The sequence below is a fragment of the Streptomyces sp. NPDC006335 genome, from assembly GCF_040612795.1.
GTDB lineage: Bacteria > Actinomycetota > Actinomycetes > Streptomycetales > Streptomycetaceae > Streptomyces.
The window spans coordinates 113,137-168,468 of the sequence record NZ_JBEXQX010000019.1; the positions used below are offsets into that span (position 1 = coordinate 113,137).

Annotated in this window: 47 protein-coding genes and 11 pseudogenes (1 of these 58 only partly in view); 22 read left to right on the top strand and 36 right to left on the bottom strand. The window is 68.8% G+C overall.

Annotated features, from left to right (window positions below):
• The 3 genes in view from ABZ098_RS36935 to ABZ098_RS36945 are tightly spaced (at most 2 nt apart) and all read left to right on the top strand, a layout consistent with a single transcriptional unit that may run on beyond the window.
• Positions 1-1,753 carry the 3' portion of a trypsin-like peptidase domain-containing protein gene (locus ABZ098_RS36935; RefSeq protein WP_356598132.1) on the top strand. 401 nt of this gene lie to the left of the window's left edge, so only the last 1,753 of its 2,154 coding nucleotides appear in the window; its start codon lies off the left edge, out of view; its stop codon occupies positions 1,751-1,753.
• A complete protein-coding gene (locus ABZ098_RS36940) occupies positions 1,750-2,700 on the top strand; it encodes a MoxR family ATPase (RefSeq protein ID WP_356598133.1) in 951 nt (316 codons plus the stop codon). Before ABZ098_RS36935 ends, ABZ098_RS36940 begins: the two co-directional genes overlap by 4 nt.
• Before the next feature lie 2 nt (positions 2,701-2,702).
• The gene (locus ABZ098_RS36945) at positions 2,703-6,035 is read left to right on the top strand and encodes an SAV_2336 N-terminal domain-related protein (RefSeq protein WP_356598134.1); all 3,333 of its coding nucleotides are present in this window, start codon (positions 2,703-2,705) and stop codon (positions 6,033-6,035) included.
• Positions 6,036-6,085: 50 nt separating this feature from the next.
• Here the strand turns inward: ABZ098_RS36945 and ABZ098_RS36950 are convergent, their stop codons facing one another.
• The 6 genes and pseudogenes from ABZ098_RS36950 to ABZ098_RS36975 all read right to left on the bottom strand — a co-directional run bounded on the left by ABZ098_RS36950 (position 6,086) and on the right by ABZ098_RS36975 (position 11,932).
• On the bottom strand, positions 6,086-7,123 hold the full coding sequence (locus ABZ098_RS36950) for a hypothetical protein (protein WP_356598135.1): 1,038 nt from the start codon (positions 7,121-7,123) through the stop codon (positions 6,086-6,088).
• Positions 7,060-7,437, bottom strand: a complete 378-nt coding sequence (locus ABZ098_RS36955; RefSeq protein WP_356598136.1) for a hypothetical protein — start codon at positions 7,435-7,437, stop codon at positions 7,060-7,062. Before ABZ098_RS36955 ends, ABZ098_RS36950 begins: the two co-directional genes overlap by 64 nt.
• A 157-nt stretch (positions 7,438-7,594) precedes the next feature.
• The gene (locus tag ABZ098_RS36960; RefSeq protein ID WP_356598137.1) at positions 7,595-8,743 is read right to left on the bottom strand and encodes a hypothetical protein; all 1,149 of its coding nucleotides are present in this window, start codon (positions 8,741-8,743) and stop codon (positions 7,595-7,597) included.
• A gap of 884 nt (positions 8,744-9,627) precedes the next feature.
• Positions 9,628-10,468: pseudogene (locus ABZ098_RS36965) on the bottom strand (IS5 family transposase).
• A 370-nt stretch (positions 10,469-10,838) separates the two neighbouring features.
• On the bottom strand, positions 10,839-11,498 hold the full coding sequence (locus ABZ098_RS36970) for a hypothetical protein (RefSeq protein WP_356598138.1): 660 nt from the start codon (positions 11,496-11,498) through the stop codon (positions 10,839-10,841).
• Positions 11,499-11,638: 140 nt separating this feature from the next.
• A complete protein-coding gene (locus ABZ098_RS36975) occupies positions 11,639-11,932 on the bottom strand; it encodes a hypothetical protein (RefSeq protein ID WP_356598139.1) in 294 nt (97 codons plus the stop codon).
• Positions 11,933-12,466: 534 nt separating this feature from the next.
• Here ABZ098_RS36975 and ABZ098_RS36980 point away from each other — a divergent pair.
• Complete coding sequence (locus tag ABZ098_RS36980) at positions 12,467-12,943, top strand: lamin tail domain-containing protein (protein WP_356598140.1); 477 nt, start codon at positions 12,467-12,469, stop codon at positions 12,941-12,943.
• A 315-nt stretch (positions 12,944-13,258) separates the two neighbouring features.
• On the opposite strand, the gene ABZ098_RS36985 is transcribed toward ABZ098_RS36980, so the two are convergent.
• Positions 13,259-13,429, bottom strand: coding sequence for a hypothetical protein (locus ABZ098_RS36985; protein WP_020140110.1), 171 nt, complete (start codon positions 13,427-13,429; stop codon positions 13,259-13,261).
• Between the two features lie 798 nt (positions 13,430-14,227).
• On the opposite strand from ABZ098_RS36985, the gene ABZ098_RS36990 reads away from it, so the two are divergent.
• Genes ABZ098_RS36990 through ABZ098_RS37000 form a run of 3 tightly spaced genes read left to right on the top strand, consistent with a single transcriptional unit; the run spans position 14,228 to position 16,444 of the window.
• Complete coding sequence (locus tag ABZ098_RS36990) at positions 14,228-14,458, top strand: hypothetical protein (RefSeq protein ID WP_356598141.1); 231 nt, start codon at positions 14,228-14,230, stop codon at positions 14,456-14,458.
• A complete protein-coding gene (locus ABZ098_RS36995; RefSeq protein ID WP_356598142.1) occupies positions 14,455-15,348 on the top strand; it encodes an XRE family transcriptional regulator in 894 nt (297 codons plus the stop codon). Before ABZ098_RS36990 ends, ABZ098_RS36995 begins: the two co-directional genes overlap by 4 nt.
• Before the next feature lie 10 nt (positions 15,349-15,358).
• The gene (locus ABZ098_RS37000; protein WP_356598143.1) at positions 15,359-16,444 is read left to right on the top strand and encodes a hypothetical protein; all 1,086 of its coding nucleotides are present in this window, start codon (positions 15,359-15,361) and stop codon (positions 16,442-16,444) included.
• Positions 16,445-16,493: 49 nt separating this feature from the next.
• On the opposite strand, the pseudogene ABZ098_RS37005 reads toward ABZ098_RS37000, so the two are convergent.
• A pseudogene (locus tag ABZ098_RS37005) lies at positions 16,494-17,152 on the bottom strand (HNH endonuclease family protein).
• A gap of 62 nt (positions 17,153-17,214) precedes the next feature.
• On the opposite strand from ABZ098_RS37005, the gene ABZ098_RS37010 reads away from it, so the two are divergent.
• Positions 17,215-17,469 (top strand): hypothetical protein, encoded by a 255-nt coding sequence (locus ABZ098_RS37010; RefSeq protein ID WP_356598144.1) that lies wholly within the window; start codon positions 17,215-17,217, stop codon positions 17,467-17,469.
• Positions 17,470-18,415: 946 nt separating this feature from the next.
• On the opposite strand, the gene ABZ098_RS37015 is transcribed toward ABZ098_RS37010, so the two are convergent.
• From ABZ098_RS37015 to ABZ098_RS37025, 3 genes and pseudogenes are all read right to left on the bottom strand, one after another.
• Complete coding sequence (locus tag ABZ098_RS37015) at positions 18,416-18,727, bottom strand: hypothetical protein (RefSeq protein ID WP_356598145.1); 312 nt, start codon at positions 18,725-18,727, stop codon at positions 18,416-18,418.
• Between the two features lie 261 nt (positions 18,728-18,988).
• Positions 18,989-19,177, bottom strand: a pseudogene (locus ABZ098_RS37020) (transposase); the annotation flags it as partial.
• A gap of 78 nt (positions 19,178-19,255) precedes the next feature.
• A pseudogene (locus tag ABZ098_RS37025) lies at positions 19,256-20,373 on the bottom strand (IS630 family transposase).
• A 142-nt stretch (positions 20,374-20,515) separates the two neighbouring features.
• Between ABZ098_RS37025 and ABZ098_RS37030 the strand changes: the two are divergent.
• Complete coding sequence (locus tag ABZ098_RS37030) at positions 20,516-21,454, top strand: alpha/beta hydrolase (RefSeq protein WP_356598146.1); 939 nt, start codon at positions 20,516-20,518, stop codon at positions 21,452-21,454.
• A gap of 10 nt (positions 21,455-21,464) precedes the next feature.
• Complete coding sequence (locus tag ABZ098_RS37035) at positions 21,465-22,232, top strand: YafY family protein (protein ID WP_356598147.1); 768 nt, start codon at positions 21,465-21,467, stop codon at positions 22,230-22,232.
• Here the strand turns inward: ABZ098_RS37035 and ABZ098_RS37040 are convergent.
• From ABZ098_RS37040 to ABZ098_RS37050, 3 genes and pseudogenes are all read right to left on the bottom strand, one after another.
• Positions 22,229-23,356: a GNAT family N-acetyltransferase gene (locus ABZ098_RS37040; RefSeq protein ID WP_356598148.1), complete on the bottom strand. Its 1,128-nt coding sequence runs from the start codon at positions 23,354-23,356 to the stop codon at positions 22,229-22,231. The genes ABZ098_RS37035 and ABZ098_RS37040 overlap by 4 nt on opposite strands.
• Positions 23,357-23,673: 317 nt before the next feature.
• Positions 23,674-23,823: pseudogene (locus ABZ098_RS37045) on the bottom strand (IS5/IS1182 family transposase); the annotation flags it as partial.
• A 55-nt stretch (positions 23,824-23,878) separates the two neighbouring features.
• Positions 23,879-25,321: a serine hydrolase domain-containing protein gene (locus ABZ098_RS37050; protein ID WP_356598149.1), complete on the bottom strand. Its 1,443-nt coding sequence runs from the start codon at positions 25,319-25,321 to the stop codon at positions 23,879-23,881.
• A 153-nt stretch (positions 25,322-25,474) separates the two neighbouring features.
• On the opposite strand from ABZ098_RS37050, the gene ABZ098_RS37055 reads away from it, so the two are divergent.
• Positions 25,475-26,185 (top strand): TetR/AcrR family transcriptional regulator C-terminal domain-containing protein, encoded by a 711-nt coding sequence (locus ABZ098_RS37055; RefSeq protein WP_356598150.1) that lies wholly within the window; start codon positions 25,475-25,477, stop codon positions 26,183-26,185.
• 133 nt (positions 26,186-26,318) lie between these two features.
• On the opposite strand, the pseudogene ABZ098_RS37060 reads toward ABZ098_RS37055, so the two are convergent.
• A pseudogene (locus ABZ098_RS37060) lies at positions 26,319-26,979 on the bottom strand (IS5 family transposase); the annotation flags it as partial.
• Positions 26,980-27,352: 373 nt separating this feature from the next.
• On the opposite strand from ABZ098_RS37060, the gene ABZ098_RS37065 reads away from it, so the two are divergent.
• Together ABZ098_RS37065 and ABZ098_RS37070 are read left to right on the top strand one after the other, a co-directional pair.
• Positions 27,353-28,540 carry an amidohydrolase family protein gene (locus ABZ098_RS37065; RefSeq protein WP_356598151.1) on the top strand — a complete coding sequence of 396 codons (1,188 nt, stop codon included), beginning with the start codon at positions 27,353-27,355 and terminating at the stop codon, positions 28,538-28,540.
• 45 nt (positions 28,541-28,585) lie between these two features.
• Positions 28,586-29,083 carry a GNAT family N-acetyltransferase gene (locus ABZ098_RS37070; RefSeq protein ID WP_356598177.1) on the top strand — a complete coding sequence of 166 codons (498 nt, stop codon included), beginning with the start codon at positions 28,586-28,588 and terminating at the stop codon, positions 29,081-29,083.
• A gap of 270 nt (positions 29,084-29,353) precedes the next feature.
• On the opposite strand, the pseudogene ABZ098_RS37075 reads toward ABZ098_RS37070, so the two are convergent.
• The 3 genes and pseudogenes from ABZ098_RS37075 to ABZ098_RS37085 all read right to left on the bottom strand — a co-directional run.
• Positions 29,354-29,749: pseudogene (locus ABZ098_RS37075) on the bottom strand (transposase); the annotation flags it as partial.
• On the bottom strand, positions 29,698-29,922 hold the full coding sequence (locus ABZ098_RS37080; RefSeq protein ID WP_356598152.1) for a hypothetical protein: 225 nt from the start codon (positions 29,920-29,922) through the stop codon (positions 29,698-29,700). The gene ABZ098_RS37080 and the pseudogene ABZ098_RS37075, both read right to left, overlap by 52 nt.
• 219 nt (positions 29,923-30,141) lie before the next feature.
• Positions 30,142-31,434 (bottom strand): PQQ-binding-like beta-propeller repeat protein, encoded by a 1,293-nt coding sequence (locus ABZ098_RS37085; protein ID WP_356598153.1) that lies wholly within the window; start codon positions 31,432-31,434, stop codon positions 30,142-30,144.
• A 130-nt stretch (positions 31,435-31,564) separates the two neighbouring features.
• On the opposite strand from ABZ098_RS37085, the pseudogene ABZ098_RS37090 reads away from it, so the two are divergent.
• Together ABZ098_RS37090 and ABZ098_RS37095 are read left to right on the top strand one after the other, a co-directional pair.
• A pseudogene (locus ABZ098_RS37090) lies at positions 31,565-32,286 on the top strand (IS5 family transposase); the annotation flags it as partial.
• A 142-nt stretch (positions 32,287-32,428) separates the two neighbouring features.
• Positions 32,429-33,070 (top strand): superoxide dismutase, encoded by a 642-nt coding sequence (locus ABZ098_RS37095; protein WP_356598154.1) that lies wholly within the window; start codon positions 32,429-32,431, stop codon positions 33,068-33,070.
• Between the two features lie 148 nt (positions 33,071-33,218).
• Here ABZ098_RS37095 and ABZ098_RS37100 read toward each other — a convergent pair whose 3' ends face one another.
• The 11 genes and pseudogenes from ABZ098_RS37100 to ABZ098_RS37150 form a co-directional block, all read right to left on the bottom strand.
• Positions 33,219-33,668 (bottom strand): GNAT family N-acetyltransferase, encoded by a 450-nt coding sequence (locus ABZ098_RS37100; RefSeq protein ID WP_356598155.1) that lies wholly within the window; start codon positions 33,666-33,668, stop codon positions 33,219-33,221.
• Positions 33,669-33,672: 4 nt separating this feature from the next.
• Positions 33,673-34,278, bottom strand: coding sequence for an ATP-binding cassette domain-containing protein (locus ABZ098_RS37105; RefSeq protein WP_356598178.1), 606 nt, complete (start codon positions 34,276-34,278; stop codon positions 33,673-33,675).
• A 174-nt stretch (positions 34,279-34,452) separates the two neighbouring features.
• Positions 34,453-34,812: a hypothetical protein gene (locus ABZ098_RS37110; RefSeq protein WP_356598156.1), complete on the bottom strand. Its 360-nt coding sequence runs from the start codon at positions 34,810-34,812 to the stop codon at positions 34,453-34,455.
• A 239-nt stretch (positions 34,813-35,051) separates the two neighbouring features.
• Positions 35,052-36,197: a Gfo/Idh/MocA family oxidoreductase gene (locus ABZ098_RS37115; protein WP_356598157.1), complete on the bottom strand. Its 1,146-nt coding sequence runs from the start codon at positions 36,195-36,197 to the stop codon at positions 35,052-35,054.
• Between the two features lie 45 nt (positions 36,198-36,242).
• Positions 36,243-36,941, bottom strand: coding sequence for a nitroreductase (locus ABZ098_RS37120; protein ID WP_356598158.1), 699 nt, complete (start codon positions 36,939-36,941; stop codon positions 36,243-36,245).
• Between the two features lie 273 nt (positions 36,942-37,214).
• Complete coding sequence (locus tag ABZ098_RS37125) at positions 37,215-37,949, bottom strand: NAD(P)-binding domain-containing protein (protein ID WP_356598159.1); 735 nt, start codon at positions 37,947-37,949, stop codon at positions 37,215-37,217.
• A gap of 104 nt (positions 37,950-38,053) precedes the next feature.
• The gene (locus ABZ098_RS37130) at positions 38,054-38,647 is read right to left on the bottom strand and encodes a helix-turn-helix domain-containing protein (RefSeq protein ID WP_356598160.1); all 594 of its coding nucleotides are present in this window, start codon (positions 38,645-38,647) and stop codon (positions 38,054-38,056) included.
• A 280-nt stretch (positions 38,648-38,927) separates the two neighbouring features.
• Positions 38,928-39,767: a helix-turn-helix transcriptional regulator gene (locus ABZ098_RS37135; RefSeq protein WP_356598161.1), complete on the bottom strand. Its 840-nt coding sequence runs from the start codon at positions 39,765-39,767 to the stop codon at positions 38,928-38,930.
• A 495-nt stretch (positions 39,768-40,262) separates the two neighbouring features.
• The gene (locus tag ABZ098_RS37140; RefSeq protein ID WP_356598162.1) at positions 40,263-41,006 is read right to left on the bottom strand and encodes an SDR family NAD(P)-dependent oxidoreductase; all 744 of its coding nucleotides are present in this window, start codon (positions 41,004-41,006) and stop codon (positions 40,263-40,265) included.
• Positions 41,007-41,177: 171 nt separating this feature from the next.
• A pseudogene (locus tag ABZ098_RS37145) lies at positions 41,178-42,514 on the bottom strand (cation:dicarboxylase symporter family transporter).
• Between the two features lie 177 nt (positions 42,515-42,691).
• Positions 42,692-43,858, bottom strand: a complete 1,167-nt coding sequence (locus ABZ098_RS37150; protein WP_356598163.1) for a mandelate racemase/muconate lactonizing enzyme family protein — start codon at positions 43,856-43,858, stop codon at positions 42,692-42,694.
• A gap of 109 nt (positions 43,859-43,967) precedes the next feature.
• Between ABZ098_RS37150 and ABZ098_RS37155 the strand changes: the two genes are divergently transcribed.
• Entirely contained in the window at positions 43,968-44,651 is a 684-nt protein-coding gene (locus ABZ098_RS37155) for a GntR family transcriptional regulator (protein ID WP_355894536.1), read from the top strand.
• Positions 44,652-45,301: 650 nt separating this feature from the next.
• On the opposite strand, the gene ABZ098_RS37160 is transcribed toward ABZ098_RS37155, so the two are convergent.
• Positions 45,302-45,517, bottom strand: a complete 216-nt coding sequence (locus tag ABZ098_RS37160) for a hypothetical protein (RefSeq protein WP_356598164.1) — start codon at positions 45,515-45,517, stop codon at positions 45,302-45,304.
• Positions 45,518-45,596: 79 nt separating this feature from the next.
• Entirely contained in the window at positions 45,597-45,974 is a 378-nt protein-coding gene (locus ABZ098_RS37165; RefSeq protein WP_356598165.1) for an STAS domain-containing protein, read from the bottom strand.
• A gap of 151 nt (positions 45,975-46,125) precedes the next feature.
• Here ABZ098_RS37165 and ABZ098_RS37170 point away from each other — a divergent pair, with 151 nt between their 5' ends.
• Complete coding sequence (locus tag ABZ098_RS37170) at positions 46,126-46,590, top strand: ATP-binding protein (protein ID WP_356598166.1); 465 nt, start codon at positions 46,126-46,128, stop codon at positions 46,588-46,590.
• A gap of 19 nt (positions 46,591-46,609) precedes the next feature.
• Here ABZ098_RS37170 and ABZ098_RS37175 read toward each other — a convergent pair whose 3' ends face one another.
• Positions 46,610-46,894: an ANTAR domain-containing protein gene (locus ABZ098_RS37175; protein WP_356598167.1), complete on the bottom strand. Its 285-nt coding sequence runs from the start codon at positions 46,892-46,894 to the stop codon at positions 46,610-46,612.
• Positions 46,895-47,631: 737 nt separating this feature from the next.
• On the opposite strand from ABZ098_RS37175, the gene ABZ098_RS37180 reads away from it, so the two are divergent.
• Together ABZ098_RS37180 and ABZ098_RS37185 are read left to right on the top strand one after the other, a co-directional pair.
• Positions 47,632-49,080 (top strand): GAF domain-containing SpoIIE family protein phosphatase, encoded by a 1,449-nt coding sequence (locus ABZ098_RS37180; RefSeq protein ID WP_356598168.1) that lies wholly within the window; start codon positions 47,632-47,634, stop codon positions 49,078-49,080.
• 3 nt (positions 49,081-49,083) lie between these two features.
• Positions 49,084-49,455 carry an STAS domain-containing protein gene (locus ABZ098_RS37185; RefSeq protein WP_356598169.1) on the top strand — a complete coding sequence of 124 codons (372 nt, stop codon included), beginning with the start codon at positions 49,084-49,086 and terminating at the stop codon, positions 49,453-49,455.
• Positions 49,456-49,665: 210 nt separating this feature from the next.
• Here ABZ098_RS37185 and ABZ098_RS37190 read toward each other — a convergent pair whose 3' ends face one another.
• Positions 49,666-50,451, bottom strand: coding sequence for a hypothetical protein (locus ABZ098_RS37190; protein WP_356598170.1), 786 nt, complete (start codon positions 50,449-50,451; stop codon positions 49,666-49,668).
• Between the two features lie 1,117 nt (positions 50,452-51,568).
• Here ABZ098_RS37190 and ABZ098_RS37195 point away from each other — a divergent pair.
• On the top strand, positions 51,569-52,378 hold the full coding sequence (locus ABZ098_RS37195; RefSeq protein WP_356598171.1) for a replication-relaxation family protein: 810 nt from the start codon (positions 51,569-51,571) through the stop codon (positions 52,376-52,378).
• A gap of 776 nt (positions 52,379-53,154) precedes the next feature.
• Here ABZ098_RS37195 and ABZ098_RS37200 read toward each other — a convergent pair.
• Together ABZ098_RS37200 and ABZ098_RS37205 are read right to left on the bottom strand one after the other, a co-directional pair.
• The gene (locus ABZ098_RS37200) at positions 53,155-53,400 is read right to left on the bottom strand and encodes a hypothetical protein (protein WP_356598172.1); all 246 of its coding nucleotides are present in this window, start codon (positions 53,398-53,400) and stop codon (positions 53,155-53,157) included.
• 92 nt (positions 53,401-53,492) lie between these two features.
• Positions 53,493-53,882 carry a hypothetical protein gene (locus ABZ098_RS37205; RefSeq protein WP_356598173.1) on the bottom strand — a complete coding sequence of 130 codons (390 nt, stop codon included), beginning with the start codon at positions 53,880-53,882 and terminating at the stop codon, positions 53,493-53,495.
• Here ABZ098_RS37205 and mobF point away from each other — a divergent pair.
• Positions 53,853-54,358 (top strand): annotated as a pseudogene (mobF, locus tag ABZ098_RS37210) (MobF family relaxase). The gene ABZ098_RS37205 and the pseudogene mobF sit on opposite strands and share 30 nt — an antisense overlap.
• Positions 54,359-54,633: 275 nt before the next feature.
• The gene (locus tag ABZ098_RS37215) at positions 54,634-54,864 is read left to right on the top strand and encodes a hypothetical protein (protein WP_356598174.1); all 231 of its coding nucleotides are present in this window, start codon (positions 54,634-54,636) and stop codon (positions 54,862-54,864) included.
• An 18-nt stretch (positions 54,865-54,882) separates the two neighbouring features.
• Here ABZ098_RS37215 and ABZ098_RS37220 read toward each other — a convergent pair.
• Positions 54,883-55,332: pseudogene (locus tag ABZ098_RS37220) on the bottom strand (hypothetical protein); the annotation flags it as partial.

Consider the following 55,332-nt stretch of genomic DNA (forward strand, 5'->3'; position numbering starts at 1 on the left):
ACAGAAGGTGCAGGCCTGGCACGGGAGCGGGAAGGAGGCGACCTTCGCCGACCTCACCGTCACCCTGCTCGCCGGCCCCATCGGCTACATCGACGGAGCGCCGACCGGTATGGCGGTGGGCCCCGGTTACAGCGGCAGCCCCTTGTGGTCCCCGCGCCACCGGGCCGTGGTCGGACTGGTGGCCGCCGCCTTCCTGCTGCCCGGCCAAGACCCCGACTCCGGTGCCCCGCTCCCGTACCATCCCCAGCAGATGAACCGGCGTGGCTGGGCCATCCCCTGGCAGCGCGTCGAGGCGGAACTGCGGCCGCTGGGTGTCCTGGACGCACTGTCGCCCGAGCCCGTCGATCCCGAAGACCCCGCATTCGGGGTGCTCGCGGACCTTGTCGCGGACCTCCTGCCCTCGGGGAACGGGCGCGTCGACTTCGGTCGTCGGCTGGCCCGGGCGTGCGGTGTCGGCTACAGCAGCGACGTCACTCCACCCACGCCCGAGGAGTTCGCTGCGTTCCTACTCTCGCACCCGCGTGCCATGGCCGCCCTCACGGCGGTGCTGCGCCGCGAGCCCGGCGGGGCTTCCCGGCGCGTCCTAGCCGTCGCCGGTCTGGTCCGCGCCGCCCGGCTGCTGACCCCGCAGGAGTACCTCGAACTCCGCGACCGGCTTCAGATCCTGGACCCCGGTGTGCTCGCCCGGCTGCCCGAGACAGTGCGGGCCGCGCTGCCGCACCTGGCCGTTTTCCCGGACGGCACAGATCTGGACGCGCTGCTCGACCAGTTGGAGGCACTGCCGGGTGACGGTCGCTCCGCCGACGGGGAGGCCAGGGTCCCGGCGCTGCTGCGAGTTATGGAGTACGTCGCCGCGCTCTGCGTGGAGCCGCGTCAGTCGGAACTGCGCCTGTGGGCGAACAGAGTCGTGGCGCGGCTCGGCGTCCCGCGGGCTGCGCTGGCTGAGCGGCGCTGGGACGCACAGGTGTGGGCCCGCTCGGTACGGGACGGGTCCCGGCGCGCACGGGTCCTGGTAGAGGTGACTCGGGCGGAGCGCGACCGGCACCGGCTGGGCATCTGGTGCGACGAAGGCTCCGGGCCCCGGCGGGTGTCGGTCAAGAGCGTGGGGTCCTACTCGGCCTCCGGGGCGGCCCGGGAGGTCCTGCGGGTGGTCACCTCGCTGACGCCCGACGCCGTGGACGCTCGGCCGCCCCTCGTCGAGGTGCTCGTGGACCGCAAGAGCCTGAACCTGCCCATCGACGAATGGGAGGCACGGGTACCGGGCGAACTCGTGCCCGGTGTGCTCGGCGTGGAGTTTCCACTCGTCGTGCACTGCCCTGAACTCCTGCGCAGGCACGGGCGGTTCCTGCCCCACTGGCGCACCAGGTGGAACCGGCTCGACTCGGGGAAGACTTTCGTCGTAGACGAGTCCATGGACCCGGACACGCTCTACCCGAAGCTTGTCAACCAACTCGACACCGTACGCGTCTCCGTGGACGTACCGCCTGGTTCGCCGCGGGACAGCATCGTGCAGACTTGCCTCGTCCTGGGCATTCCGGTCGTGGTGTGGGACCGCGGACCAGACGGAAGGTCCCACGCCGTCAAGCACATGGCGGACGTCGCCACCCGTGAACTGCCTGAGGGAGTACGCGGATACCGTGCGGGCTCACTGGCCAGTCCGCCAGAGTTCCCCGGCCGGCCTGTCCTGGCCTGGGCCGACGCTGACCGGACCACGCCCCGACTACAGCTGACTGAACCACAGGAGGGCGCATGACTTCGGCTCCCGAGGCGGACTGGCGCCTCTTCCGCGGTGACGGCGTCCCGAGAGCCGTGGCCCTCCCGTCTGCACCACCGTGGCGCCGCTTCACCCCGGTGCGGACGATGCGCGCCGAACTGCCGTACCTCATTGAGCGGCAGCACGCGGACGTCGTCAACGCCGCGCTGCATTTGCGCCGTCCCCTGCTGGTCACCGGGCCGGCCGGCACCGGCAAGTCGTCGCTGGCCCGCGCGGTCGCGCACGAGCTGCGCCTAGGTGAACTGCTGCGCTGGTCGGTCAACAGCCGCTCCACCGTCAAAGACGCGCTCTACCAGTACGACGCGATCGGCCGGCTGCGCGAGACGACACTCAGCCGGGATAGCGGTGAACGCGAGCCGTCCATCGGCTCGTTCGTCCGGCTCGGCCCGCTCGGCACCGCCCTGGTCCCGTCGGCCACCCCGCGCTGTCTTCTCGTGGACGAGATGGACAAGGGTGACGTCGACCTCCCCAACGACCTGCTCACCGTCTTCGAGGAAGGCATCTTCGACATTCCGGAGCTGACCCGGCTCCCGGAGGACATGGCCGACGTCGAGGTGCAGACCTACGACCACGGGGGCACGGTTCGGGTGCATCAAGGGCTCGTGCAGTGCGCGGAGTTCCCCGTCGTCGTCATCACCAGCAACGGCGAGCGGGACTTCCCGCCCGCATTCCTGCGCCGGTGCATCCGGCTCCAGCTGCCGGTTCCGGACGAGCGGCGGCTGCGGGCCATCGTCGAGGCGCACCTGGGCGCGGACGCGCTGCGGGCGGCCGACGATCTGATCGAGGCGTTCCTGCGCCACCGCGCCCCGGGCGAACTCGCAACCGACCAGCTGCTTAACGCGGTGTTCCTGCGCACTGGCGGGGTCGATCTGAACGCGGAGGGGCTGCTCGACGCCGTACTGCACCGGCTCACCGGGGCGATGTAACCATGCCGGGCGGGGGCCGCGACCGGTTCGGCGAGATGCTGCGCGTGCTCGCCGCTTGCGGGCACGACCTGGACGCCGATGAGGTCCTCGACGTGTTGTGGCTGGCGCGCCGGCTGCCCGTGGGTGAGGACGCGCCGCTGCACCTGGAACCGTCCGCCGAGCGGCCGCACCCCACCCCGCAATCAGCCGCCCCACCGGACCCGGCTGCTCCCGAGCCACCGCCGCCCGATCCCGACGACCCGGGACTGCCCGACCTCATCCCGCCGACCTTGTACGCGGCGGCCCGCCAGACTCCGGCGCCGCAGCCGCGCGCCGAGTGGCCCGGCGCGACACCGCGCCGGGCCATGTCCGTCAGGGTGCCCGAGAGCAAGGCCCTCGCCGACGAACTTGCCGTCAGTCGGGCGTTGCGGCCTCTCCGGCGCCGTCTGGACAGCCGGCACCGTCTGGAGATCGACGAGGAGCGCACCGCCGCCCGGTTCGCCGAGGCCGGGCTGCCCGACATGGTGCTGCGCCCGGCACGGGAGCGCTGGCTGCACCTAGTGCTGCTCGTCGACGACGGTCTGTCCATGCTGCTGTGGCACCGGCTTGGGGCCGAACTGCGGGTCCTGCTGGAGCGGTTGGGCGCCTTTGCCACGATCCGGGTGCTCGGCCTCGACACCCGCGCGGGACGCCGGCCACGGCTGCACGCGGGACCGTTCCGGCCCGACAGCCCCGAGCTGCCGCTCAGCACCGTCAACGACTCCTCCGGCCGCACACTCATCCTTGTCGTCAGCGACGGCATGGGCCCCGCCTGGCGGGCAGGCGTGATGCACGAGCTGCTGACCGAACGGGCAGCGCACGGACCAGTCGCGGTGCTGCACACCCTGCCGCCGGAGATGTGGGAGGCGTCCGGCATCGCAGCCGAGCACTGGCAGGTCACCACCCGGCGGATCGGCGGCGCCAACACCTCCTGGGAGATTTCCGACCCCGTGCTCCCGGCGGGGCTGGGCGAGTTCGACGGCGTACCCGTGGCGGTACTGGAGCCGACGGCCGCGTCACTGCGCAGCTGGGCTCACCTGCTCGCCTCGCCCGGTACCTCCGCGGAGCTGCCGCTGCTCACCCGCCCCGGCCAGGCTGGCGCCGTCGCCGCCTCACTCGATCCGGACAGCACCCAGCACTTCCGCGACGCGGCCACTCCCGAGGCCTACCGACTCGCCGCCCATCTCGCGGCCGTGTCCCCTCTCTCGGTGCCGGTGATGCGGCTCGTGCAGGGCGAGGTGCTGGCGGCACGGCCCTCGCATCTGGCAGAGGTCTTCCTCGGCGGTCTGGTACGGCCGCATCCGGCACCCGTACCGGGCCCACTGCCAGCCAAGCACCGGGTGTTCGACTTCTCGGAGGAGGCCAAGGCAGTGCTCTTGGACGCGGTGCCGCAGGCCGAACTCCTTCGCACCGGGAGACTGATCGGACACCGCCTTGAGGAACTCGCCGGAAACTCCCCAGACTTCCCCGCCTGGCTGGCCCATCCGGACGGCTCCGCACAACTGCCCGCCTCACACCAGCCATTCACTAGTATCGAGCGACGGCTTCTCACCCGGTTCGGGGTGTCCTTCGACCGCGTCTCCCCGCTTCCCGGGCCCCGGCCGGTGCCGGTGGATACCGGGACCGCGGACGACTGGGTGCCGCTGACCGCCCAGGACCCCGTCCGGCTCGGTCCGTACGCTCTGCTCGGGCGTCGCCGAGGCCGCCGTACGGTGGTCTACCGCGGGGTCACCGCGGACAGCGCGGAGGCTGTGCTGCGGGTGCCGCGTCCGGATCTGCCCGCAGCCAACGTCCGGTTGCTGGAGGTGGAGGCAGAGGCGCTGGCCCGGCTCCAGGGACCGTACGTGCCCGCGCTGCTCGCCACAGGGTTCGACGACTCGCCGCCCTGGCTGGCGATGGCGCCGATCGCGGGCACCGAGGCACCGCGGGCACGACCTCCACAGCTCGTCGACTTCGTCAACGAGGCGATCCCGACCGGGGCCGCGCCCTTCGACACGCTCCGTGGGCTCCTCGTCGCCTACCATCTGGCCAGCGCGCTCGCCCTGTGCCACGCCTCGGGACTGGTCCTCGCGGACCTCAACGCCGACGACGTGTACGTGCTGCGCCGCACCGTCATCCTCGGCGGCCTCTCGGACTGTGTCGTCGACGGACGCCACCTGGGCCCCGGACCGGTCCCGACGGCCGCGGACAACGTCCGTTCGCTGGGCGGGCTGCTCCAGCTCGTCAGCACCAAGGCGGGGTTGCGTCTGGCGGGCCTGGCCGAGGGCATGCACCTCTGGCAAGGCACCACCTGGGAGCCGCTGCGGAAGCTGGTGCTGCGCTGCCTCGACGACGATCCCGGACTGCGGCCGACGGCGAGCGAGGTCGCCGACCTGCTAGCCCGGTACATCGCCCAGAACCGGCTGACCGGCCCACGGAGCGGCGCAGGTGTCGACGGTGGTGTGCGCGCGGCGGCCCGGGTTCACCTCACCCCGCCCCGACGCTTCGGACCACTTTCCCCGGAACCACCTTTGCTGCGGCTGCCCCGTTTCGGCGCGGGCCGCCGGGACGGGGAGGCCCGGCTGGAGCGGCTACGCGTCCCACTGACGCACAGCAGACGGCTGACCTTGGTCGGCGCCTACCACTACAGCGGGCGGGCCACGACGACGGTCGCGCTGGGCTCCCTGCTAGCCGCGGTGCGCGGCGAACCGGTGATGGCCCTCGATGGTGCCGCCTCGGAGGGAGCGCTTGACGAGTTACTCACCGACCGCAACCCGGCTACCGTGCGGGATCTCGCTGACCTGCCACCGCACCCGTCGTACGCCTCGGTGAGCGCCCTCGCCACGAAGCTCCCGTCCGGTCTTGAGGTGGTCGCCCACCGCGCGGGCCGCTACGGCCCGAACCCCCTGCATGCGCAGGAGTACGTGCGCGTGCTGGAACACACGGCACGCTACTACCCGTTGGTGCTGACCGACTGGTCGCCCCAGCGTCTGGACCGGTCAGCCGACGTGGTGCTGGACCATACGGACCAGTTGATCCTGTGCTGCGGCACCACCGATTGGTTCCTCGACGCGGCGCTGCGTTTGCTCGACGGAATGCGGGAAGAGGGACGCCTAGAGCTGGCCGACACGGCGATCCTGGTGGCTGGTCAGATCGACGGCTCGTACCCTCCGCTACCGCGCGACAGCTTCATCCGCCGACTGGGCATTCGGTCGGACCGGATCGTGCATGTCCCATTCGACAGCGCGCTGCGCACGCCCGGCTGGGAGGTGGGCCAGCTGCGGGTGGCGACGACCAACGCCTTCCTGGATCTGGCGGAACTGGTCGTCACGCCGTGACCCGCGAACGTGGGAAACCCAGTTCCCGCGGTGCGTCTGACTGCTCCTGACTACGCCTGCAGTCTCTGCGCGAGTACACGGTCCGCGTCGACGAAGGGGTTGGTGCTGACATCAAGGCCGAAGAGCGGATAGATGTGTCGCAGTGCCTCGTACGCGTCGCGTTCCGGGTCGCCCGAGGCCTGCCAACTGTGGTTCCAGCTGTCGCTTGTGGCGGGCTGCGGAGCCCCTCGGTAGGGAAAGGTCGGATCGTCGCCAGCGGCCAGGGTGCGGGCCAGGGAACGGGCGAAGTCCGAGGCGACGATCCGGTGCGTCCACGTGCCGGGGACCAGGGGAAGGATGTGCTGGTCGATCAGTCGGAAGTATTCCAGCGTGATCTCGGTCAGCACGAAGACGCTGATCCTGCTGGCTTCGATGCCGGACATGGTGGGTTCCATCGCCCAACCGAGCATGTCCGCGTTCGCGGCCGCGGCCCCGGTGACCGCTCCGTCCGACTCGATCAACAGCCCACGCCGGGGATTGTCGTCCAGCAGGAGGCCGCCTTCCCGCGGTTCAGGGCGGTTGCGTTCCGAAGCCCAGTTGAAGGCGTAGACCTCACGGAGTGTGTCCTGGTTGCTCAGGATGTCTCGCAAGCCGCCGTTTGCATACATGCCGGAGACGAGTCCGTGCGGATGATCGGGGACGCTCTGGAAGAAGAGCACCGGCGTCTCCCTCATGCCCACGGCGGCGCGCACGTCCTCTCTGGCCTTCGCCCGGTCCGCAGCCGGCGCGGGCTCCACGGTGGGCCCGCGCCGCGAACGCAGGCCATCGTTCACAAGCCGGTAGACCTCATCCGCCGAGAGGTAGGCAGTGGTGTCACCGTTGCGGATCGGGATCGTCCAGCTGTTCCTGATGAACTGGCCGTTCTCCGTGATCCCCCGGCTGACCATCGCCCACCGGTCGACCTCGGCCAGCGCCGGTACCTCGATCACGAAGTAGTGCCCGGATGCCTCCGGGTCGCCCTCGGGGCGGTTGTACCAGTAGAACTTCACGTTGAGTAGCGGGCGCACATACTTCGTGATGACGTCCTTGTACTTCGTGCTATCGACCACCTTCTTGTCGAAGGGTGTGACCTCTCCGCGACCTCGTGTAGCTCGGTCTGCTTCTTCCTGGCCTTGAAGCCGCACACGATCAGCCCGCCGAGGGCATTCGAGAACGCGGCGACGTCCTTGGCGAGCTCGAACTTGCCCTTGTCGGTGCTCAGGTCGTACGGCCCCTCGGGCGGGACGCTCTTGAAGTCGACCCACTCGCTCTCCGGCGTGCCCAGGATCTCGCGTGGCTGCTGTTCGGCGAGATAGGAGACGAGCTGAACCATGCTGTCGGCGGCCATGACGTCGGAGCCTACGCGCACGAGTGCGTTTCCCACGCGAGGTATTGCGCCGCGCCGGACTGAATGAGGTGGGCCGAGACCTTCATTTCGGTGCAGCCGAGTTTCCGAACTTCAGGGCATGTGGCGGCACTTCAGTGTGGCCTTGGCTGCCTGACGCTGCTGGGCAGGGCCGCCTTCCGCCACGTTTGCGGTATCACTCTGGGGTTTCTTGTAGTTCTGTCAGCAGTGCTGGCACGGTCCGCCGGGTGGCCTTCTTTCCGGCGTACAGGAATGGCCATTGGGGCCCATCGAAGAGGCCGGGTACCAGGCCCATGCGCTTGCACAGTCCACGACCGACGGGGAATGCGGAAGTCAGCAGGCCGAGGAGATCGTTGATACCCGGGGATCCCGTTGTGAAGGGGCTGAGGGTGAGCCAGAGGTCCAGGCTCGCGACGGCCACGGAGGTTGCCTCGCCCGCCGTCCAATGCCGCCCGAGTTCGGACAGCGCCAGGCCCGGGAATCCGGCCTGTGCGAGTTGGCCGGCCAGTTCCCCGGCGACATCCATGTTCGCCGCGGCGACCCCCTGGGACTTGACCCGTTCGCAGACCGCAGCTGTCCACGTCACCAGGGCGGAGTGCTCCTGGGTGCCGACAAATTTTTCTATATCGGTCTGGTTTGTCTCGATGCTGCGCAGGACGTCCAGCAGTTGCCCGGTGACCTCGGCGAGATTGATGGGGACCGGTGTTTCGCCGTCGGTATGCGCAGGGGCATTCAGATGCGGGACGGCCGGCGGACATGACATGGCGGCGATTCGGGTGATGAAGGCACGGTCGGTCCTGCGCATCAGGAAGGGGATATCGGCGTCCGATTCGCGAACCGCGTGACCGTGGTTGTAGGCATCACGGAGCACTGCGATGACCTGCCGACGCGGATCGTCGCCCCCGAATCGCCGTGCCGTCTCCAACGTACCGGGCGGGATGACCTGTTCGGCCTCTCCCGATGCCAGCAGCCGCTCCCATTCGGCGGTGCCTTCCCGGTCCTCTTCGACCATCGCCTCCGCAAATTCCCACCCCTGCTCGTCCTCGGCCGCCACGACACGGCGCAGGCTGCGGTCCCTGATCGACAGGTCGTCTTCCATGATGCTGCGGATCGCCCCATCCACCGAGGTGTCCCACCGGGCCCCGGCCCACGGGTGATTATCACGGGCTTCGCGGTCGATCAGCCACTTGCGCCGCGCGACGATCCGTATATGGCCCTTCTCGACATGTGCGACGAAGTCGGCCGGTGTGATCCGGCAGTCCCGATCCTGCAGAAGTGCGCTGGACGGAGCCCACAGCGTCAGCGGCTTGCTGGCCGCCAGCATCCTGTGCAGTTCTCCGTACCCCGGGACGCCTAGTTCACTGATATGGCAGAACGTCGCTAACCGTGCCGACGAGGACGTCATCGAGCCACCACTTCCCTTGAGTACGTATCGGGTGCCGCAGGGTCATAAACCCGGTCTGACAGCCCGGTGATCTGCAGTATGGCGGAGCCCTCGTTACGCACGGCGTGGGAGACCATGGGCGGCACCTCTATCAGTACTGCCCCACCTCCCTCGAAAACCCGGCTGTGCACAGGCGTCCCCTCGCTGCCCTCATCCCAGTGGGCCGACCAAGCGTCCTGATGGACAATGATCAGCAGCTCGCGACGTGCCCGGTGAAAGTGGTTCCCGCGCACGGCCCCAGGCACAAGCGTTGTCACGTGCACATCCACAGATCCGCTAGCCGACCCGAGCCAGGTGGCAGGCAGCCCGAAACTGCTCCCTCGCTCGTCTCCGCCGTCCGGCAGTACATGAAAAATCAGACTGTTCGCACCCATCTCTACAGCCTGACAGGTCCGTCCCGGAAGGCCAGCAAGTTCGCAAGCACCCGCCCCGAATGCGGGCGCCACCCTGAGGCGTACGGCGGTCGGATCGGACACCGTCCTGGAGGGCCGGCGCCAGCACCGCCACCCTGCTGGTCGGGCCGTTGTCGGGAGCCGGGCATCCCCTCTACGCCCCCGAGTCGATGCCCCACACAGCAGGAAGAGAAAGAGAAGTGGGTGGGACAGGACCTGCGCGACGGGCGAGGGGAAAGGGCGCCCCAGGTGATGCGCGACGCCAGGGTCGGCCACATCGCCCGCCCCCACCCCATTCCGGAAACGCGTGGTAACGGTAGGGCGGTCGCCCTTACTGAGCGTTTGGTCCGTGGATTTGTGTTTGGTCCCGGGTCAGGTTCCGCGCCAGTTCGGGGTGGCTTCGCCGGTGAGTCTGCGGGCCATGAGGTTGATCATTGCGAGGTGGATCATGGCTTCGGAGCGGTGTGGGTGGGGCTCGTAGTCGCGGGCGAGGCGTCGGTGGTGCATGAGCCAGCCGATGCTGCGTTCGATGGTCCACCGTCTCGGGATGATCGTGAATCCGCGGGTGCCGGGCGGGCGGTGGACGGGGTGGACGTCGATGCCGAGGCGGGCGCCGTGGTCGATGGCGGTGGTGCGGTAGCCCGCGTCCACCCAGGCCTTCGTGATTGTGCGGGTGGGCGGTGGCGATGCGGGACAGCAGGGTCACGCCGGCCGCGGTGTCTGAGACGCTGGCGGCGGTGACCAGCACGGTCAGCAGCAGCCCGAGAGTGTCACAGCCGAGGTGGCGTTTGCGCCCGATGATGCGTTTCCCGACGTCCGTGCCCTGATCCGCGAGGTGCACGTTGGCGGAGGTCTTGACGGTCTGGGAGTCCAGCACGCAGGCCGACGTTTCGGCGTCACGGCCTTCGGCTTCGCGGACCAGGCGTCGCAGCAGGCCGGTGAGCTGCTCGAAGACTCCGCCTTGTTGCCACTTGGCGAAGTATCCGTACACCGTGGCCCAGGGCGGGAAGTCGTGCGGGAGGTAGCGCCAGGGAATGCCGGTGCGGTCCACGTACAGGATGGCGTTCATGATCTGGCGCAGGTCGTGTTCGGGCGGTCGGCCGATCTCCAGCGCCCGGGCGCGGCGCTCGTTGCGCCAGGACGTCAGGACGGGCTCGATCAGTTCCCAGCGGGCGTCCGACAGGTCGCTGGGGTAGGGGCTGTGCGATGTCATGTTTGCGAAGTAGTCGACCGTGGCCGGGCCCGCCAGCGGTCAAAGGGTGGCGCTCGGGGGCGTGTTGGGAGCAGACAGGAGCAGTCGGAACGAAACGATCCCCAGGCGTCACGCACGCGTCGACTGTCCCATGAAGCACAGCGACCCCAGCGCTGCAGGACTCTGGAAACGCCACCATCTTGACCGAGACAGGACCAAACGCTCAGTAAGAGCAGGTGGTCGAGGCCGGTGCGGGCCGCGTACGGGCGTGGATTACAGACGTGAGCCCGCGGAGCCAGGATTGTGACCACGGGTTGGCGCCAGCCTGAGCCCACCTTGGTGCGGATGCCGGGTGGTCCGCTCCTGCCTTTCTGGATGAGGACTGCGCGGCTCAGCGGCCTCCCCAGATCCTGAATGGTCCGATGTAAAGAGCCGCCGCGCCCTGGAGGCCATCGACCACCCCTTGGGGGAAGGAACTAGGGCGCACGGTGGACTGCTCTACGTCGATCAGCGGGAACTGCACACACCGCACCGGCTTTTCCTCGCCGTCGATGAGTACCGTCACCGTGACGGTCTGGCCTTTGCGGAGGAGGCTCGGCTTGATAATTAGGCCTCCGCGCTGCGTACCTCCGGTGCCTGGGATCAGTTCCTGCCACGTCTCGATCTGAGGAAGAAGAGTGCCCTCCGGATCTGTCGTTACGTTCAGGACGGCCGCTACCTCGTGGTCGAAGTCGAACTTGATCGACTCTTCCTCGTGGAACATCGATGCAGTCACATCACGGCGTCCCGAGTTGGAGAGGACCAGCTCGATGACGCGAGGGCTGGACAGTTGCCTGGATCCGAGGGTGACGTTCAGCAGAGCCCCGTTGCCGGCAGGCCTGTTGAACAACGGAGTGTTGGACTGTAGCCACCAGTTGATCTTCCGCTTGGGATTCGTGGACCTCAAGGCAGCCCAGGCCGCCAGCGCACCGACTAGCAGACTCACTGAGATCGTGATGGCGAACTGCCACCATGAGCCGGATTCCCACCACTCGCCCGCCAGCTTCTTCATGGCCCGGATTCAATCACCTGCCGCAGTTACTCAAAGGTGCTTTGGGGCAGGTCAGAGCGGCTCTCTCAGGGAGTCCTCTAATGGCGCTAACCCCGCGATCCGCCTGAAGTTCCCTCATGTTGCGCTTTATGACGCGTGGCTCAGCCAGCGCTGCAGGGTCGTGTTGATGCTGGGGGCAGGGTGCTGAGCTGGTCGATGGCGTCGCGGTCTTCGGGCCGGGGCGGGATGCCGGCGGCGGTGAGTGCGGCGTGCAGGGCCAGGCGGCGCTGGTCGCGGGGGGTGATGTGGATGCTGAGGCGCTCGGCGGGGTTGGGCGGCGGCAGCAGGCAGTCCAGGTCCTGCCCGGCGGCCGGGGGCCAGGCGCTTTCCGCCGGGTCGGCGGCGTAGGGGGCGACGAAGGTGTGCGGCGTGTGGTGGTCAAGGGCGATGCTCACGTCGGTCTCCTTCAGCAGCGGGTGGATGTGCAGCAGGAGAGCCCGAGATGGCCGTGTGTGGTTGCGGTCGCGCCGCGATGTCACGCCGACGGCGTCATCGGCGGCTCATCGTCTTCTCCGACCAGCACAACTGCAGGCCGGCCGCGCCTGACCAGCCGCTGGCAGGCACCGGGGCCTGCGCAAGTCCGTGGGGCTGTTACGCACTTTCGGGTGAGGGCCGTGCAGCTGCCGGGGTGGCGTGTCCTGGCGGTCACGGGGGACGGCCAAGCCCTGTACGGGGTGTCTGCATGGCGGGCCGTCAACTTCGTGCATACGCCGCATGAATGGACGTTACAGGCAAGAGTCACGGCAAAGTGGGCGAACAGTAACGGAGCGCCCGTATCGGGTTCACAACCTGCACAGCACGGCCATGGTGTGGGTGTGCGGCCGACCGGCCGCCACCCGCACACCGCACCCCCCTCCCACCCGCCCCTGCCGGGGCTCTGGGATGGGCGGGTGCCCGTACAGCCTGGGGGCCTTGTGTCTTCTTCCACGGTGACCGCCCGTCGTCTGTCCGCTGCCGCTTTGGCGGCTGCCGCGATCGTGGGGGCGGTGGCGCTGCCGGCGTCGGCCGCCGACCACGCCCGGCCCGACCGGCCGAGGGTGGAGATCAGCGCGGTCCAGTACGACTCGCCCGGCCGGGACGACCGCTCGCGGCGCTCGCTGAACAAGGAGTGGGTGGAGCTCACCAACACCACGCGCCGCACGGTCAACCTTGAGGGCTGGACCCTGCAGGACGAGGACGGCCACACCTACACCTTCGACCACTACCGCCTCGAGGGCCGTGCCACGGTCCGCGTCCACACCGGCGAGGGCCGCGACAGTGACAGCGACCTGTACATGGACCGCCGCAACTACGTGTGGGACAACCACTCCGACACGGCCACCCTGCGCAACGACCACGGCCGCTTCATCGACGACGCCTCCTGGGGCGGCCACCGCCACCACCACGGCAGTGACCGCCACCACTGACCCGCCCTCCCGCGCCCGCGGCACGAAGTGATGCCGCCAGGCGACGGAACGTGACCCCGGCCGGCCGGGGTCACCCAAGGCTTTGGACCAGCGGGACCCAGGCCGTGCGGAGAGCCGGGCAGAGCATCGTGGCGAGGTCGGGGGCTGGGGTCCGGTGGTTGGAGGCGCAGGTTCCACTGCCCGCCGGGCCCCAGCTATGAGGCCCGGTTCCCGGGAAGGTGGCGGTCACACCGTTTACGGGAGATTTGTCCTGATCCGGGACATGCTTGTGGCTCCGGAAGTATCCGGAGCCACAAACATGTTGCTGGTTAACGGTTACCAGCGATACCAGCGTCCCTTGCGCCCGCCTGCGTCCGCGGAGCGCAGGACGAAGCCGAGCAGCCACACGACCAGCACGATGACCGCGAGCCACCACAGTGCCTTCAGCGCGAAACCCGCGCCGAACAGGAGCAGAGCCAGCAGAAGAACGACAAGCAGGGGAACCATAGTTATCAACCTCCGTCGCTCCTCGTGCCCGGCGAATGCAAGAACACACAGTGGATTTCCCTGGTTTCTCCACTCCTCCTGCGGGCACTGGACTCAGTTCCTCCACGACGTTCGCCCACCGCGGGCTGGTGGTTGGCGCCGGTTCAGCCGAGTCCGGGACTGATTCCCGCACCGCCATGGCCGACGGCTGGTCTGCTTCCACGGTCGGGTCCCGGCGGTGTTGCGTCGCCAGGACGACTTCGGTGACCAGCGTCGCCGGATGGCCTTTAGTTGGTGGCCTCTGCAGGAGACGCAGCCGCGGAACCCTCCGCCCGTTGCGGCGATGGCGTGTGAGGGGTCCGCTTCCGCCCGGCGCGTGGGCGGCCGGGCGGAAGCGGGGCGGTGTGCCCTCCGGTGGTTCTTGAGCACGAGGGGACCCGCCGTGCCTTCCAGACCTGGAAGGTGCGACGCCAGGGGAGGCGTGCAATTTCATGGTGCCCCTTCCGGCGGGCGTCGCAACCCTCAGTACGGTTTCGCCATCAAAAGGGTTCATTCCGCCCTGATCTGCCGGTGTTGATGCCCGTCGTGTACTAACGGGTGCCCGGGGACGGCCGGGTGACAGGGTGTCACCGGCACGTTCTGGCATGGGCTGGCCGGGTGGGGGTGTTGCGCCGGTCCACCATCATTGTTCCGCAATCTCATGATCACGTTGAGTGGTGTGCGCGGGCGCACCATGCTGTCATGCAACTCCTCCGGGGCGCGTGAGCACCGCCCCGGAGGGGCCTTTCCAGACGCTGTTTTTCCTTCAGGGAAGGTGCCATGACAAGTAGGCAGGTGATGACCGTGGTCTTACTGGCCGCGGTCCTCGCGTGGAGCACGGTGATGACCGTGCTGGGGCAACTCGCGGCCGTGGCCGCGCTGCTGCCCTCGCTGGGACTTCTCATCCAGCAGATCGTGTCCGCGCTCAGCGGCACCAGCACCAGGACCTCTGCCGCGGCAGCCGGTACCCCGACCGAGAGGGCGGCCGGCAGCGAGGAGCCCTCCCGGTGACACCGTCTCAGATCCCCGAGCAGCCCGCCGGGGACCCACCGCATCGCCGGGGCCGGCGCCCGGAGCCGATCTGCGAGAGCGCCGGCACCGCCCACCGCACCTGGCTGGAGCCGGTCCGCAGCCGGTTCGTCGCCAGCGGCCTGACCCTGGACGACCTCGTGGGCCGTTCCGGGTACTCCAAGACCCGGCTCTCTGAACTGCTGCGCGGCAAGGGCTACTACCCCGGCTGGGAGATCACCTACAGCGTGGTGCGCGCCCTGGACATCCCCGTCCGCCCGCTGCTGCGACTGTGGAAGGCCGCCGCCGTCGAGGCCGCCAAGCCCCCCACATGGATCGACACCCGTATCCGAGCGGTCCAGTCGGGTGGCCGCGACGAACAGCCGCTCGCCCATGTGGGGCTCACCCAGGCGATGTGGCAGCCCTATTACGCCTATGCGCAGGCCTTCCTGCAGTCCGAGCAGCGCGCCCGCCAAGCGGTCGGGGAGACCTTCGACATCCTCTGGCTGACCTGGGACGAGGCGACCGCCAGCCCCGACACCCCCCGCCACGCCTGGATGCTGCTGCGCACCAAGGTCCTCTCCCGCACCCCCCGGCGCCCGGCCGGGCACTACGACCTGCGCGCGGCCGCGTTCTCCACCGCCGCCCAGGCCCAGGCCCCCGACCTGGTGGAGCGCCTGGCCCGCATCGACGTCTTCGCCCGCTTCTTCGACGCGATCGCCAGCCTGCCCGCCGACCAGATGGACGTCACCGTGCTGCGCTACCTGTGCGGCATCGCCCCCGACGCGATCCCCGGCATCGTCGGCCTGCCCCCGGCTCTGACTCACACCCTGGACCACCACGCCCGCTGGGCGCTGACCGACCTGTTTCCTGACGCCGACACCCAGGAGTGATCCCCCCGCCATGAGCACCATCGACGACCTCCTCGCCCAGTCGCTGCTGCTGCCCCGCTCCCGCGTCCCCGCCGACGTCGTGCCCTACGACGACGGCGCCGACGACGACCTGCTCCTCTGGGACAGCTACGGCTACGACACGGGGGACGACAGCGCCGCGCAGAGCCTGGCCGCCCTGTGTGAGGCGGTCGTCACCCACTGCTTCGCCGACCAGCTCGCCGACTTCCTCACCGACCAGGTGCCCCAGCCGCGCACCGCCCGCATCCTCGGCTGCGTCCTGTACCTCGCGGGCATCGACACCGGCGCCCGCTTCTGGTGGCAGTACGCCGCCGGCGCCGAAGACGCCCCCGCCTCCTACTGCCTCTACCTGCAGCACCTAGCCCAAGGCGACCCCCACGCCGCGGCTCTCTGGCAGGCCCAGGCCGGCGCCTACGCACCACAGGACGACGCCGACACCGCAGGGCACGTTCCGGCCCTGGACGTGATGACCCCAGACACCAGCCTCACCACCGTGCTGCGGGTGTTGAGCCACCTCACCCTGACCGCGCCGCCCCGGCACACCCCCGCCGCCCGGGCCGTCATTGAGTTCGTGGCCTCGGCTGTCGTCGGCGGCTACACGCGCCACCCCGACCTCGAAATCCCCCTGCCAGGTCAGTACTTCGCCGAACAGCTGGAGGTCGTCATCGCCGCGGTCTCCGTCACCAGTGAACACCGCCGCCCCACCTCCCAGACGGCCGCGGACACGCATACAGCCACGCCGAACGACCTTCCTAACCGGCTCGATCCAGACGAGAACCGCAAACGCGTACCCACCAAGGCCACCCCCCCCGAGCCCGATCAGCTCCTGGTTGAGGTCAGCGCCCCAACCACCAGCCACGAACCGGCCCCCGCGCAGACCCTGCACACGTTCTTCGAGAAAGCGGCCGCCGTCTGCTGGAAAACCGCCACCGCCACCGGCACCGACATCCACGGCAACCGAATGGCCTACCATCTGCGTCGCTTCGCCCACCGGTACACGCCCGCCCCCTCCGGATTCGGAGAGCGCAGAACAGCTTCTCCGTCCGGTACCGCGCCAACTTCCTTCCACCGGTTGTAAAGGGTGCAGATGAGCTTTGCCCGCCTGCTCATGGCGCAGGGCGGAGCTGTCAGGCAGCGGGTGTGTAGGTGACGGTCTGGTCGGGGCAGGCGGTGGCGAGGTCGTCCAGGGCGGCGCGTTCGGTGTCGTCGGCGGTGAGGTTCCAGCGGAGTTTGGTGGCGGTCCATTCGGCCGCGTACCGGCAGTGGACGTCGGCAGCCGGGGGCATTCACTGGGACGGGTCCTGGTCGGCTTTGCTGCGGTTGGAACGGGCTGTGACTGCAACCGGGCTGGCCTCGGCGCCCTGGTCGTTGGCGTACGCCTCGCGGCGCTGTGCGGTCCAGGCGAAGGCGCCGCTGTCCCAGGCCTCTGCGAGGGGCACCATGTGGTCGATGTCCAGGCCGGAGGCGGACGTGACTGTGGTCTGGTCGTAGTCCGACCATCAGGTGCCGCCGGTGAGCCAGCACCTGGGGCCGACGGCCGGCGCTTCGACGGCTTCGTGGATGAGGACTTCGTTGCGGGTGCTGCAGCCGTCGGCCGGGTCGTCGCCAGAGTTCCAGTGCTTGAACGCATCGCGGGTGTAGCCGTCGCGGGACTCGGTGGCCAGCGGCAGGCGCGCGACGGCTTCGACGAGCGGAACGGTCTCGACGGCGTGGACGGGGGTGGCGGTGGTGAGGGACAGGACGGTGAGGAGCGCGCGGACTGGCCGCTCAACACAGCGGTACGCATGTCCCTGCTGGTAGCGGCCCATCTGGGGCGCACGTGGCGGGGACGGCGGTTGCGCCCCTCGTGTGGCTGCACTGGTCGGACCGGAGAAACGACACAGCGACATCGAAACCCTGCTCAGCAGCCACCAGCAGCCCCGCAGCCTGGGCCAGCCCGGCCACCGGAACCGGCTCGAATCGACGCCCAACCTGAAGGTCACCCTCCCCGAGCACCGCGCCGGGCTCGTCAAGGCCATGAAGCAGGAGGCTGCCCGGGCAGAGCTGGCCCGGGCCATCATCACCGCCCAGCAGAAGATCGATTCACTCCGGCGCAGCGAATGAACACGACTGGGACCGCCCGAGAACGGGGGGCGGCCCCACCGGGCCGCTCTCCGCCGCCCCGCCCCCGCTCGGCCCGTCCCGGGACCGGATGTGCCCGAAATTGATCGGGGCTGGTATGCGCGTTCAGGGGGCTGATCCGAAATCCTGGCGGGGCACACCGTGGCCACCGCCCTCCTGGACCACGGACACCGCCGACACCATCTACGTTTGCTGATCGCTGGCGGTCCCACCCGCGCTACGCACGCAATGAGGGCATCGGTGAACTTCCCGGCTCTGGAGCCGAGTTGCGACCGTGTACGCACACCATCAACTATGACGCCGACGCGGTGTCCCGCGTGCTCCTACCGACGCTCCCCGAAGGCGTCTTTGTCGGCGGCGTCGACGACGAAGGGAGCCCGCTGGCACAGGACGAGCTCCGATGAGGACACGCATCAACCACACCGATCTCGCTCATCGCATCGCGGCCGCCATTCCGAGGGAGCCAGTCGTGAATCTCGGTACCGGCGCTCTCGTCAGCGCTCCACCGCCGTGTTCCCCCACAGTGCCGGCGGAGTCGGGCCGGGCCTGCGCCAGGGTGTGCACCAATACGGGAAGCCGGCCAGACAGGTGCAGGACGACCGGCCTGTACCGCGCCGGGCCCCTCGGCATCAGGCCCATCATGCCAACACCGGCGCACCACTACGCGGCCTTGCGCCGCTCCAACCCCTGGTGGTCCCAGAACAAGCCGCCCTTCGGAGCCAGCTCGGGTCGCCCGATCTTCACCAATCACTTTCAAGCTGGGGCCAGTTTGGGTCGCGTGGTGGGGCCGTTGAACGCCGCCCTAGCCACTCTCGGGCGGCTGCCATGGGCTGCCTGCCGAATTCGCCCGCACAGCCACTGCCGGCAATTGCCACAGCCGCAGCACCTGACGCACGCGACAACAGCCCTCCGCAGTGCGGGCCATGCACTACTTCCTCCGAACGCTCTCGGTCACGAGCGCAGCTGCGAGACATGCCGCTGAAGCAGCCATCGAGCCGAAGAAGATACCTTCGAAGATCAAGCCGTTGGCTCCCTCGACGGTGCCGTCCTCGTGCGTACACGACTTCTCGAAGGGGAAGCGGGCCGTGTGCAGATCCCCGCAGCGATTTTGCAGGTCCTCATTGAGCACAGTCGCATTGATAAAGGACAGCGCCCACAGAAGAAAGAAGATCCCGGCGAAGGCGCAGACGGCTCCCCAGAGCCGGTTCAACTGTGCATCATCCAAGCTGGCGATCTTCACACGCAGGATCGTACCGTGTGGCGCTGACGGCGGATCAAAAAGTGCGCGAAACGGAACAGGGACGTAGCCAGACACGGGGTTGCCCAACGGAGCAGCTGTTCCCGCTGCCTGGCTGGCCCTGATGCCTCACTGCGAAGATGTGACACGCCTTTCTGAGCAACTTCTTCAACGTTTCGACGCTCGGTGGTCAGACCTGATCAGAGCTTCAGTGGTCCGTAGGTGCCGTTCTCGAAGGTGAAGATGGTTGGCTCGGGGTCGTACTCCTCGCGGCAACTGCCGCCAGGTGCAGCCCGAGGAGGCCACAAAAATGATCGCCGCGAGGGTCTCGCGGTCGCCGGACCGCCGTCGGCCGCCTCCCTGTGGACGCGTCACCTCCGTCGGCGGCACCACCCGCTGGAACAACACCCACAACTCGTCCGGCACCAAGGGCTCAACCAGCCTGTCATGCACAGTTCTACATCGATCACGCTCTCGGAAGCGGTGTCCAGACTCTAGTGCTGTGACCGCATTGGTTCACCGGTTGGGTGGTCAGGCCGGGACGGCGAGCGGTCGGCCGCCCCAGCGGTTGCCCTTCTCACGGATGCGGGCGCGTTCGCGGCGTTGGGCGGCCAGGACGTCGGGGTGACGGGCGTGCTCGTTGCGCCAGCGCAGGTAGCGGTGCAACTCCCGGGTCTGGACAGCGTGGTTGGGGTGGTGGGAGTTGGCGAGGGTGAACTGCCGCAGCGGCCCGAAGTGCGCCTCGATCGGGTTCGCCCAAGAGGCGTTGGTCGGCGTGAAGCACAGCTCGACCTTGTTCCTGGCCGCCCAGCGCAGGATGCGCTGGTTCTTGTGCGCGGAGAGGTTGTCCAGGATCACGTAGATCGGGGCGCCGTCCGGACGGGCCGCACGGATCGACTTCAGGGCGGCCCAGGTGGGTTTGGTGCCCTTGCGGAGCCGGTTGATTCCCCACAGGGTGTCGTCGCCGACGGAGTAGCAGCCGTGGAAGTAGCGGGTGCCGTGGGTGCGGTGGTAAGTGGCCGGCAGCCGGTCGGGCTTGCCCTGCCTGGCCCAGCACGAGCCAGCGGTCGGGCGGATGCCCAGCGGACCGAACTCGTCAAAGGCGAAGGTCCGATCAGGCCGCTCGTTCAGGGCGTACTCGATCCGCTCCAGCTTGGTATCGAAGTCTGGATCGGTGGACTCCTTCCACGTCTTGGTGCGCTGGAACGTGATCCCGCGGCGGGCCAGCAGCAGTCGCAGGGCCTCGCGTCCGATGCGTATCGTGCGGGCGATGTTGCAGCGCAGGTGGTGGCGAGTTTCCGGATCGACCAATGGGTGTAGGGCTTGCCGAGCTTGGTGGGGCGAGTGGTGGCCGTCTGGATGGCGAAGTCCTCCTCGTCAGCTTTTAGCAGGCGGGGACGGCCTCCTGCCCACCGAGGGTCCGGGCAAGCCAGCCCGATCTCGTTGAAGCGGTGGATTACATCGCGGACGGTGTCCTCGTCGGCCTGCACGAGCCGCGCGATCACCGGAACGCTGTTACCGCCCGCCGAGGCCAGCACCATCATCGCCCGCCGGAACCGCACCGTGCTGGTAGTGCCCCGGCGCACGATCCGCTGCAGCTTCTGCACCTCCTGCTCGGTCAGTCTCCGTACTCTCACCGGCTGCACCATCCCGTCTCCCCGCGTCGATCGGACGTGTCGTCACGTCCAACCGACGCTCAGTAGGGATCGGCACGATACGACGGGAGTGTGACGCGGCTCACCGGGAAACAGTGACAGGACGCTGTCGCGGACGGCTGCGACCGTCGACAGCATGACGATCACAGACGAGGACTGCCTCACCGAGACCCTGGCATTCAACGACCAATTCGAGGCCACCGCCGCGAACCGACCGGTGCGCGAAGCGGCGCCGGACGCAGCCCTGCTTGCCAGCCTGCGGCGTAACCGGCTCGGTGGCGATACGCCACCGGTAAGACTGCCGTATGGCCAAGACCGCGTCGTTGAGGGCGGGGTGAAGGTACGGGTCTTCGTGCCGGACCACGTTGACGGCGTGTACCTGCACATCCATGGAGGCGGCTGGACATTCGGATCCGCGGACGGGCAGGACGAGAGGCTATGGCTGCTCGCCGAGCAGGCACGGCTGGCCGTGGTGAGCGTGGATTACCGTCTCGCACCGGAACACCCGTTCCCCGCCGGGCCCGACGACTGCGAAGCGGCCGCCCGGTGGCTGGTGCAGCACGCCGTGGCCGAGTTCGGCACCGAACGGCTGCTGATCGGCGGTGAATCGGCCGGTGCCCACCTCAGTGTCGTGACGCTGCTGCGCCTGCGCGACCGGCACGGCATCACCGGGGCGTTCCGGGCGGCCCACCTGCTCTTTGGCCCCTACGACCTGTCGATGACGCCGAGCCAGCGATCGTTCGGCTCCAAGCGGCTGCTGAGCAATACCGACTCGCTGCGGCGGACCTATGAGCTGTTCACGCCGGGCATGGGGGCGGAGCAGCGCCGTGATCCCGAGGTCTCACCGCTGTTCGCCGACCTCGCCGGCATGCCGCCGGCCCGGATCGTCGTCGGTACCGAGGATCCGCTGCGGGACGACTCGCTGTTCCTGGCCGGGCGGTGGCAGGCGGCAGGCGCGCCTGTGCAGCTCGGTGTCGTCGCCGGGGCCATGCATGGCTTCACGCTGTTCCCGCTGACCGTCACCGAGCGCGAACTGCGGCGCGAGCGGGACTTCCTGTCCACCGCGGGACGGTAGCGTCGCCGACATGAACCGCACTGCCCGGTTGTACGCGCTGGTGGAGGAGTTGCGCGCGGCGGCGCCGCGGCCGCTGACGGTCGCGGCGCTGGCGGGGCGATTCGAGGTCAGCACGCGTACGGTGCAGCGCGACCTCCAGGTGCTGATGGAGACCGGTGTCCCGGTACGCACCACACCCGGGCGGGGCGGGGGCTGGTCGATCGACCCGGATATGACCCTGCCCCCGATCCACTTCACCGCCGATGAAGCCTCGGCGCTGGCCGTCGCCCTCGCCGCAGCCGACGCCGCCACCCCTTACGCCGGCGCGGCCCGCACAGCAGCCCAGAAGATTGCGGCCTCGATGACCGGCCCCGCCGCGGCGGCGGCACAGCAACTCGCCGCACGGATCGTTACGCGGCCCTCGCCGACCGACTCCACAGTCCGCGCCGCAGTGGAACAAGCCCTCACCACCAACACGGTGCTACGGCTGTCCTACAACGACGCGGCAGGACGCGAAAGCGACCGCGCGGTGGAACCGGCCGGACTGCTCACTGTCGACGGCCAGTGGTACCTCATCGCCTGGTGCCGCACGCGACAGGCCGGCCGGGGTTTCCGGCTGGACCGCATCACAGCAGCGGCTCCAACCACTGAACAGGCTCAGCCCCACGACCTGAACGAACTGCTGCGCGGATCGGCCGCAGCCGACGCCGTGCAACCCACCACGCTCGCTTCACTCACGCCCCCGCCTTCAGTAAACCAAAGGCACCACCCCGGTGAACCTTCACGGTCACGGCACTAGTAACGGTCCAGGCGGTGCGCGTACGGCGTCGGCAGGACCGGCGTGCCGCCACCGGGGAACCACGCCGTGAACAGATCCCGATGCCGTGCCGGGACTGGCATGCCATGCGTGTCAGCGTCTTCGGCCGACCAATGGCCCAGGAGCAGCCGGACAAGCACCCGGTTGTCGGGGACCAGGTTGCCACGTCGTAGGGCGCCGAACACCGTGTCATGAAACGGATCGGGCCCCCGGCCGACGGCCCTGCGGCGGAGCTCGGGTTCCAGCCGGGTCACCAGAGCCGGCCGATTCAGAACGGCGGCCATCATGCCGCCGCTGGACGGGAAGCGCTGCCGGTAGACGCAGCCCATGCCGCGTGCCACCCGGCCGACAAGGCTGTCGGCGGGCTCTCGCACGGTGAACTCGGCGAGGCGCCGCTGCCAGCACAGCCGGGCGAGGGCCACGAGCAGTAGACGGGCCGCGGTCGCGTCCTCAGCCGCGAGTTCGTCCACGGTCACTGAGCCCACGGGGTCACCGAAGGCCCGGCCTTCCAGGACTGCGTATCCGGCGGTTGTGTCACCGGCCCGCAGGACGAGGGTGCGGGAGCCGGGCTTCCACGTGGCTGGGGGGACGAGTCGGTTCCAGTCCCTCTGGCGCTCAAGGGTCCACGGCCGCCGCGCGTGCGCGGTGTTGTAGAGCCGGATCATCGCCGGGAGGTCGGCCGCCGAACCGTCCCCGATCCCTGGCACGTCCGTCTTCAGGTCGGCTCCAGTTGCGGACTCGACGGCACGCACGGGAACGACCAGGCTGCCTTCGGCGAGCGCCCCGACGAAGCCGAACTTCTCGTACAGGCCCTCGATCGCCTCGGATACGAAGGCAACATCCACGCGCTGCGCCATACCGTCCAAGGCCCGACGCAACAGCCGGCTCATGTGGCCCTGGCGCCGAAACCCGGGCTGGGTCTCCACGCCGCCAATGCCCTCCGCGGCAACGGCCACCGCCCCGAAGCGCAGCCGGAAGGACACCGCCTCCAACTCAGCGACCGGCTCGCCGTCCCCGGTCCGCAGCCGGCACAACCGAGTCCGCAGACTGCGCACTTCCTGATCGGCGACTTCCGCATACCCGTCAGCCGTCTCACGCTCCGACACGCTCGGCAGCATAGGACTTCCCGGCCTCTCGGGCGATACGGCACATACCCGGATACCGCCCTCCCAAACGGCGGCCCCCAACAAGGCGCGCACCGCCGTCGCCGATCCTCTGCCCGAGCGTGTCGCCGCCGACGCCGCCCCAGTCCCGGAGCTGCTCGGCACACCCGGCAAGTCGCCGACTTTCTTCGCCCCGACGAGCGGGACGTCGCCGAGCGGGCCGCGGCGCTGTCCCTGATCGGAGCGTTGAAGGTGAGCGAGGCCGAACATTGACGAGAAATATCATAAGAAGGTGTTAAGACGTCGTTTCACTTGGCGAGTCAGCGATAGTTGATCAGGCTGGTGTCTATGACGGTGAAGGCGAGGAATTGCTCGGGCTTGCACTCGTAGCGTCGGTGCAGCCGGTGGCAACCGGAGATCAAGGACATGGTGCGCTTGACGAACCGGCGGTGTCCGTCCAGTCGCTGGGACTTCGATGCGGTGGCTGGCTGGTCCGTGGCCGCACCGGCCGGTCGGCGCGGCCGATCAGCCGGTCTTGGGGGCGCAGCGCATGCCGATGTAGACGCAGCGTGTGCCGTCGGGCAGGGTGAAGAAGACCACCGGTGTGTAATCCGTGCTGAAGGCTGAACCCACGCCCGTGCCCGCGAAGGCCGTCTCCGTGACCGGCAGCAGGTTGATCTGCAGGGGCTTTGAGAGGTCCTTCATGCCGTCGACGAACTCGTAGAGTGCCTGCCCGGAGCCGTCCTTCTCGGTCACCGTGATGATCACACCCTCGCGCCGGTACGTGCCGATGAGCGGTGTCCAGTCCACCACGGGTGGCGTGGCGGACGGGGCGAAGGGGTCCGGCATGGTCACCCAGGCCAGGTCGGCGAGAAGCTCGCGGTAGAGCGCTGCGTACACCTCACGCGCACCGCCGCCGTTGGTGAGCAGCGCGACGGCGACGTCGGCCGAGGGCACCACGCGCAGGTAGGCGTACTGCCCGATGGAGGCGCCGTCGTGGCCGTAGCCCTCGACGCCGTTCCAGTCGTACAGGGTCCAGCCCAGACCCCAACCGTCCGAGCTGACCGTCCACTTGTCGGGGCAGTCCACCACCCGGCGTTGCATCAGGGCGACCGTCTCCTCGGAGAGCACGCGGGTGCCGTCTTCGGCCACGCCGCCGGCAAGGTGCATCCGTGCGAGCCGGGCGAGGTCGCCCGCGGTGGCGATGACCCTGCCGTACGGGCCCGCCGATCGCGGCATCATGTCCCACTCCGGCGCCGGGTTCGGCTCCTGGCCGGGCTCGCCCAGGTGTCCCATGGCCGCGCGGAAGCGCAGCGCCTCTTCGGGCAGCGTCATGGTGCGGGTGAGGCCGAGCGGGGTCAGGAGCAGGTCCTTGAGGGCCTGGTCCCAGACCTTGCCGGTCACCACCTCGATGATCCGGCCGAGCACGTTGTAGCCCACGCTGCTGTACGAGATCGCGCTGCCGGGCGGGCAGTCGAGCCTCACGTCCTTCGCGGCCTCGACGTACTTGGCGAGGCAGTCGTCGCCGCGCCCGCTGTCGTGATTAAAGTCGCAGGTGAGACCGCTCGTGTGGCTGAGCAGCTGGCGGACGGTGATCATCGCGGTCGCCGTGGGGTCACCGACGGAAAACTCCGGCAGCACGTCCGTGACCGGCGCGTCCAGGTCCAGCAGGCCGTCCTCAACGAGCCGCATGACCAGGGTGGCCGTGTAGATCTTGGCTATCGAGCCCATCTGGAAAACCGACTCGGTCGTCGTCTCCACACCCGTGCCGCGATGCAGGACGCCGCTCGCCAGCTCGTGGACGGTCCCGTCGACGAGGACGGCCAAGGACGCTCCCGGCACGTGGTGTTCGGCGCAGAGCTGGTCGAGGCGGGCCTGCCACCGGGCGAGATCCAGCTTCTGCCCGGCCGAGTTCCGGGTGCCCCACGCCTCTTCGACACTCCAATTGCCCTTTTTGTCAAATTTCATACCGTTCAGCACAGCCGACTCTCCTTCATTGCGCACGCTGATCCTCGATGCGAACACTGTACGCATCGAGGATCAGCGTGCGCAATACGCGTACGGTGTCGCCTATGGTGAGGGATGAGAAGCAAGCAGATCGACCGACGGGAGTGAGCGCGCATGCCTCGTGACGCCAAGCCGATCACCTCGGTGTGGACACGTCCGCATCGCCCGCAGCGAGAGCATCTGACGCGGGAGCAGATCGTGACCGCGACGATCGAGCTGCTGGACGTGGAGGGGGTAGAGGCGCTCAGCATGCGCAAGCTCGGCACTCGTCTGAAGGCCGGGGCCACTTCCCTCTACCGCCATGTGGCCAATCGGGACGAGCTGATCCAGCTGGCCGTAGACGACGTGTTCGGCGAGCTGGACCTGCCGGCCGCCGCCACCCACAGCACATGGCGCACGGCGGTCGCCCGCGCCGCCACCGACCTGCGGGTAATGGTCCTGCGCCACCCCTGGGTCGGCCCCGAACTAGGCCAGGTCGGGCTACTCCACGTCGGACCGAACGCCGTCCGCATGACATCGGGTCTCCTCGCGCAGTTCAAGGCGGCCGGTTTCCCTGCAGGTGAGGAGGACCAAGCCGCTGGGGCGCTCATGTCCTACGTCGTCGGGATCGCCACCAGCGAGGCCGCGTACCTCTCACTGATCGCCCGCAGTGGTGTCTCCGAGCGCGAATGGCTGTCGGACCACAGCCCGGACTTCGGCGAGGAGGTAGACCCGCGGCAGGTGCGCGAGGACCGCTTCGCATATGGACTCGACCGGATCCTCGACGGCCTCGCCGGCCGGCTCGCGCCAGGCAATGACGGTGGTTCTCGCCCCACCGGACGGTGATTCGCGAGCGAGCCCTGGAGAAGCCGCTTGACGATCTCTGAGCCGCATTGGCCGACCCGCCAGGACCCGGGTCATACGAGAGGCTGCACCACGTGAACCGCTTGGTCAGCGCAGCCTCGACTTGGACCTCGCTTCACTTGGCGAGTCGGCGATAGTTGATCAGGCTGGTAGCTATGGCAGTGAAGGCGAGGAAGTGCTCGGGCTCGCACTCGTAGCGTCGGTGCAGCCGGCGGCAGCCGGCGAGCCAGGACATGGTCCGCTCGACGACCCACGGTGACGTCGCAGTCGCTGTGATGTCTCGATCCCTCGACGGGCGATCCGAGGTGCGATGCCCCGCCCACGGAGCCACCGCCGCAGGTGGGGGTAGTCGTAGCCTTTGTCCCCGTGGAGCTTGTCGGGCCGTCGGCGACGGGGGCCCCGGCGGCTGCGGATCGGGGGTATCGACGCGACGAGCGGCTGCAGAGCGAGACCGTCGTGGGTGTTCGCTGCAGAGATGGCGACCGCGACCGGCAGACCGGACCGGTCGGTGACGAGATGGATCTTCGATCCCTTCTTGCCGCGATCGGTCGGATTCGGTCCGGTCAAAAGCCCCCTCTGAGGGCCCGGACGCTCACCGAGTCGACAGCGAAACGCGACCAGTCCAGCTCTCCCCGGGCGCCGAGTTCATCCAGGATGACCCGGGGCAGGCGGGCCCAGACCCTGACCTTGCTCCAGCGGGCGAAACGCCGGTAAACCGTCGGCCAGGCCGGCCCGAACAACGGCGGCACCTGCCGCCACGTGCACCCCGTGCAGGCAGGGCTCCGTAACCGCCGTGAACCGACTTTCAGAGGAGAGCTGCTGACGAATGAGTCGTACATGACGGGAGCGGAAGACGGCAGGCAGGCCCCGGAGACAGTCGAGGAGGAGACGTCAGCGACGACGGATCAGGCGAGACGGGCTGCGGCGAGGTGCTCGCCCTGGCAGCCAGCGCGGCCATCCGGGCTATCGAATCCCGCAAGACGCGAGGAGGCATGGCACCATAACGCTTCGTTGATGGCCACTTCGCTGCGTCATCGACCGGTCGGCAGCCTGCCCATGCTTTTGTGCCACCGCATTTCCTCATGATGTGTTCTGCGATGCTTCGTGCGGCGGAGGGCGCCGAGGATGGCGAACAGCGGGAGGATCACCATGCTGGCTCTCCGGGTTGCACGGATCTTTGACGGCCATGCCCTGGTGCGGGACGCGGGTGTCGCCTTCGTGGAGGGTGGCCGGATCGTCGGTGTCGAGTCGACCGGGTTCGACATCCCTTCCGGCTGCGAGATCCTCGATCACCCCAACGGCACGCTGCTGCCCGGCCTCATCGACACCCACGTACATCTGGTCGGCGACTCGGGGCCGGGAGCGCTCGAGCGACTGGCCGCTTTCTCCCCCGAAGATCTGTCGCGCACCATTGAGAGATCACTGCGGGTCCAGTTGTCGACCGGTGTCACCACCGTCCGCGACCTCGGGGACAAGGCGTGGTCGGTCGTCGACTGGCGTGCTCGTCCCCTCGCGGGACTGCCCACCGTCCTTGCCTCCGGACCGCCGATCACGAGCCGCGGAGGGCACTGTTCGAACATGGGCGGCGAGGCGGGCGGCGTGGAGGAACTGCGGGCCGCGGTCCGAGAGCGAGCGGAGCGCAGCGTCGATGTCGTGAAAGTCATGGCGAGCGGGGGGATGATGACCCCCGGGTCCGATGCGGACCGGGGCCAGTTCACCGCCGAGGAACTCACAGCCGTCGTCGACGAGGCGCACGCCGCCAGACTCCCGGTCACGGCTCACGCACACGCCCTGGTCTCGATCCGCGACGCCATTGCAGCCGGCGTCGACGGGATCGAGCACTGCACGTTCCTGACCGCCGACGGCGTGCATGTGCCCGAGGACGTGATCGCGGCGATGGCCACGCAGGGCATCGTGGTCTGCCCGACCCTCGGCCGGACACCGGACGCCGTACCGCCCCCGCATCTGCTCGAGCGCCTACACAAAGCCGGCATGGACCTAAAGACCCGCGCCGAACAGGTCGCTCAAGCACACCGCCAGGGAGTCACCATCATCTCCGGCACCGACGGAGGCATCAACCCGGGCAAAGCCCACGGCATCCTGCCCCTCGCGATCGCCGATCTCGTGACCGGCGGCATGTCACCTGCCGACGCGCTCGCCACCGCCACCTCGGTCGCGGCCGAGGCATGCGGGCTGGGCGACCGCAAGGGCCACATCCGCGCCGGATACGACGCCGACCTCATCATCGTCGACCAAGACCCGCTGACCGACATCAGCGCCCTGCTGCGCCTCAACACCACCGTCCTGGCCGGAAAGGTACTCCCGCCTCGCACCTAAGCGTCAGTTGGAGCCGCGGAGCCTTCGTTGGCTACGCTTCCTGGCATGAATCCCGTGATCGACGTCCTGGCTCCTTCCGAGGTGGACTGCCTGGAGCGCCTGTGGGGGCAGCTCCTGGTCCATCACAGTCGGGAAGCGGCACACCTGGCGGCTCTCGGCACGGTTCGTTCATCCGAAGAATCGTGGCGTCTGCGGCGGGGACAGTACCTCGAATGGCTGCAGGAGCCGCTTGCTGCGGTACTGGTGGCTCGGAGCGGGAATCACCTGCTCGGCTATGCGTTCGTACGCATCCTGCACGCCCCTGGGGCATGGCAGTGGGGGGATCAAGTCGGCGTGCTGGAAACCCTCGTGGTCGATGATGAGGCACGCGGCGCCGGTGTCGGGCAGGCCCTTGTCAGGGCCGTGCGTGAGCGTCTCGCCGAGTCGGGTGTCCAGGTCATGAAGATCTCCGTTATCGCGGGAAATGATGGCGCCCTGCGCTTCTACCGACAGGAAGGGGCCGTCGACTTCGTGAAGACGCTGGTCATGCCTGTCTCGAGGTGACGGCGCAGACCGAGCGGTTCCCGCAACGATGATGTCGCCGTATCCGCGGGAGCAGAGCCCCGGCTGACCCCTCATGCGGCCTGGCTGGGTATTGAGTCCAAGTGCCGATGGGTGAGTCGGGGGCGAAGTAGGTCTTCGGTTCGCGCGTGCGTTGCGCCAGCGCACATAGGCGGCGATGGCGGCGTTCTGCTCGGCGTGGGTGCGGTAGTCGGTGTCGTTAAGGATGAAGGAGCGCAGGGCGGCGAACTCCGATTCGAGCCAGTTCAGCCAGGATCCGTAGGTCGGCAGGAAGACCAGCTCGATGTTGTTGGCGGCGGCCCAGGTGTGGACCTCGGAGCGCTTGTGCGGGGAGAAGTTGTCCAGCACCAAGTACAGCTTCTCTCCGGGCCAGCGGGTGCGCAGGGCTCTGAGCAGGCCGAGGAACTCGCGCCACCGCTTGCGTGTGCCGATTCGGTAGTAGATCTCTTTCCGGTGGCCAGGTCGAGAGCGGCGAGCAGGTGCGTCACGCCGCCGTAGCGGTTGTAGGGGCCGTAGCCGGCGGGGACTGCCGGCCGGACTCCATGCTTGGCCCTTTCGGGGTATCAAGTTGAGCGGTGCGAACTCGTCGAAGCAGATCACCTGTCCGTCGGTCGGTGGGGTGTCGTGCAGGGCCAGAACCCGGTGCATCTGGCGATGAAGTCCGGATCGGTGGACGCCTTCCAGGTGGTCGTGGTCTGCCAGGAGACCTTGCCGTCGCGCAGGATGCGGCGCAGGGTCTCCCGGCTGATCGTCATAGCCACGGGCCGTTCGACCAGGTGGGCTGCGAGGTTGGCCAGCCTCCAAGCGGAGACGGCGACCATGTTCCAGTCGGCAGGGGACGTCCGGGCGTATCAGGCGGAAGTGCTCGCGCGCCCGCTCACTGATCGACTGGGGGCGTCCCCCGCTCCATTTGGGGTCCATCGCGTCTGCCCGGAACCTCCGGGCCACTCCGCTTTTGGCCTGTGCCCGCGGTGGATGGGTTCCGTCGACTTTGCACTGTCACTAGCGTCCGTGTAGCGGATGCCGGTCGTACGGGGCTGTCAGTCTTTGTGCACGGGACGCAAGGTCACCAGGTCGTTGCCGTCGCAGTAGGCGAGCGGCCCGCCGGCGGCTTTGTCGGCGGGGCGGAACGCCTGGCAGTCCGATGTGCCCCGCCAGAGGGTGTTGCCCCGGTGGTCCAGCAGGAGCAGGCGGCGACCGTCCTGCCAGAAGCCGCCGGTGACGGACCGCGCCGCGGGGCTCAGCCCGTGGGGGCGGACCAGTTGGTCGGCGCCTGGGTACAGGAGCCGATCCGGGCGGCCGGGCGCGCGGATGATCTCGTTCATGGTGCCGTAGGTGACCAGGTACTCGCCCGGGGCCAGTCGCCGGGAGCGGCGCAGGGTGCCGAAGTAGGGATCGACGACCAGGGTGCCTTTGGCGTCCGGCAGTACCATGTGGTAGCCGACGATCAGGGGGAGAGTGCGGTCCCAGCGGCATCCGGTGCGCGCGTCGCGCGGGGCCTGAGGCTGGTCCCAGACGAAGGTGTACTGCCAGCCGCGGTCCCCGTCACCGGATTCCACCCCGCTGGCGAGGACGGTGGCGCGGCAGCTGCCCTTGGCCGGTGCGGTGACCATGATGATCCGGTCGTTGTCCTTGATGATTCGATCGACGGTGCCGTCGGGCGGCCGCAGCGCCGCCTGCCAGTGAAGCCCGCCGTTGCCCGGGTCAACTGTGCCGACTCGGTCGGGGGTGACCAGATAGGGCCCGCATTGGTCCCTTCTGCGGCCGTCGGCGGTGGCGAGCGCGTCGGCCTGGCAGACGACTCCTACCGCCCCGGACACTGCGTGCGTCCACTGGAGTACACCCGACCAGGCGTCCCAGCCGGTCAGGCGGCAGGATTTGGGGCGGCAGACCGCCGTCAGTATGACGGAGCTGTTCTCCATCAGGAAAACCTGGCTGCCGAGCGGCAAGGCCTGACGCCAGATCAGAAGCCCCCGCTCCGGGTCGAGCCCGGCGATCGCACTCGGACCCCGGCGGCCGTCTCGGCCGCCGACCAATATCACCCGGCTACCACCGCCGAGCACGGAGTGCGCCGCGCCGGGCTGGTGCGAGGTCAACGCGAATTCTGCCGGCAATGCCAGCCGCCAGCCCCCGTTCTCTGCGCCATCCAGGCGGACCAGCGTGCGGCCCTGGCCGAGCAGCCCCGCCGCGGGGTCGTTCAGCGCCCATGTGCCATCGGGGCCCGGCCGCACCGGCAGTGGAACACGCGAGGCTTCTACGGGCACCGCCTCCCCATCGCCGAACATCGGCGGCGACGGGGCGAAACAGCCCGCCACCAGCAGCCCCACCACCACGGCCAGTAGCCCTCGCCGCCACCGATGCCTCATCGCCCCCCCCGGATCCGCCCACACGGTAAGCGCCCGCAAACGTGCTCACCACTCTTCCGCCTCCTTCGTGATGACCTCGTAGCACGAGAGGGTCGGATCAGCTGTATCCCACAGCGACCGTCCGCGCTCACCACGACGCCGCCGGGATGCTCGTTGGCGCGGACGTCATGGAGGCTCTTGAGGAAGCCGCCGCAGAGCAGGAGAAGGCCCGGCAAAAGGGGGACGCGAGGCGGAACAGAACGGGCGGAACGGCGGAAACGGGCCCGAGCGGGAAGAGCGCGACACGTCCGCCGACGACGAAGGCTCCGCCTCAAGGAAGCCCAGCTCGGAAGGTCACGCGGCGGGCTGACCAGCAAGATTCACCTCGCTGCCGACCGCAGGCGCCGGCCTCTGTCGTTCCTTCTGGCCGCCGGGCAGGCTGCGGACAGCCCGCAATTCATCCCCGTGCTGAAGGGGATCCGCGTCCGTCTGCCGGTCGGCCGGCCCCGCACCCGGCCGGGCGTGGTCGCCGCCGACAAGGCCTACTCGTCCCGCGCCAACCGCTTCTACCTGCGAAAACGCGGCATCAAGGCGGTGATCCCTGAGAAGAAGGACCAGGCCGCCAACCGCAAGAAGAAGGGCAGCCGAGGCGGCAGGCCCGTCAGCCACGACGTCGACCTCTACAAGGAACGAAACGCCGTCGAGCGCCTGATCAACCGGCTGAAGGACTGGCGGGGCATCGCCACACGCTTCGACAAGACACCCGAGAGCTACCTCGCCGGCCTCGAACTCCGTGCCTCGATGATCTGGCTCGAAGAACTGTTGCGAACAGCCGATTGATCACGACATCACACGGGCCCTTTAGTTCCAACTGCCCCGGCACGGCCCCGAGTCCTAGGTCCAATGCCTGATCGGCAGTCACACTTCTTGCTGCTAGCGTGCATCTGCGCATCATTCGCAATTATGTCGGAGGACGTTGGACATGCCGGTGTACACGCTCCTGGAACTTCCGTACGACTACTCGGCGCTCGCTCCGGTTATCAGCCCCGAGATCATCGAGCTGCACCACGACAAGCACCACGCGGCCTATGTGAAGGGCGCGAACGACACCCTGGAGCAGCTGGCGGAGGCGCGGGACAAGGAGGCGTGGGGGGCGGTCAACGGGCTGGAGAAGAACCTGGCCTTCCACCTGTCGGGGCACATCCTGCACTCCATCTACTGGCGGAACATGTCCGGCGACGGGGGCGGCGAGCCGCTGGAGGCCGACGGCGTGGGCGAGCTCGCGGATGCGATCACCGAGTCCTTCGGCTCCTTCGCCGGTTTCAAAACCCAGCTCACCAAGGCCGCCGCCACCACCCAGGGCTCCGGCTGGGGCGTTCTCGCCTACGAGCCCGTCAGCGGCCGTTTGATCGTCGAGCAGGTCTACGACCACCAGGGCAACGTCGGCCAGGGCTCCACCCCGATCCTCGTCTTTGACGCCTGGGAGCACGCCTTCTACCTGCAGTACAAGAACCAGAAGGTCGACTTCATTGACGCGATGTGGGCCGTCGTCAACTGGCAGGACGTGGCCCGGCGCTACGCCGCCGCCAAGGAGCGCGGCGACAGCCTGCTGCTCACTCCGTGACGCCGTAGCAGCGTCACACAGACATCCTGCTCGTGATCGTCTTCTCACCCTTCACGTAGCAGGCGGTACAACGGGAGGCTCCCGCAGGCCCGATGCCTGCGGGAGCCTTCCTGTTGCTGCGGCTGGCTTGAGGGGCTGTTGTGTGGTCTCAGGCGGTGGTGAACCGCAGCTCGGGACGCTCCCAGTCGACCTTCGGCGGTGAGGGGGCGACGGTTCCCACACGCACGGCGCCCAGACGGCGGTAGAACTCCTCGGCCGGGGGATGGGAGATCACCCGTACCTCGGTCAGGTCGGCCGCCCTGGCTTGGGAGAGCATGTGCTCGATGAGGAGCCGGCCGACACCCCTTCCCTGAACGTCGTCTGCCACGAACGCCAGGTCCAGCTCCGGTGGCTCCAGCAGCAGAGCGTAGAAGCCCTGGAGTCGTTCGACCGCATCGACGGCCACGAAGACTCGGTGACGGGTGATGTAGTCGGCGGTGACCCGGTAGCCGGAGATGATCGAGGCGTACGGTCCCCGGTAGGCGCCGGAGTTCTGGATCAGCCTGGTGAGGCGGTCTGCGTCCTGGGCAACGGCACGCTTGATCGTCGTGGACTGCATCCGCTTACTCCCCGACTCCTGTGGCGGTCAGTTTCTCCCAGTGGACGGTGCGGTCGCACCAGCGGTCCAGGAGCACTTGGTCGTGGCCGACTGCGAGGAGTCCGGCGCCGGTGGCGGTGCGGTAGTTCTCGACGGCTGCCACCAGGGCCGCTGTGGTGGAGGCGTCGAGCATCGCGGTCATCTCGTCGCAGATCAGCCAGCGCGGCTGCAGGACCAGGGCGCGGGCGAGGCAGGCGCGCTGGAGCTGGCCGTCGCTGACCTCGTGGGGGCGGCGGTCCAGGAGGTCGGGAGTGAGGCCGACGGCCGGGGCCAACTCTGCCAAGCGAACTGGGATTTTGTCGCGGCGGCCGGTTGCGCGCAGGGGCTCGGCGATCAGGTCGGTGAGCCGCAGTCGGGGGTCGGCGGAGAGGCGGGGTTGCTGGAAGACGACGCCGATGGCGGTGCGCAGGTCCCGTGGGGCGCGGTGCCTCCAGCGCCGTGCCGGTTCGCCGTCCAGGACAAGGGTGCCCGACTCGGGGCGGTGTAGCAGGGCCGCGACGCGGGCGAGGGTGGACTTGCCGCAGCCGCTGGGGCCGAGCAGGCCGACGGCCTCACCGGGTGCGACGGTCAGGGAGGCGTCGCGGACGACGTCGCCAGGCCCCCGGTGCGGCTCCGTAGCCGCCGCTGAACTGCATGCCCAGGATCATCTGTCGGCTTGTCATGGGTACTTCTCCAGACCGGGCCATGAGAAACGGAGATTACCTCCGTTTACCTTCTCGAGAACACGGAGGCATCCTCCGAATGGTCAAAAGCTGTGCAGGTGCTGATCTCCGACCGAGTGGTGGGCCGGGACCAGGTGCCGGATCGCTCCTGCGGGCGAAGGAACTACGGCCTGTCGAGGACTCCACGGGGTGTCGTGCAGGACCACGCCCTGCTGCAGCGGAACCCGCTCCGTGCGGAGCTTGTTCACGGGTGCCGCCGGGTCGGCCGTGCCGAAGGAGATACCGAACAGCAGCTTGAGTTCCGCGGGGACACCCAGGAACTCGCGGACGGTGTCGGCGTAGACGCCGAGCACGGTCTGCGGGATGCCGGCCAGCCCCCCCGGGCCGACAGTGAGAGCAGGAAGTTCTGCGGCGTACATGCCGATGTCGCCGGCAGTCCGCACCCTGTCTCCGAGCGCCGGCATGAACAGGAAGGCGGCATGGGGGGGCGCCGTAGAACTCCAGGTTCTCGCGGGACCGTCGCCCTCCGGCCGTGCAGGTCCGAGCGCTCGACGCCCCGTGCCCGGTAGATGGCGGACCCTGCCGCCCTGTTCCGGGATATCGAAGTTGGCGGCCCACCACAGATTCCGGATCCAGCCCTGACATCCGGCAGATCCCTTCCGCCTCTTCTGAAGAGCCCGCGTCAGGGGGCGAGTCGGATGCGTTCGCCGGTGGTTGCGGCGCGTTCGATGCTGTCGAGGAGGCGGTGGCGGCGTACGGCGTGCCCGAAGTCGGGTGCGGTGCGGGTCCCCTCGGTCAAGTCGTCGTGGAGGTTGGCGTACGCGTGGGCCAGGGCGTAGCCGGGTTCGTCGGAGCGGCCTGCAAGGGAGGGGACGCACTCGTAGGTGTCAGGGACGGCGAGTGCGGTGAGTCGGGCGTCGTTGCCGCGGGCGCCGTGCAGGGTGATGGGTGCCAGCTGCAGGTGCCCGCTGGGCGCGGTGACGATGAGATCGCCGTCGGTTCCGTTGATCTCCCAGTGGAAGTTCGTCCCGCGGGAGGAGCCTCCGCGGTAGTGGACGGAAGCGACGGCCCCGGTCTCCAGGACTCCCGTGACCGCGACCTGGTCGGCCGTCGTCATGGTCGTGCTCTCGCCGGTCTCGGCGTTGGTGACGCGGGGGCGGCGGACCGCCGTGGTGGCGGCGATCTCGGTGAACTCACCAAGGACCGTCGACAGCGCGTCGATGGTGTGTCCGAAGGGGATGGTGAGCATGGTGGCCCCGTTGTCCCGGTCGAGCAGGTACTCGCTGCCGGAGGAGAACGTGGGTCCCCAGGCACCGCCGGAGGCGATCATGCTGGTGGACAGCACCTCGCCGACGTAGCCCTCGGCGACCAAGTCGCGCGTATACCGCAGGGCAGAGCTGGCACGGGCCTGGAGGCCCACGAAGCCGCGTACGCCCGCACGGGCGGCGAGCCCCGCCAACTCCTCCGCTTCTGCACAGCCGTTGGCCAGGGGCCACTCGCACAGGACGTTCTTGCCCGCGTGCAGTGCCGCCTCGACGAGCCTCCGGTGGTGGGGGACCTTCACGGTCACCACCACCAAGTCCACTTCGTCGCGACGCACCAGTTCCTCGGCGCTGCCGAAGGCCAGTGGGATGCCGTACTTCTGCCCGGCAGCTCTGGCGGACTCGGCGCTGCTGGCGCTCAGGGCGCGCAGTTCGAACTTTCCCTTCAGCGCTTCCAGGGCCGGCACATGGGCGCGGGCGGCCCAGCCGCCGCGCGCGCTCAACCCGATGATGCCGACGCCCACGGGAGATTGAAGTGGTTCGGCGGCTGAGACGCTGAATGACATGGTGGTGGGTCTTCTCTTCCTGCCGGTGACGAGCGCAGCGGGCTCTTACGCGTCGAGGATGCTGGGGGTGTCGTGCAGGACCACGCTCTGCTGCAGCGGAACCCGCTCCGTGCGGAGCTTGTTCACGGGTGCCGCCGGGTCAGCCATGCCGAAGGAAATGCCGAACAGCAACTTGAGCTCCGCTGTGACGCCCAGGAACTCGCGGACGGTGTCGGCGTAGACGCCGAGCACGGTCTGCGGAATGCCGGCCAGCCCTCGGGCCGCCAGCGAGAGCAGGAAGTTCTGCGCGTACATACCGATGTCGCCGGCCGTCCGCACCCCGTCGCCGAGTACCGGCATGAACAGGAAGGCGGCATGGGGAGCGCCGTAGAACTCCAGGTTCTCGCGGACCGCCGCCCTCCTGCCGTGCCGGTCCGAGCGCTCGACGCCCCGTGCCCCGTAGACACTCGCGCCCAGGGCTTTCGACCGCTCGAGGTAGATGCCCTCCTCGCCGTAGCCGTCGGTGAAATCTGGGGAGGTCCGCCCCTCCTCCTCGGCCCGGAGCAGCTCTTTGGCCAGGGCGTCGCGCGCCGAACCCGAGACGACGTGCACGGTCCACGGCTGGGTGTTGCTGTTCGAGGGGGCCGTCTGTGCGTCTTCCAGCACGCCGCGGATGTCGGAAGGGGACAGGGCGGTGGGCAGGAACCGCCGGGGGGAGCGTCGGGAGCGTGCGATGTCGGTGAAGGCTGATGCGGTGCCGGGCAAGGCGGTTCCTCTCCATGGCGCGCAGTCCCCGCTGCGGCCACCGCGGCGCGGCGCAGTACGGCAGGCCGCGCAAGGAGGCAGCTGGCGTAAGGGCCGGGTGCGGACGCACCCTTGCGGGCACCGGCAGGCTTGCGGATGCTCACAGGCAGCGGCGTGCCGGGACTGCAGGCCGCAGCGCGGGGGACTGTGCGCTCTTCGTGTTCGTCGTGTGTGTTCGTGGCGGGCCGGCGCTGCCGCCCTCGTGCCGTTGCGTGCACGAGAGCCCTGTCGGACTCAGCGGTGGGCGGCGCGGTTCATCTCGACGATGTCGTCCAGGGTGGCCGTGGCCGGGCGGGCGGCGAGGCGCTCCGGGAGGCTGTCGCGGATGGCGGCGTCCTTGGCGCGGTCGGCCGCGGCCAGGGCCGCCGGCAGCTCGTCGAGGGTCAGCTCGGTGCAGTAGGCGGGGCTGTTCGGCTGCTGGCGCCAGGAGTCGGCCAGCGTGCCGGCGTCGTAGGGGTCGAAGCCGGTGTCGTCCACAAGCTGCATCGCCACCCGCCGCGCCTCCTCGGAGTCGCCGGCGACCGGAATGGCGAGGCGGCCGGGCGTTCCGGCCGGCACGCCCCGGGTCCGCTGGGTTTCGGCCAGGGCGGCGTTCCACGCCTTGACCACGGGGCGCCCCAGTTGCTTCGCGTTCCACACGCTCTCGACCTCGCCGTTGTCCACGGCCTCGATCTGCCCGCTCAGGAACGGATAGTAGTTCGAGGTGTCGATGACGACCGTCTCGGCGGGGACCGAGGCGAACAGGCCGGCCAGCTCCCCCGCCACCCCGAAGGGGATGGCCAGGACGATGACGTCCCGGCCCTGGACGGCGTCGGCGAGGTCCGTCGCGCGGGCCCCGGATTCCAGCACCTCCGCCCGGACGGCCTCGGGGCCGCGGGCGTCGGCCACCTGGACGTCGTGACCGGCCGTGCTGAGCTTGGCAGCGAGGTTCCCGCCGATGGCGCCAGCGCCTATGACAGTAATTTTCATGATTTGTCCTTTGGGAGGTTGCACTGCCCCTGAGGGCAGCGCAATGTGAAGGCCGGGTGGGGGTACCACCTGGTGTTGCGGGGGTCAGGGCTGGGGCCCGGCGTCTACGCCTCGGTGTCCCGCTCGCGGTAGCCGCTCGCGATGAGCGTGCGCAGCCGGTCGAGCGGCTCCCCCTCGGTTCCGGTGCCCTTGATCCAGGCGACGGAACAGGCCGCGAGGAACAGGTCGTGCCCGCGCACCGACGCGCGCACGCGCCCCGCGAGCTGCGCGGCTCGCACGTACTCATCGGTGGCGGAGATGAGGATGGCGCAGGGAATCGTGAGCGGGCTGTCCGGCTCCTGCGCCCTGGCCGCGGCCATGAGTGGTTCCGGAAGGCCGCTGTAGGCGCTGAAGTAGTCCTCCATCGCCCGCAGCCACTGCTCCAGCGCCTCGGCGGGGTCGTCGAGCTGCTCGATGTCCGCCTGACGGGCCACCAGCTCCTCGGAGCGCGTCTGCAGCACGGCCGCCAGCAGTGCCTCCCGGGTGGGGAAGTGCCGGTACAGGGTGGCGGGCCCGACGCCCGCCTCCTTGGCCACCGCCTCGAGGGAGGTGCCGACTCCGTGCTGCAGGAAGTGACGCTGCGCGGTCTCCAGGAGAGCAGCGCGGTTGCGCTGGACGTCCGCGCGGGGCTTGCGTCCCCGCAGTTCACCGGCGCTCATGCGCCCTCCTGCCTGTCCTGATCCTGCGGCCACATCAAAACGGATGCTACCTCCGTATGTATTCGAGAGTAAAACGGAGGCAGCATCCGGTCAAATCGGCGGCCCCACCACGGGCCCCGGACATGACAGGGGGCCCACCTGTCCGGCCGCAGCGCGCAGAACAAGAGCCGTACGGAGGTGGGTGGCATCACCAGCGCCCCTGACCGGGTCCGGGACACAGGTCTCCAACTTGTTCGGCCCCTCCTGCGCCGAGCCCTGACCCGTCTCCCGGCCCATGAGGTCAGGGGGTGAGCTGCTGGTGCCCTATGACAGAGAGCAGTTCGAGCTTGCTGTGGCTCTCCGTGCCAGGGCGAGTGGTCAGCACCACCAAGGTCTGTGCGCGGTTCTCGGTGAACAGAACCTGGGCGTCGACGTCGATGCGGCCGAGTTCGGGATGAACGATGGTCTTGCAGTCGTCGTAGCGTTGGGCGACCTCCTGCAGGTCCCACATGCGGACAAACTCGGGGCTGTGTTCCTGGAGTTCGGCGAGGATCCGGGCGGCTCGAGGGGTGTCGCTGCCGGCTGTCAGCGCGGCCCGCAAGCGAGCCGCCTGAGCGCGGCCGTGGCGTTCCTGGGTTTCCTCGGGAACCATCAGCCGTTCGGCCGGGTCCATGAACCAGCGGTAGTAGCCGCTGCGGGCCAGACCGGTGTGGCGGGTCTGGTCGCCGAGCAGCGCCACGGCCAGGGGGTTCATCGCGAGGGTGTCGAACAGATCGGTCTGCACCATGGCCGGGGAGTCGTCCAGACGGTCCAGGACCCGCATCAGCGGCGGGCCGACATGCTCGGAGCGGTGGAAGCGGGCCGGGGCGTTGTGGCCGATGAGGACGAAGAGATGGTCGCGCTCGTCCAGGGACAGCCGCAGCGCCCGGGCGAGAGCCGTGGTGATCTGGACGGAAGGCTGCGGAGCACGCTGCTGTTCCAGCCGGGCGTAGTAGTCGGTGGACATGCCGGCGAGCTGCGCAACCTCCTCGCGGCGCAGTCCCTGGGTACGCCTGCGCGGCCCCTCGACCAGCCCGACGTCGCGGGGCCGCAGCGCTTCCCGCCGGTGGCGCAGGAATTCCGCCAGTTCCTTCTTGTCCATGCCCCCATCCTCGCCGTATCCAGGCCGGCTATCCAGAGACCGCCGATCCATGGCTGAGCACTCCTCTCCCGCCCGCGCGAAGCCGCTCATGAGGCCGACGCCGAGGGCGCTCGCGGCGGGACGACCCGATGGTCCCTTGACCTGCATGACCCGCTGGGGAATTCGCTGACCGTCGGCGGTGCGCCGCAGGCCGCCGGCATGGAAGACGGCCTGCGGCGACGGTCCCCCGTCGACGACGCCCGAGCCTCGTCGCCCGGCCTGGCCGACACGACGACGTCCGCCGTGTCGGACGGGCGCTCGCGTGCCCGTCTGCGCTCAGGACGGAGCCGGGTCGCCTCCCGTGCGACGACCGGGGCGACGCCGAAGACGCTTCCCCTGCCGTTCCGCGTCTTCGGTGAGGCCCTCCCCGAGGCGGTCCAGTCCGCGTTCGTCCATGATGTGACCCGACAGGACCTGCCTGCGTGCCGTTGTGCCGCGTCGGTCACTACAGGTCGGTCAGCTGCTGCTGATCATGGCGAGGACGTTGTCGTAGGAGCCGGTGGCCACCGCGTCGCGGATGAACCTGGCGCCCTCGACGACCAGCTCATTCGCGTCGGGCTTCTCGCGCAGCAGGTCGAGGGCCTGGGTGAGGAAGTCGTCCAACGGCATGGCGTGGTCGTTGTCCTGCTGACCCAGCAGGGTCGTGCGCACGCCCGGCGGGACCACCTCGATCACCTGGACACCGGCACCGGCGAGCTGGATGCGCAGGCTCTCGGAGAAGGAGTGCAGCGCGGCCTTGGTCGCGCTGTAGGTCGGCGTGCTCGGGTACGGGACGAACGCCAGCGCGGAGCTGACGTTCATGACGACCGCGTCGTCCTTGCCCGCGAGCAGGGGCAGGAAGGCGTACGTCATCCGGATCGTGCCGAGCAGGTTGACCGTGACGTGATCCTCGGCGACCGGGAGGTCGGCCGGGTCGAGAAGGTTCTCCCGCAGCATGATGCCGGCGTTGTTGACCAGGACGTTCAGTCCCGGGTGACTCGCCGCCATGGTCTCGCGGGCCCGGGCGATCGAGTCGGGGTCCGCGACATCGAGGACGAGCGCGTCGATGCCCGGGTGCTCGGTGGTGATCTCGTCGAGGAGCTCCTTGCGCCGGCCGGCGACGATCACCTTGTTGCCAGCCTCGTGCAGGCGCAGGGCCAGGCCGAGGCCGATGCCCGAGGTTCCGCCGGTGATCAGGATCGTGTTGCCGGTCATCTTCATGGGGGTCTTGCTCCTTCGGTACGGCGGGCCGGTGAGCGCCCGCGACCTCGACCGTAGGGGCGCCCGCACAGGGGCAGGAGAGGAAGGTTTATCCATGGATCGGAGGTCTCTGCCTGGTGGAGAGGTCCCTGAACCGCCCAGAGGATCCGGTGTCGCTTCGGCGCCCGACGGCTACTTGTCGGCGCCGACCTTGGCGGTGTCCACCTCGCTCTGTGGCGGCGTGGTGGTGCCGGAGTGCAGCACCTTGCGGGCCTGTTCGGTGTCGAAGTCGTTCTCCCACTTGCCGATCACGATGGTGGCGACGGCGTTGCCGAGGACGTTGATGAAGACGCGGCCCTCGTTGAGGATGCGGTCGATGCCGACGATCAGGGAGAGGGCGGCGAGCGGGATGTGGCCGAGCGCGGTGACGCTGCTGGCGAGGACGATGAACGCGCCGCCCGCGATCCCGGCGGTGCCCTTGCTGGTGAGCATCATGACGCCGACCATGATCAGCTGCTGCTGCCAGGACAGGTCGATGCCCATGGCCTGGGCCAGGAAGAGGGAGGCCATCGTGAGGTAGACCGCGGAGCCGTCCAGGTTGAAGGAGAACCCGGAGGGGATGACGATGCCGACCACGGGCCGGCCGACGCCGAGGACTCCAGTTTGCGTACCAGCTGGGGCAGGACGGCCTCGCTGGAACAGGTGCTGAGGGCGACGAGCAGTTCGGCCTTGAGGAAGCGGATGAGGCCGAACAGGCTCAGGCGGCAGGCCCGCATGATGGCGCCGAGGACGACCAGGACGTAGACGACGCAGGTCGCGGTGAACAGGATGATGAGGTAGCCGAGCTGTTTGAGGCTCTCGGCGCCGTAGGTGGCGACCACGGTGGCCAGGGCGCCGAAGGTGCCCAGGGGCGCGAGCCGCATCACCCAGCCCACGATGCGGAAGACGACGTCCGACAGCGCCTTGATGCCGCGGGTCAGCGGTGCCCCTTCCTCGCCGGCCATGTTCAGGGCCACACCGAAGACGATCGAGACCATCAGCGCGGACAGGATCGCGTCCCCGGTGATCGCGCCCAGCAGGGAGGCGGGGATGAGGGAGGAGATGAAGCCGGTGAAGGTGGCGTGCTCGGTGGCGGTCTTGGGCACGTCGTCGGCGTTCAGTGACGAGGGGTCGACGTGCAGGCCGGAGCCGGGCTGGAAGATGTTGGCGACGACCAGTCCGATCAGCATGGATACCAGGGACAGCACCAGGAAGTAGCCGATCGCCTTCACGCCGATCCGGCCGGCCTTGCGCAGGTTGTCCATAGAGGCGATGCCGGTGGTGACCACGCAGAAGACGACCGGGATCACGATCATCTTGACCAGCGCAATGAACCAGTCGTTGAGTGGCTTCAGGTCCTCACCCAGGCCGGGCGCGAGGATGCCGACGGCGATACCGAGGACGGCGGCCAGGACGACCTCGAACCACAGCTCCCGTATGAGACGGCTCAGCCGTGACCGCTGTGGGCGGCCCGTGGTGGTGCTTGTCATCGTTGGTGCTCCTTTGCACGACGATCGTGTGTGGCCCTGTCCCGTGGGGGGGTGCGGGGGACGCGACGCGGCTCGCGGGCCCCCGATCTCGTGTGTGGCGCCCCTATCCGGCTCTATCCGGCGGCGCCGGCCGACGGCGCCCGCCCGGTGGCGGGCGCGTCCGCGGTGGGGTGGCGGTCAGCTGTGCAGGGCGCGCAGCACCTTGTAGAAGGCGGCCTTGCTCTCGAAGCCGATGCCGGGGGTGTCGGTCAGGCCGACGCGGCTCTTCTCAACGACGGCATCGTCGGCGAAGCCGCCGGTGGGCTGGAACTCGCCCGGGTAGGACTCGTTGCCGCCGAGCTTGAGGGCGGCGGCGATGTGCAGGGAGAACTGGTGCCCGCCGTGCGGGATGCAGCGCCTCGATGACCAGCCGTGCTGGCGGAGCATGTCCTGGATGCGCAGGTACTCCACCAGACCGTAGGAGAGCGCGGGGTCGACCTGGATGGTGTCGCGGTCGGGGCGCAGGCCGCCGTAGCGGATCAGGTTGCGGGCGTCCTGGAGGGAGAAGAGGTTCTCGCCCGTGGCGATGGGGCCGGTGTAGTGCTCGGCGACGGTGGCGTTGAGGTGGTAGTCGAGCGGGTCGCCGATCTCCTCGTACCAGAACAGCCCGTAGGGCTCGATGGCCCGCCCGTACTCCAGGGCCGTGTCGAGGTCGAAGCGGCCGTTGACGTCGACGGCCAGCCGGGAGCCGTCGCCGTCCAGGACGTCGATGACGGCCTCGATACGGCGCAGGTCCTCCGCCAGGTCGGCGCCGCCGATCTTCATCTTGACGACGTCGTAGCCCAGGTCGAGGAAGCCGCGCATCTCGTCCTGGAGGTCGGTGAGGGTCTTGCCGGGGGTGTAGTAGCCGCCGGCGGCGTAGACGAAGACGGAGTCGTCGGGCTGCCCGTCGCCGTAGCGCTCGGACAGATACCGGTACAGCGGCTTGCCCTCGATCTTGGAGGCCAGGTCGAACAGGGCCATGTCCACCACACCGACCGCGACCGAGCGCTCGCCGTGCCCGCCGGGCTTCTCGTTGTTCATCATCACGTCCCACGCCTTGGCGTGGTCCAGGCCGCCCCGCTCGTCGAGCAGGCTGCCGGGCTCGGCCTCGAGGAGGCGGGGCAGGATCCGGCGGCGCAGGATCTCCCCGGCGCTGTAGCGGCCGTTGGAGTTGAAGCCGTAGCCCACCACGGGCTTGCCGTCCCGGATGACGTCGCTCTCGATCGCGACGATCGAACAGTCCATGGAGCTGAAGTCGATCCAGGCGTTGCGGATCGAGGAGCTGATCGGAACGACGCCCTCGTAGACGTTGGTGATCTTCACTGCGAAGCCTTTCTCATATCTTATAAGATGCGACGCCTGTTAGACTGAGCCGGTCCGATGCGGGATGTCAAGGGGTGGGAAACCTCCGGAAGGGCACGGTCAGGGGGCTATGGCAGGGCAGAACCTGTTCTTCAGCAAGAGTGACCTCGCCTACGCGGAACTCCGCGATCGGATCCTCTCCGGCACTCTCCCTGCCGGGTCACGGCTGGCCCAGTACGACCTCGCCGAATCCCTCAACATGAGCATCACGCCCCTGCGCGAGGCCATCCGTCGCCTCAGCAGCGAGGGACTCGTCACCGTGGAGACCCATCGCGACGTCCGGGTCTCGGTCATGAACTCGAACGAAGCCCGCCAGCTCTTCGAGGTACGTCTGTCCCTGGACCCGACCGCCGCCGAACTTGCCGCCCAGCGGCGGACCGACGACGACATCGCCACGATGCAGGCCGCCGTTGACAAGCTCCTTCCCGTCACCCGTCAATGGGGGGAGGAGGCACTCACGGCCCACCGCGCCTTCCACCAGGCGCTGTACCGCGCCTCGCACAACGACGTACTCATCCGTCTCCTGGACGACCTGTGGGACAAGTCCGATCGCTACCGGCGCCTCGGCCTCGAACTCCCTCCCGGTGACGAACCCCGCACCCGGGACCTACAGGAACACCACCAACTTGTCTCCCTGATCGTGGACGGCCGTGCCGCCGAAGCCGCCCAGCTGATGCGAGGCCACATCACCCACAGCCTCACTGCCACCGCCATCAGCGCCCTCGAAGACCGCGAGGGCATTCGCGTGACGTGACGCGTGGTGAGCCGGCCTCCTGACACCACCGGGCCGCCGGGTGTGGGTCCAATCGTCCGGCGGGCGAATAGTGCAGCTCTCGAATACTGACACTCCACCAGTGCTCCCACACCACCGCCGAAGGGCTGATCGGCGGCGTCACCGGCGCCCTGGCCTCGCCGGCCACGCTGCTCCTGCGCCGCTACGACGCGCTTGGGTACGGCTCGGGCTGCTCCTGCTGTTCGGGAACCTTTGGCACTCTCTACGCAGCCAGGACGCTGACACGACACCGCCCGGCGTGGTGCCACGTAGCGACAGGGATGCCGAGGTCGGTGAACGGGCCACGGTCATGCGGACAACGGACAAGATTGAACCCTGTCCATAACTTCGGCTCCCCCGCCCAGCCCGGCCGCAGCTCGGGTCCGGCCACGGGAGTGCTCAGCATCGGTTCTGGCAGCGTCCACGTCACCCCGGATCCCTTCCACAGGGCACTGCGATGCTGTCGCGCCTGGAGTCGCCAGCGGTGCGGCCGGGTATGTCGAATCACCCGCGCGTGGCTGTGTCACTTCCCGTAGATGCGGTTTCGAGGTGAAGTCGGGAGTCACTCCGGCGACTTTTTCATGATCAATGTCAGTGAGAGTGTCGCTCGGCTTGGGTGAGGCGTTCGTTCGTCACGTTTCCCAGACGGTCGGGCCTCCGCCGATCCACTCGACCAGATCCGAGGCGGCGATCTCGTCCTCTTCTCCCACGTCGAGCCCGGCGCGATGGAGGAACACGACTATGTCCCACAGGCCGTAGGCGCGGCCGACGTCGTAGTTGTGGATATGCACCAACCGGCCGCCCCGACTGTCGGGTGGGCCGACGGTCACCGGTCGCATGGGTGCCATGGTGAACATTTTCCGCCGTGATGGTGCCGGGCATCGTGGCTGACGGGTTGTAGCCGTGATGCGGTCACCGTTCTACGGCTCAGGGGCTGAGCGCTTCGCGAAGGGTGGCATGGCAGTCGATGAGGGCGTCGAGGCCGACGATCTGGATGGTGCGTATGACGGAACTGGTGGGTGCGGCCAGGCGTATCCAGCCACCGGCGTCGGTGGCGCTCTGGTGGGCGGCGATGAGGAGGTTGATGCCGGTGGAGTCCATGAAGGTGACCTGGCGCATGTCGATTACGAGGCGTGGCGGCGGCGTGGCGGGGACGTCGAGTGCCTGGCGCAGCGTTTCGCATGTGTCGTAGTCGATCTCACCGGCGACAGTGAGGATGCGGATGCCCTCGCTGGAGGTGTCCACGATCGACAGCTGGTCTGGCTGCGGAGCTTGTTCGGTGTCCGGCATCTCGTCCCCAGTCATGGCGGTGATCCTGGCACACCAGCGCCTTCACCTGCAGTGCCGCCCCTGGAGAGAGCGGGTAATGCCTTGATGTCGAAGGCGTAAAGCGCGTGCTGGGGGTACGCGTGGGGTGTGAACGGGGGAGAGAGGGACCACGATGCCATCAGTTCCCGTGAGTGAGCACGTCCCGGCGCCGGGGGAGCAGGCCATACAGACCACGGTGGCCCTGGAAGGCGACGGTACGTGCATCGCCCGCGCCCGCCATCTCGCCGCCGGCTTCCTCACCCGTGTGCAGGCCGAGCACGGCCTGCCGGTCTCGCAGCGCGCCATGGACCTCACCCAGCTGGTGGTCAGCGAACTGGTCACCAACGCACTAAAGTACGCGCCGGGACCAGTCCTGCTGGACCTGCGGATCGCCGGCGACGCCGTCGAGGTGATGGTGTGGGACAGCGATCCGGTACTGCCGGTGCCCCGGGCCGCCGACGTAGGACGCGTAGGCCAGCACGGCCTGGAGATCGTGATGGCCGTCGCCCAGGGCTTCCAAGCGCAGCGCGAGCCAGTGGGCAAGCGCATCACCGCCCGCATCGCCCTCCTGGATGAACCCGGCAGCGCCATCGCCGGATCGCGGCCCCTGTAGAGGCGCGGGCCTGCCCCGGTCAGGCAGGGCGTGAGGCGGCCTGGCGGGCCAGCGCCGCGTGCAGTTCTCCGAGAAGGACATCGGGCAGCGCCGCGCCCTGACCGTGGTTGAGGACCTGTTCAGCGACCTGGGTGAGTTTGATGTTGGTGTGCTGGGAGACCTCCCGCAGCACCGTGAAGCCATCGCCCGGCGGTATCTGTCCCAGGACGGTCAGGACACCGATGGCCTGGTCGACGACGGCGTGCGAGGCGAGGGCCTGCCGCAGCTGCCGGTTCTCCGCCCGCAACCGTTCCCGCTCTTCCATCAGCTCATCCGCCGACACCGATGCGGACTGAGGACGGGGAGGGACGGACGAGGCCAAGGCAATCACCGGAAACGACAGCGGACAGGGGCACGCTCACACGCCTGCCCGGGTTTCCTGTCAGCATCCATCCGATTCCAACGCGTCACTACGCGGGGGCGCCCCGGCCGTAGCGTTCCGGAGGACACCCGCGAGGGCTTGCTTCCCCGCAGGGTGTGTCTGTCGCCTAATCCACCCGTCGGGGGGAGCTTTTCAGCCCGTGCCGTTGAGAAGAGCTCACCTCGCGGAGCTCGCTCTGGGCACCTACCGGTGCCGGGCGATCCCGGAGGCGGCTGCCCGTGCGGCCGCCTCCGGCGCGCAGTGGATCAACACTCCCTGGCCCGCATCCTTCGGAAACAGCCGCTCATCGGCGGAGACGAGCGTTCCAACCTCCGACTCGCCAACTACCGTGCAAAGAAGCCGCCATCCATAGATCGAAGCCGCCCTCTGACCAGCAGCGCCGTACGTGCGGCCCGCCAGGTAACGCTCAAAGTCACAGCTGTCCTCTGACATCGGACGTGGACCGATTGCCATTGGAGTCGGACCAGCTCTTGCTGGTATTGGCGTGTTCATGTGGAGATACAGCGTGGACGGGTGGTTGATGCGCGGGAGGCAGAGGCGGATTTCGCTGCTGTCGTAGGGTCGGTGGTCGAGGACTGGGCGCTGGGACCGGTTCCGTCGCGAAGGACAGGAGCCGAGCGATGGCAGGTGCCCCCGAGGCTTCGCTGGATGAGCCGCGGCTGAGGCGAATACCGCCGGCCGCGGTGGAGGCGGCGCGGATGGAAGCGGTGCGCCGCTACGACATCCTCGACACGCCGCCCGACGGGGCGTTCGACCGGGTCGCGGCGATGGCCGCCCGACTGTTCGATGTCCCCGTGGCCAGCGTGACGATCGTCGATGCCGACCGGATCTGGTTCAAGGCCATTCACGGCCTGGAAGGGGTCGCGGAGATTGGGCGGGACCCGGGACTGTGCGGGTCGGCGATCCTCCGCGATGACGCGCTGGTGATCCCCGACACCCTCACCGATCCGACCGCCTGCACCAATCCGCTGGTCACTGGTCCTCTGGGAGTGCGGTTCTACGCGGCGGCCCCGATCATCACCGCCGACGGCTACCGGCTGGGCACGGTCAACGTCCTGGACACGAAACCGCGTCTGATCACCGAGGCCGACACCGAAACCCTGGCCGACCTGGCCGCGGTGGTTCTGGACGCCATGGAGTTGCGACTTTCGGGCCTGCGGCTGCTGCGCGAGGAACAGGAACGCCGCAAGGCGCAGGAGGAGGCGCGGACGCGGGCCGAGCGGGACACGGAAGCGATCACCGCGTTCGCCACCACCCTCCAGCGCACCCTGCTGCCTCCCGTGCTGCCGCCGGTTCCGGGGCTGGAGCTGGCCTGCCACTACCAGACCGCCTCGCCCCGGGACGTCGGCGGTGACTTCTACGACGTCTTCTCCCTGGGCGGACAGCGCTGGGCGTTCTTCCTCGGGGACGTGTGCGGCAAGGGCGCCGAAGCCGCCGCCGTCACCTCGCTGACCCGCTACACCCTGCGCGCAGCCGCCCAGCACCACGACGATCCCACTGAAGTCCTCGACGCCCTCAACAGCGCCCTGCTGCTCGATCCGTCGATGGGCAGCCGGTTCTGCACCTGCGTCTTCGGCACCCTGCAGCCCGCCGCAGACGGCGGTTTCAGCGTGACCGTGGCCACGGGAGGTCATCCCCCCGTCTTCCACATACAGCACGGGGATGACGGCGCGATGGTGGTGAACGGGGTACGCCCCAAGGGCGGCATGCTCGTGGGCGCACTGGAAGGCGCCCGGTTCGCCTCCCACACCTTCCACCTCGCCCCGGGCCAGGGCCTGCTGCTCTACACCGACGGGCTCACCGAGGGCCGCCTGCCGGACGGGACCATGCTGGGTGAGGAAGGCGTGGCCGCCTTCCTCACCACCCGCACCACCCCCGGCGCCGGCCGCCTGATCGAGGACACCATCGCCCTCATCAGCGACCTGCCCACCGGTCTCGGTGACGACGTCGCCCTGCTCGCGCTGTCCGTACCCCTGGCACAGGCCACTGAGCAGACGGCCGCCGCATCGACGGCCCGCACCCTGGCCACGCCCATCGCTGGCGCCGCCCGCGCCGACCAGGAGCGCTGACCCGTGACCGACAACCTCACCCTCACCACCACCCACACCGACGGACACCTGGCGGCCCTCTGCGTCGGCGGAGCCATCGACACACAGACCGCTCCCGCCTTGCGCAAAGAAGCACTGGACCTCATCGCCCAAGGACACCCGCACCTGATCCTGGACCTGACCGAGATCACCTTCTGCGACTCCTCCGGCTTCAACGCCCTGATCGGCATCATGCGCTGCGCAATGGCCGCAAACGGCTCCCTGACCCTGGCCGCGGTCCCCGACCGCCTGTACCGAATGCTCGATCTCACCGGCCTGAGCACCCTCATGCCGTCCTACCCCAGCATCGAGGCCGCGATGAACGCCCGCCTCCCTGCCACGCCCGAGCCGGCCTGACCCCGCCAACCCAGCGGCCCGATCCAACCTCAGTGGCAAACCGTCCAAGTTCAACGGCAGAGGACAGCCGCTGATCTGTCGCACCGAGGTTGAGCGTTCTCACCGAAGGTTGAGCGCGTTCCCGGCCACCTCGATACTCAGCCCGTGCGTGGCCGAGAAGGCGGTCGAGGCTGTCAGCGGGTGTTTCTGGCATGGGTCTTTTCAGGGCGGTCACTGGGCGCCCTTGGTGAATAGGGATCGTTCGAGTGCGGATCGGATGGAGCCGGAGGCGCTGTCGCTGGCCGGGGTCAGGGCCAGTGCGGCTGTCATGAGTAGCAGCACGCGAACGCCTCCGCCGGTGGCGCTGTCCACTCCGGGCAACAGCGGGACGGCTACGGCGAACGCCACAAGGACGAGACTTGAGCCAGTACGGCGCACGAGCCGGGTGCCCCGTGACGTCGGCGGCTCAGCAGCACTGTGTTGCATGAGGGCCGTTAGGTCGCCCGTTGCGAGGGCGAGGACACCCGCCCGCAGCGAGGCCGCGATCGCGTCGTACTCCTGAGATGTGCGCACCTGAGTGATCGCGCGGTCGTGGCGTCGGATCAGCTCTGCAAGGGCTACGTGGAACTGTCTCGCCTGGCGTCTTGCCGCGACTTCCGTGATCGAGGTTCTACGTCGAACGGTAGCGGTGTCGTTGGCGGCTTCGATTGCGATGGCAAGCCGGATCTTGATGTTTCGCGGGTCCCACCACTGGACCCGCAGTTGGAAACACGCCGATACGGCCGCCGTTAGTTCGACCAGCACAGCGTCGAGTGGACGAGGCCGATTTTGCTGCCGATATCTGCGGCTGAGGAATTTTTCAACCACGCGAAGCCAGCGGACCTCTTGCAAGCCCAGGAGCGCACCGAACAGCCCTGTTGCAGCAGTGATCAACTGCTGACCTGCGGGGGCGGATAGCGCGCTCTCAATGGTCAGCCAGGACGCCACAGCAGCGACGAGAACAGTGGCCAGCATCATTCCCGGTACAAACCAATAGGCAATCTGTGGATGCGCAACCCGCCGCGTTATGCCTCGGAGGCCGAGCCGACGGAAGAGAGACAACCTCGCGCACGTCGTTCCGGGCAACGAAAGTAACGCTCAGACATATGGCAGCCCAGGTGGCCGTGGGAAAGAGCCACCACGGCGCGCCGTTGGAGCCGCCGGTGCCCGTCGCAAACAGCGCGGCTACCACGCCGGCGGCGGCAGCGGCTGCCGCCATCCCGACGGCCGTAACCACGGTGGCGACGTAGTTGGCAACGAACTGCAGGCTGACTGGGTAGCGGAGGCGGATCCAGGCGTGCAGTACGGCCATCTGGACACTGTGTCGCTCTCCGTCGCTGAGATCGGGAAATGCCTGGGCATACGAGCGCATCTCTGATGCAACTCTCCGTAACCGCGTTGCTTCGCGGTGGAGGAGCTCGTCGTTGCTCATGATCCGCATGCGGCTGAGTCTCCCCAAGGTGAGCCCGCCACAAGCTTGTTGAGCGACCTGGAGCTGAACGACGCGTAGCCCTACACAAGCGAGCCTTTGGTTGGCTGCTATCACCGTGGGCTCGAAGGTGCTGGTACAGCGCGTGCTGGACTGTGTTGCCTGCCTGGCAAACCCGGAACTTGATCAGGTTGCTCAACCTTCGATGCGTGAGACGGCCACCGACCAGTCTTCGCTGCGAACGCTCAACCTTCACTGCGACAGATCAGCCGTGCCCGCCTGACGATCACGGCTCGGTAACGGCACTCAGTGGAGTGTCACACCGTCGACTTTCACGACACCTCTAGCAGGTGATGGGGGATTCCATCCGGGCCCCCGCGTCACCTGCGTGAGGAGCCTTGTCATGACGGACACCAGCAGCGCCCGGCAGCCGCGCCTGACCTGGTCAAGGGGTGCTGAACGCCCGTCGGGCGGCCCGGAATCCAGTGCCGTGAACGGTGCCGCGAACGATTCCAACGTCGTTCCCATCACCGCAGCTCACACCGCCCGACAAGGGGCCTCCCGGCACGCTGACACCCTCTCCCTTCCCCTGAGACGTCAGCGAAGGGGAAGAAGTCCACTCCGGCCAGGAAGGTGCGTGCCGATGCGCTGCGGATGCTGGGGTGCATGCGGATAGCCACGGTCCGGCAGATGGCTCAGGTGATCACCAAGGAAGACGCCGACGGCCGGTCGTACGTGCGCAGGGCGATGAACAAGCTGGCGGAGCTCGGCTTGGCGGAGACGAACGGCAAGGACGGACGGCACCCGATCTGGAACCTGACCCCGGCGGGACAGAAGGCTCTGGCCGACGGCAACGAGCTGCCTCCCCGCCCGAAGGCCGGCACCGGAGCGAAGGCGGTGAAGGCAGGGTTCGGTCCGCACGGCGTCGCGGTGACGGACATGATCCTCGCCTTCGGTGGTCGCAAGCACCTGACCGACTGGCAGGTGGAGGTCAACCACGCCATCAAGGAGACCGGCCTGAGCTTCAACACCGACGCCGTCCTCACGCTGCCGACCAAGAGCAGCGAGGTGCGCCTCTTCGAGCTCGACAACGGCACCATGTCCCAGGCCCGGCTCGCCAAGGAGGTCTGGGACTACGAGCGCTACGCCGGGCACCGCGTCTGGGAAGGCGCCCGCGGCACGATCGGCAACACGTTCCCGTTCTGGCAGCGCCACCGCTACACCCGCTCCCAGACCTTCCCGCAGCTGCACGTCGTCCTGGCGGGCAAGGAGGAGCACCTGCTCGACAACCGCCTCCAGGCGCTCGCCGACGACGTGAAGGGCATCGCCGTCGCGGTCTGGGTGAACACCCTGCCCCGGCTCCAGCGTGGCCAGCCCTCGCCGTACGTCAGCCAGGTGTCCGACCGCTCGGACTCGGGGAGCCGGCCCATGAGGGCGTCGGCGGCGGTGAGCGCGGCGCGGGCCTGCTCGCTCTGATGGTTGAGGGCGTAGGCGCGGGCGGCGACGGCGGCCGCCAGCACCGCGGCGGCGGTCGGCCTGGTGCCGGCCGCCTGCCGGGCCTGTTCGGCGAGGCTGGCCGCTGCCCTCGGGGCGCCGTAGTTGAGCGGCACCATCGCCTCGCGGGCGAGGACCCAGGCGTGCAGCTGCTGGTCGCCGGATTCGGCGGCGGCCCGGGCGGCGGTGGCGAACCAGGCACGGGACTCCCGGCGGCTGCCCAGATCATGTAAGACGATCGCGGTCATCCCGGCCATCTGCCCGGCCGTCCGGCACAGCCGCGCCCGTGCCGGTGCGGGCTGCGGGACGGTGAGGAGCGGGCGCAGGGTCGTGAAGTCGGTGACCAGGTCGGCCAGTACGCGGGTGGGCGCCTGGCCGTGGTAGCCGTACCCGTAGCTCTCGGCTGCAGCCTCGAGGGCGGCCAGGTCCTGGGGAGTGCCGGGGGAGAGGGTCTGGTCGACGTCGGTCCGGGCGGCGGTGAGTGCGGCGAGAGCCGGAGCGGTGAGGCCGGCGGCCAGCGCGCCACGCAGCAGGTTGCGGCGCTTCATCGGATCGTCTCCATGGTCGGCTCCGTGCTGTGAACGGAGGTGTCCTCCCAGGGTTGCGCAGCAAGCCCCAGTAGGACACCGGGAATGCGCAGTCCGCTGGAGATTCGCTCGACAGTCGTCAGCGCGGTGACCGATGTGGTGCCCCGGGCGATCTGGCTGGCCCGCTCGGCTGGTGAAGTCCCGTTCGCGCAGGCCGACAGGGGGAAGTGATCAGCCTGCCCATCCGATGTCGGGGACCTCGATCGCGCCGGCGTGCGGCATGTACTGGAGCCAGCACTGGCGCCCGAACGCCTCGCGGATCTCCTCCACGGAGCCCGGATCGCGGACATCGGGCCAGGCCTGCGGATCTATCCGGGCGACCTCGACGAGCGCCATCACCTCCTGGCGGGCCCGGTCGTTGGGCAGCTGCGCCATGACCTCTACCGCGAGTTCCTCCACCACCACGCCGTACCGCATTCCGCGCACCCCCGTGTGATCGACTCGGGCAGCAGCGTACGGAGGAACCGCCGATCGCGTTCCGGCCTGTGGCTAACCCGCGTTCGTGCTGCTCAACGGTTTCGGAGCGCGGCGCGGATGGCTTCGACGTGGGGCCGGATGAAGGCCCGTGCCCGCTGTTCGGCCTCAGCGTGTTCTTCGGCGGTCAGAGCCCGCCGTACGCAGAGTTCGGTGATCTCGACTTCGTACGTGCGGTAGTCGTCCGCGGGCCGGGGCAGCGGGACGGAGTACAGGTGCCAGCCGTGCGCGGTCGCCCGCCACAACTGGCGGTCGCCCTCGGCGAGGCTGCCGTAGTGCTCGATGAACATCGCCACGACGTCCGCGGTGAAGTACGTCGACGGCTGGTCGCCGCCTCGAGGCGCGGTCTGGCCGCGCTCGGGCTCACCGCGGGGGAGACGGTGACGGAGCGGCAGATGGAGCTGCTGTTCGGGGAAGGCCGGCATCCGGACGCCGACCGTATGGAGCGTGAGCTCCTGGACGACGGCGAGGACCCGGAGATGGCGCGGCTGGCCACTGTCCTAGGTCAGCCGATCGAGGAGATCGAGCAGCGCAAGCAGAAGCCGCTGCTTGCCCTGGACTTCGTGTTCCGGCCGCAGGCGTCGCTGGTCGTGCTGTGGGCGCTGGGGGATGAGCGGACGCGCCGGGTCATCGAGCGAGCGCACGAGCGGGCCGTCGCCGCGACGCTGCGCTGGCTGGAGGATGAGGTAGCGGAGACCCGGTGGGCGTCCGGCCGGGAGCGCGCGAAGGCCCCGGCCCTGGTCGTCGCGGCGTTCCGGCACTACGACAACAGGAACGGATTCCCCTCCTGCATGAGCACTGCCTGATCGCGAATCGGGTGCAGCGCCCGGATGGCTCCTGGTATGCGCTGGACACGGTCCGGCTCTACCAGCACATCGTGGCGGCCGACGCGCTGTACTGACCCCGGCCCCGGATCAGCTCTCCTACACCGCCGACTTCGCCTGGCCCATCCGCTGGTGGATCGCCGGCACCGACGGGAAGCCGCCGCGGGAGTCATCCCGGTACGAGCGGGCCCGGGTCGCCAGCCTCGCCCTGCAGAACGCGATCCGCGCCGCCCTCACCGCCCCGCCCGCCGTACGGGATGAAGCCCCGGCCGCGACCGCTTCAGCCACGCCGCCGGGCGCCGAGACTCCAGCACAGCAGGCCGCCGCCATCCAGGCCCACCAGCAGGCCGCGATGCCGCAGGAGTATCTGGAGGGCCGTACGACGGACCCCGCGACGTGGATGACGCCGCAGAACCTCGCCCGAATCGCCGCGCACACCCGCGCAGCAGAGGCCCGAGGCCGCATGGTCGAAGAGCAGGTGGACCAGACGAAGCAGACGCAGCTGGCCCCGGCCGCCGCCCCGGGCCGTCAGCACCACACGCCCCGGCCGGACCCGGGCAGGGGAGCAGCCCCCGGCCAGTGAGGGGACGCCAACCGATCGTCAAGTGAGGAGCACGAAGAGATACACGCCGCGCTCACTCGCTAAGGCAACGTCGGGACCGCCCGGCCCCCAGCCGCATGAGTGCAGCCGTGCATCTGCCCTTGCGACGGCCACGGTTCGTTGCCTGCTGACACTCCAGATCCGCAGTTCCCCATCGATGCTGGTGGTGGCGAGCCAGGTGCCGTCCGGGCTGATTGCCACGGACCCCACTGGGTTGGTGTGGGTGAAGGTGGCGGTGCATCGTCCGGTGGCGCGGTCCCAGATCCGCACCGTCCGGTCGCGACAGGCGGTGGCGAGCCAGGTGCCGTCCGGGCTGATCGCCACGGACTCCACCGAGCCGGTGTGGCCGATGAGGGTGGCGGTGCATCGTCCGGTGGCGCGGTCCCAGATCCGCACCGTCCGGTCGCGACAGGCGGTGGCGAGCCAGGTGCCGTCCGGGCTGATCGCCAC

Coding starts and splice junctions, on each gene's coding strand:
- ABZ098_RS36940 (WP_356598133.1), top strand. CDS start 1,750: ATGACTTCGGCTCCCGAGGCGGACTGGCGCCTCTTCCGCGGTGACGGC.
- ABZ098_RS36945 (WP_356598134.1), top strand. CDS start 2,703: ATGCCGGGCGGGGGCCGCGACCGGTTCGGCGAGATGCTGCGCGTGCTC.
- ABZ098_RS36960 (WP_356598137.1), bottom strand. CDS start 8,743: ATGCTGGCGGCCAGCAAGCCGCTGACGCTGTGGGCTCCGTCCAGCGCA.
- ABZ098_RS36970 (WP_356598138.1), bottom strand. CDS start 11,498: ATGAAGAAGCTGGCGGGCGAGTGGTGGGAATCCGGCTCATGGTGGCAG.
- ABZ098_RS36985 (WP_020140110.1), bottom strand. CDS start 13,429: ATGGTTCCCCTGCTTGTCGTTCTTCTGCTGGCTCTGCTCCTGTTCGGC.
- ABZ098_RS36990 (WP_356598141.1), top strand. CDS start 14,228: ATGACAAGTAGGCAGGTGATGACCGTGGTCTTACTGGCCGCGGTCCTC.
- ABZ098_RS37000 (WP_356598143.1), top strand. CDS start 15,359: ATGAGCACCATCGACGACCTCCTCGCCCAGTCGCTGCTGCTGCCCCGC.
- ABZ098_RS37030 (WP_356598146.1), top strand. CDS start 20,516: ATGACGATCACAGACGAGGACTGCCTCACCGAGACCCTGGCATTCAAC.
- ABZ098_RS37035 (WP_356598147.1), top strand. CDS start 21,465: ATGAACCGCACTGCCCGGTTGTACGCGCTGGTGGAGGAGTTGCGCGCG.
- ABZ098_RS37050 (WP_356598149.1), bottom strand. CDS start 25,321: ATGAAATTTGACAAAAAGGGCAATTGGAGTGTCGAAGAGGCGTGGGGC.
- ABZ098_RS37055 (WP_356598150.1), top strand. CDS start 25,475: ATGCCTCGTGACGCCAAGCCGATCACCTCGGTGTGGACACGTCCGCAT.
- ABZ098_RS37065 (WP_356598151.1), top strand. CDS start 27,353: ATGCTGGCTCTCCGGGTTGCACGGATCTTTGACGGCCATGCCCTGGTG.
- ABZ098_RS37070 (WP_356598177.1), top strand. CDS start 28,586: ATGAATCCCGTGATCGACGTCCTGGCTCCTTCCGAGGTGGACTGCCTG.
- ABZ098_RS37080 (WP_356598152.1), bottom strand. CDS start 29,922: ATGGTCGCCGTCTCCGCTTGGAGGCTGGCCAACCTCGCAGCCCACCTG.
- ABZ098_RS37095 (WP_356598154.1), top strand. CDS start 32,429: ATGCCGGTGTACACGCTCCTGGAACTTCCGTACGACTACTCGGCGCTC.
- ABZ098_RS37100 (WP_356598155.1), bottom strand. CDS start 33,668: ATGCAGTCCACGACGATCAAGCGTGCCGTTGCCCAGGACGCAGACCGC.
- ABZ098_RS37115 (WP_356598157.1), bottom strand. CDS start 36,197: ATGTCATTCAGCGTCTCAGCCGCCGAACCACTTCAATCTCCCGTGGGC.
- ABZ098_RS37125 (WP_356598159.1), bottom strand. CDS start 37,949: ATGAAAATTACTGTCATAGGCGCTGGCGCCATCGGCGGGAACCTCGCT.
- ABZ098_RS37130 (WP_356598160.1), bottom strand. CDS start 38,647: ATGAGCGCCGGTGAACTGCGGGGACGCAAGCCCCGCGCGGACGTCCAG.
- ABZ098_RS37135 (WP_356598161.1), bottom strand. CDS start 39,767: ATGGACAAGAAGGAACTGGCGGAATTCCTGCGCCACCGGCGGGAAGCG.
- ABZ098_RS37140 (WP_356598162.1), bottom strand. CDS start 41,006: ATGAAGATGACCGGCAACACGATCCTGATCACCGGCGGAACCTCGGGC.
- ABZ098_RS37155 (WP_355894536.1), top strand. CDS start 43,968: ATGGCAGGGCAGAACCTGTTCTTCAGCAAGAGTGACCTCGCCTACGCG.
- ABZ098_RS37160 (WP_356598164.1), bottom strand. CDS start 45,517: ATGGCACCCATGCGACCGGTGACCGTCGGCCCACCCGACAGTCGGGGC.
- ABZ098_RS37165 (WP_356598165.1), bottom strand. CDS start 45,974: ATGACTGGGGACGAGATGCCGGACACCGAACAAGCTCCGCAGCCAGAC.
- ABZ098_RS37175 (WP_356598167.1), bottom strand. CDS start 46,894: ATGGAAGAGCGGGAACGGTTGCGGGCGGAGAACCGGCAGCTGCGGCAG.
- ABZ098_RS37180 (WP_356598168.1), top strand. CDS start 47,632: ATGGCAGGTGCCCCCGAGGCTTCGCTGGATGAGCCGCGGCTGAGGCGA.
- ABZ098_RS37190 (WP_356598170.1), bottom strand. CDS start 50,451: ATGATGCTGGCCACTGTTCTCGTCGCTGCTGTGGCGTCCTGGCTGACC.
- ABZ098_RS37195 (WP_356598171.1), top strand. CDS start 51,569: ATGCGGATAGCCACGGTCCGGCAGATGGCTCAGGTGATCACCAAGGAA.
- ABZ098_RS37200 (WP_356598172.1), bottom strand. CDS start 53,400: ATGCGGTACGGCGTGGTGGTGGAGGAACTCGCGGTAGAGGTCATGGCG.
- ABZ098_RS37205 (WP_356598173.1), bottom strand. CDS start 53,882: ATGCCGGCCTTCCCCGAACAGCAGCTCCATCTGCCGCTCCGTCACCGT.
- ABZ098_RS37215 (WP_356598174.1), top strand. CDS start 54,634: ATGCCGCAGGAGTATCTGGAGGGCCGTACGACGGACCCCGCGACGTGG.